The sequence below is a fragment of the Haloferax sp. DFSO60 genome, assembly GCF_046557615.1.
Lineage (GTDB): Archaea > Halobacteriota > Halobacteria > Halobacteriales > Haloferacaceae > Haloferax.
The window spans coordinates 1002351-1057604 of record NZ_JBKIII010000001.1 but is presented as its reverse complement, the minus strand read 5'-3'; the positions used below and the strand labels follow the sequence as shown (position 1 = coordinate 1057604).

General features: G+C 60.7%; 61 protein-coding genes and 1 tRNA gene (2 of these 62 running past the window's edge). 31 read left to right on the top strand and 31 right to left on the bottom strand.

All coding sequences use genetic code 11. From position 1 onward, the window contains the following. On the bottom strand, positions 1-1046 hold the 5' portion of the coding sequence (gene aspS / locus ACK509_RS05560; protein WP_410765502.1) for an aspartate--tRNA(Asn) ligase. 259 nt of this gene lie to the left of the window's left edge; the window shows 1046 of its 1305 coding nt (coding positions 1-1046); it begins with the start codon at positions 1044-1046; the stop codon falls past the left edge of the window. A gap of 127 nt (positions 1047-1173) precedes the next feature. Here aspS and ACK509_RS05555 point away from each other — a divergent pair, with 127 nt between their 5' ends. Further along, entirely contained in the window at positions 1174-1728 is a 555-nt protein-coding gene (locus ACK509_RS05555; RefSeq protein ID WP_410765501.1) for a cupin domain-containing protein, read from the top strand. Positions 1729-1800: 72 nt separating this feature from the next. After that, positions 1801-2535 (top strand): DUF4013 domain-containing protein, encoded by a 735-nt coding sequence (locus ACK509_RS05550; protein ID WP_410765500.1) that lies wholly within the window; start codon positions 1801-1803, stop codon positions 2533-2535. Between the two features lie 20 nt (positions 2536-2555). On the opposite strand, the gene ACK509_RS05545 is transcribed toward ACK509_RS05550, so the two are convergent. The 3 genes from ACK509_RS05545 to ACK509_RS05535 form a co-directional block, all read right to left on the bottom strand. After that, positions 2556-3281 carry a phosphoglycerol geranylgeranyltransferase gene (locus tag ACK509_RS05545; protein ID WP_410765499.1) on the bottom strand — a complete coding sequence of 242 codons (726 nt, stop codon included), beginning with the start codon at positions 3279-3281 and terminating at the stop codon, positions 2556-2558. Between the two features lie 130 nt (positions 3282-3411). Next, the gene (locus ACK509_RS05540; protein ID WP_410765498.1) at positions 3412-5970 is read right to left on the bottom strand and encodes a DNA topoisomerase I; all 2559 of its coding nucleotides are present in this window, start codon (positions 5968-5970) and stop codon (positions 3412-3414) included. A gap of 168 nt (positions 5971-6138) precedes the next feature. Further along, entirely contained in the window at positions 6139-6831 is a 693-nt protein-coding gene (locus tag ACK509_RS05535; RefSeq protein ID WP_410765497.1) for a hypothetical protein, read from the bottom strand. Positions 6832-6927: 96 nt separating this feature from the next. Here ACK509_RS05535 and ACK509_RS05530 point away from each other — a divergent pair, with 96 nt between their 5' ends. The 3 genes from ACK509_RS05530 to ACK509_RS05520 all read left to right on the top strand — a co-directional run bounded on the left by ACK509_RS05530 (position 6928) and on the right by ACK509_RS05520 (position 9351). After that, entirely contained in the window at positions 6928-8358 is a 1431-nt protein-coding gene (locus ACK509_RS05530) for an MATE family efflux transporter (RefSeq protein WP_410765496.1), read from the top strand. A gap of 46 nt (positions 8359-8404) precedes the next feature. Beyond that, positions 8405-9091, top strand: coding sequence for a hypothetical protein (locus ACK509_RS05525; protein ID WP_410765495.1), 687 nt, complete (start codon positions 8405-8407; stop codon positions 9089-9091). Between the two features lie 80 nt (positions 9092-9171). Continuing rightward, positions 9172-9351 (top strand): hypothetical protein, encoded by a 180-nt coding sequence (locus tag ACK509_RS05520; RefSeq protein WP_410765494.1) that lies wholly within the window; start codon positions 9172-9174, stop codon positions 9349-9351. 36 nt (positions 9352-9387) lie between these two features. On the opposite strand, the gene gatB is transcribed toward ACK509_RS05520, so the two are convergent. Continuing rightward, positions 9388-10878: an Asp-tRNA(Asn)/Glu-tRNA(Gln) amidotransferase subunit GatB gene (gene gatB / locus ACK509_RS05515; protein ID WP_410765493.1), complete on the bottom strand. Its 1491-nt coding sequence runs from the start codon at positions 10876-10878 to the stop codon at positions 9388-9390. A gap of 150 nt (positions 10879-11028) precedes the next feature. Between gatB and ACK509_RS05510 the strand changes: the two genes are divergently transcribed. The 6 genes from ACK509_RS05510 (at position 11029) to ACK509_RS05485 (ending at position 18934) form a co-directional block, all read left to right on the top strand. Continuing rightward, a complete protein-coding gene (locus tag ACK509_RS05510) occupies positions 11029-11913 on the top strand; it encodes a DUF3100 domain-containing protein (protein WP_410765492.1) in 885 nt (294 codons plus the stop codon). Between the two features lie 7 nt (positions 11914-11920). After that, positions 11921-12409, top strand: a complete 489-nt coding sequence (locus ACK509_RS05505; RefSeq protein ID WP_410765491.1) for a hypothetical protein — start codon at positions 11921-11923, stop codon at positions 12407-12409. 23 nt (positions 12410-12432) lie between these two features. Then, positions 12433-13779 (top strand): amidohydrolase, encoded by a 1347-nt coding sequence (locus ACK509_RS05500; RefSeq protein ID WP_410765490.1) that lies wholly within the window; start codon positions 12433-12435, stop codon positions 13777-13779. A 155-nt stretch (positions 13780-13934) separates the two neighbouring features. Continuing rightward, the gene (locus ACK509_RS05495; protein WP_410765489.1) at positions 13935-14228 is read left to right on the top strand and encodes a chromosome segregation protein SMC; all 294 of its coding nucleotides are present in this window, start codon (positions 13935-13937) and stop codon (positions 14226-14228) included. A 76-nt stretch (positions 14229-14304) separates the two neighbouring features. Continuing rightward, positions 14305-17898, top strand: a complete 3594-nt coding sequence (smc, locus tag ACK509_RS05490; protein ID WP_410765488.1) for a chromosome segregation protein SMC — start codon at positions 14305-14307, stop codon at positions 17896-17898. After that, positions 17891-18934 (top strand): segregation/condensation protein A, encoded by a 1044-nt coding sequence (locus ACK509_RS05485; protein WP_410765487.1) that lies wholly within the window; start codon positions 17891-17893, stop codon positions 18932-18934. Before smc ends, ACK509_RS05485 begins: the two co-directional genes overlap by 8 nt. A gap of 26 nt (positions 18935-18960) precedes the next feature. Here the strand turns inward: ACK509_RS05485 and ACK509_RS05480 are convergent, their stop codons facing one another. The 4 genes from ACK509_RS05480 to ACK509_RS05465 form a co-directional block, all read right to left on the bottom strand. Beyond that, entirely contained in the window at positions 18961-19335 is a 375-nt protein-coding gene (locus ACK509_RS05480) for a cyclic nucleotide-binding/CBS domain-containing protein (RefSeq protein ID WP_410765486.1), read from the bottom strand. A 95-nt stretch (positions 19336-19430) separates the two neighbouring features. Beyond that, complete coding sequence (gene mtnP, locus ACK509_RS05475) at positions 19431-20291, bottom strand: S-methyl-5'-thioadenosine phosphorylase (protein WP_410765485.1); 861 nt, start codon at positions 20289-20291, stop codon at positions 19431-19433. Positions 20292-20336: 45 nt separating this feature from the next. Further along, positions 20337-21308 (bottom strand): AEC family transporter, encoded by a 972-nt coding sequence (locus ACK509_RS05470; protein WP_410765484.1) that lies wholly within the window; start codon positions 21306-21308, stop codon positions 20337-20339. Positions 21309-21393: 85 nt separating this feature from the next. Beyond that, positions 21394-22104, bottom strand: a complete 711-nt coding sequence (locus ACK509_RS05465; RefSeq protein WP_410765483.1) for a phosphoribosyltransferase — start codon at positions 22102-22104, stop codon at positions 21394-21396. A gap of 482 nt (positions 22105-22586) precedes the next feature. Here ACK509_RS05465 and ACK509_RS05460 point away from each other — a divergent pair, with 482 nt between their 5' ends. Next, complete coding sequence (locus tag ACK509_RS05460) at positions 22587-23486, top strand: PhzF family phenazine biosynthesis protein (RefSeq protein WP_410765482.1); 900 nt, start codon at positions 22587-22589, stop codon at positions 23484-23486. 57 nt (positions 23487-23543) lie between these two features. Here the strand turns inward: ACK509_RS05460 and ACK509_RS05455 are convergent, their stop codons facing one another. Genes ACK509_RS05455 through ACK509_RS05435 form a run of 5 tightly spaced genes read right to left on the bottom strand, consistent with a single transcriptional unit; the run spans position 23544 to position 25831 of the window. Beyond that, a complete protein-coding gene (locus ACK509_RS05455; RefSeq protein WP_410765481.1) occupies positions 23544-24305 on the bottom strand; it encodes a proteasome assembly chaperone family protein in 762 nt (253 codons plus the stop codon). Between the two features lie 50 nt (positions 24306-24355). Next, positions 24356-24535 carry an RNA-protein complex protein Nop10 gene (locus ACK509_RS05450; RefSeq protein WP_410765480.1) on the bottom strand — a complete coding sequence of 60 codons (180 nt, stop codon included), beginning with the start codon at positions 24533-24535 and terminating at the stop codon, positions 24356-24358. Then, on the bottom strand, positions 24535-25335 hold the full coding sequence (locus ACK509_RS05445; RefSeq protein WP_410765479.1) for a translation initiation factor IF-2 subunit alpha: 801 nt from the start codon (positions 25333-25335) through the stop codon (positions 24535-24537). Before ACK509_RS05445 ends, ACK509_RS05450 begins: the two co-directional genes overlap by 1 nt. A gap of 18 nt (positions 25336-25353) precedes the next feature. Further along, complete coding sequence (locus ACK509_RS05440; RefSeq protein WP_410765478.1) at positions 25354-25545, bottom strand: 30S ribosomal protein S27e; 192 nt, start codon at positions 25543-25545, stop codon at positions 25354-25356. A gap of 4 nt (positions 25546-25549) precedes the next feature. After that, on the bottom strand, positions 25550-25831 hold the full coding sequence (locus ACK509_RS05435) for a 50S ribosomal protein L44e (protein WP_410765477.1): 282 nt from the start codon (positions 25829-25831) through the stop codon (positions 25550-25552). Positions 25832-26002: 171 nt separating this feature from the next. On the opposite strand from ACK509_RS05435, the gene ACK509_RS05430 reads away from it, so the two are divergent. Beyond that, positions 26003-26266 (top strand): HAH_0734 family protein, encoded by a 264-nt coding sequence (locus ACK509_RS05430; protein ID WP_410765476.1) that lies wholly within the window; start codon positions 26003-26005, stop codon positions 26264-26266. Here the strand turns inward: ACK509_RS05430 and ACK509_RS05425 are convergent. Further along, positions 26263-28599 carry a DUF2298 domain-containing protein gene (locus ACK509_RS05425; RefSeq protein ID WP_410765475.1) on the bottom strand — a complete coding sequence of 779 codons (2337 nt, stop codon included), beginning with the start codon at positions 28597-28599 and terminating at the stop codon, positions 26263-26265. The two genes, ACK509_RS05430 and ACK509_RS05425, sit on opposite strands and share 4 nt — an antisense overlap. A 92-nt stretch (positions 28600-28691) precedes the next feature. On the opposite strand from ACK509_RS05425, the gene ACK509_RS05420 reads away from it, so the two are divergent. From ACK509_RS05420 to ACK509_RS05400, 5 genes are all read left to right on the top strand, one after another. After that, positions 28692-29474, top strand: a complete 783-nt coding sequence (locus tag ACK509_RS05420; protein WP_410765474.1) for a glycosyltransferase — start codon at positions 28692-28694, stop codon at positions 29472-29474. Further along, the gene (locus ACK509_RS05415; protein ID WP_410765473.1) at positions 29467-29934 is read left to right on the top strand and encodes a GtrA family protein; all 468 of its coding nucleotides are present in this window, start codon (positions 29467-29469) and stop codon (positions 29932-29934) included. Before ACK509_RS05420 ends, ACK509_RS05415 begins: the two co-directional genes overlap by 8 nt. Positions 29935-29994: 60 nt before the next feature. Continuing rightward, positions 29995-30069, top strand: a tRNA-Met gene (locus ACK509_RS05410). A gap of 315 nt (positions 30070-30384) precedes the next feature. After that, positions 30385-30903 carry a DUF21 domain-containing protein gene (locus ACK509_RS05405; RefSeq protein ID WP_410765472.1) on the top strand — a complete coding sequence of 173 codons (519 nt, stop codon included), beginning with the start codon at positions 30385-30387 and terminating at the stop codon, positions 30901-30903. A gap of 186 nt (positions 30904-31089) precedes the next feature. After that, positions 31090-31506: a Rieske (2Fe-2S) protein gene (locus ACK509_RS05400; RefSeq protein ID WP_410765471.1), complete on the top strand. Its 417-nt coding sequence runs from the start codon at positions 31090-31092 to the stop codon at positions 31504-31506. On the opposite strand, the gene ACK509_RS05395 is transcribed toward ACK509_RS05400, so the two are convergent. The 5 genes from ACK509_RS05395 to ACK509_RS05375 are packed head-to-tail and all read right to left on the bottom strand — an operon-like array spanning position 31503 to position 36190. Continuing rightward, positions 31503-32375: an aminotransferase class IV gene (locus ACK509_RS05395; protein ID WP_410765470.1), complete on the bottom strand. Its 873-nt coding sequence runs from the start codon at positions 32373-32375 to the stop codon at positions 31503-31505. The two genes, ACK509_RS05400 and ACK509_RS05395, sit on opposite strands and share 4 nt — an antisense overlap. Beyond that, positions 32372-33037 (bottom strand): anthranilate synthase component II, encoded by a 666-nt coding sequence (locus ACK509_RS05390; RefSeq protein WP_410765469.1) that lies wholly within the window; start codon positions 33035-33037, stop codon positions 32372-32374. Before ACK509_RS05390 ends, ACK509_RS05395 begins: the two co-directional genes overlap by 4 nt. Beyond that, positions 33034-34539, bottom strand: coding sequence for an aminodeoxychorismate synthase, component I (gene pabB, locus ACK509_RS05385; protein WP_410765468.1), 1506 nt, complete (start codon positions 34537-34539; stop codon positions 33034-33036). Before pabB ends, ACK509_RS05390 begins: the two co-directional genes overlap by 4 nt. Positions 34540-34593: 54 nt before the next feature. Then, positions 34594-35337: a helix-hairpin-helix domain-containing protein gene (locus tag ACK509_RS05380; protein ID WP_410765467.1), complete on the bottom strand. Its 744-nt coding sequence runs from the start codon at positions 35335-35337 to the stop codon at positions 34594-34596. A gap of 46 nt (positions 35338-35383) precedes the next feature. Continuing rightward, positions 35384-36190, bottom strand: a complete 807-nt coding sequence (locus ACK509_RS05375) for a shikimate dehydrogenase (RefSeq protein ID WP_410765466.1) — start codon at positions 36188-36190, stop codon at positions 35384-35386. Between the two features lie 150 nt (positions 36191-36340). On the opposite strand from ACK509_RS05375, the gene ACK509_RS05370 reads away from it, so the two are divergent. The 6 genes from ACK509_RS05370 (at position 36341) to ACK509_RS05345 (ending at position 42206) form a co-directional block, all read left to right on the top strand. Continuing rightward, positions 36341-37312: a calcium/sodium antiporter gene (locus tag ACK509_RS05370; protein WP_410765465.1), complete on the top strand. Its 972-nt coding sequence runs from the start codon at positions 36341-36343 to the stop codon at positions 37310-37312. A gap of 78 nt (positions 37313-37390) precedes the next feature. Continuing rightward, entirely contained in the window at positions 37391-38743 is a 1353-nt protein-coding gene (locus ACK509_RS05365) for a sodium:calcium antiporter (RefSeq protein WP_410765464.1), read from the top strand. Between the two features lie 78 nt (positions 38744-38821). Next, the gene (locus tag ACK509_RS05360; protein WP_410765463.1) at positions 38822-40141 is read left to right on the top strand and encodes a D-aminoacyl-tRNA deacylase; all 1320 of its coding nucleotides are present in this window, start codon (positions 38822-38824) and stop codon (positions 40139-40141) included. Between the two features lie 155 nt (positions 40142-40296). Further along, on the top strand, positions 40297-41430 hold the full coding sequence (gene ftsZ, locus ACK509_RS05355) for a cell division protein FtsZ (RefSeq protein WP_410765462.1): 1134 nt from the start codon (positions 40297-40299) through the stop codon (positions 41428-41430). Positions 41431-41578: 148 nt separating this feature from the next. After that, complete coding sequence (locus ACK509_RS05350) at positions 41579-41752, top strand: protein translocase SEC61 complex subunit gamma (protein ID WP_390224076.1); 174 nt, start codon at positions 41579-41581, stop codon at positions 41750-41752. A 1-nt stretch (position 41753) separates the two neighbouring features. After that, positions 41754-42206: a transcription elongation factor Spt5 gene (locus ACK509_RS05345; protein ID WP_390224074.1), complete on the top strand. Its 453-nt coding sequence runs from the start codon at positions 41754-41756 to the stop codon at positions 42204-42206. A gap of 37 nt (positions 42207-42243) precedes the next feature. Here the strand turns inward: ACK509_RS05345 and ACK509_RS05340 are convergent, their stop codons facing one another. Beyond that, entirely contained in the window at positions 42244-42546 is a 303-nt protein-coding gene (locus ACK509_RS05340) for a hypothetical protein (protein WP_410765461.1), read from the bottom strand. Positions 42547-42673: 127 nt separating this feature from the next. On the opposite strand from ACK509_RS05340, the gene ACK509_RS05335 reads away from it, so the two are divergent. Further along, positions 42674-43408 carry a PHP-associated domain-containing protein gene (locus ACK509_RS05335; protein WP_410765460.1) on the top strand — a complete coding sequence of 245 codons (735 nt, stop codon included), beginning with the start codon at positions 42674-42676 and terminating at the stop codon, positions 43406-43408. A 21-nt stretch (positions 43409-43429) separates the two neighbouring features. On the opposite strand, the gene ACK509_RS05330 is transcribed toward ACK509_RS05335, so the two are convergent. Together ACK509_RS05330 and ACK509_RS05325 are read right to left on the bottom strand one after the other, a co-directional pair. Continuing rightward, positions 43430-43954, bottom strand: coding sequence for a metal-dependent hydrolase (locus ACK509_RS05330; RefSeq protein ID WP_410765459.1), 525 nt, complete (start codon positions 43952-43954; stop codon positions 43430-43432). 57 nt (positions 43955-44011) lie between these two features. Continuing rightward, entirely contained in the window at positions 44012-44539 is a 528-nt protein-coding gene (locus ACK509_RS05325) for a CinA family protein (protein ID WP_410765458.1), read from the bottom strand. 100 nt (positions 44540-44639) lie between these two features. Here ACK509_RS05325 and ACK509_RS05320 point away from each other — a divergent pair, with 100 nt between their 5' ends. Further along, positions 44640-45833 (top strand): ArsA family ATPase, encoded by a 1194-nt coding sequence (locus ACK509_RS05320; protein WP_410765457.1) that lies wholly within the window; start codon positions 44640-44642, stop codon positions 45831-45833. A gap of 21 nt (positions 45834-45854) precedes the next feature. Here ACK509_RS05320 and ACK509_RS05315 read toward each other — a convergent pair whose 3' ends face one another. The 4 genes from ACK509_RS05315 to ACK509_RS05300 form a co-directional block, all read right to left on the bottom strand. Continuing rightward, the gene (locus ACK509_RS05315) at positions 45855-46700 is read right to left on the bottom strand and encodes an SDR family oxidoreductase (RefSeq protein WP_410765456.1); all 846 of its coding nucleotides are present in this window, start codon (positions 46698-46700) and stop codon (positions 45855-45857) included. Between the two features lie 81 nt (positions 46701-46781). After that, complete coding sequence (locus ACK509_RS05310; protein ID WP_410765454.1) at positions 46782-47558, bottom strand: endonuclease V; 777 nt, start codon at positions 47556-47558, stop codon at positions 46782-46784. Continuing rightward, the gene (locus tag ACK509_RS05305) at positions 47559-48476 is read right to left on the bottom strand and encodes a rhomboid family intramembrane serine protease (RefSeq protein ID WP_410765453.1); all 918 of its coding nucleotides are present in this window, start codon (positions 48474-48476) and stop codon (positions 47559-47561) included. A gap of 128 nt (positions 48477-48604) precedes the next feature. Next, complete coding sequence (locus ACK509_RS05300) at positions 48605-49138, bottom strand: inorganic diphosphatase (RefSeq protein ID WP_410765452.1); 534 nt, start codon at positions 49136-49138, stop codon at positions 48605-48607. A gap of 336 nt (positions 49139-49474) precedes the next feature. Here ACK509_RS05300 and ACK509_RS05295 point away from each other — a divergent pair, with 336 nt between their 5' ends. Beyond that, on the top strand, positions 49475-49834 hold the full coding sequence (locus ACK509_RS05295) for a PadR family transcriptional regulator (protein WP_410765451.1): 360 nt from the start codon (positions 49475-49477) through the stop codon (positions 49832-49834). Between the two features lie 15 nt (positions 49835-49849). On the opposite strand, the gene ACK509_RS05290 is transcribed toward ACK509_RS05295, so the two are convergent. After that, positions 49850-50413: a rnhA operon protein gene (locus ACK509_RS05290; RefSeq protein WP_410765450.1), complete on the bottom strand. Its 564-nt coding sequence runs from the start codon at positions 50411-50413 to the stop codon at positions 49850-49852. Continuing rightward, positions 50406-50999, bottom strand: a complete 594-nt coding sequence (gene rnhA / locus ACK509_RS05285) for a ribonuclease HI (protein WP_410765449.1) — start codon at positions 50997-50999, stop codon at positions 50406-50408. Before rnhA ends, ACK509_RS05290 begins: the two co-directional genes overlap by 8 nt. 112 nt (positions 51000-51111) lie before the next feature. Here rnhA and ACK509_RS05280 point away from each other — a divergent pair, with 112 nt between their 5' ends. From ACK509_RS05280 to ACK509_RS05265, 4 genes are all read left to right on the top strand, one after another. Beyond that, positions 51112-52092, top strand: a complete 981-nt coding sequence (locus tag ACK509_RS05280) for a transcription initiation factor IIB (RefSeq protein WP_410765448.1) — start codon at positions 51112-51114, stop codon at positions 52090-52092. A gap of 60 nt (positions 52093-52152) precedes the next feature. Next, positions 52153-53415 carry a DNA repair protein NreA gene (gene nreA, locus ACK509_RS05275; RefSeq protein WP_410765447.1) on the top strand — a complete coding sequence of 421 codons (1263 nt, stop codon included), beginning with the start codon at positions 52153-52155 and terminating at the stop codon, positions 53413-53415. A gap of 63 nt (positions 53416-53478) precedes the next feature. Then, a complete protein-coding gene (locus ACK509_RS05270) occupies positions 53479-54144 on the top strand; it encodes a PGF-CTERM sorting domain-containing protein (RefSeq protein ID WP_410765446.1) in 666 nt (221 codons plus the stop codon). A gap of 84 nt (positions 54145-54228) precedes the next feature. Beyond that, a complete protein-coding gene (locus tag ACK509_RS05265; protein ID WP_410765445.1) occupies positions 54229-54390 on the top strand; it encodes a hypothetical protein in 162 nt (53 codons plus the stop codon). Between the two features lie 40 nt (positions 54391-54430). Here the strand turns inward: ACK509_RS05265 and ACK509_RS05260 are convergent, their stop codons facing one another. Together ACK509_RS05260 and ACK509_RS05255 are read right to left on the bottom strand one after the other, a co-directional pair. Beyond that, the gene (locus ACK509_RS05260; protein WP_410765444.1) at positions 54431-54886 is read right to left on the bottom strand and encodes a DUF302 domain-containing protein; all 456 of its coding nucleotides are present in this window, start codon (positions 54884-54886) and stop codon (positions 54431-54433) included. Between the two features lie 57 nt (positions 54887-54943). Then, positions 54944-55254, bottom strand: partial view of a GrpB family protein gene (locus tag ACK509_RS05255; protein WP_410765443.1) — the 3' portion only. It continues 262 nt past the right edge of the window; only the last 311 of its 573 coding nucleotides appear in the window; its start codon lies beyond the right edge, outside the window — the gene reads right to left on this strand; it ends in the stop codon at positions 54944-54946.

The window sequence follows — 55254 nt, the reverse complement described above, 5'->3', positions numbered from 1 at the left end:
AAGCCCGTCGAGAGCGTCTCGTCGTCGTCGTTGTCCTTGATGTAGAACGGCTTGATTTCGCTCGGCCAGTCGGTGATGAAGTAGTGTTCGCCGACGTCTTCGCCGAGTGCCTTCTCGCCTTCCGTAGGCAGGTCGTCGCCCCAGACGAGTTGCTCGTCGAGTTTGCCCGTCGCGTTGATGCGCTGGATGGCTTCCTCGTAGGTGAGACGCGGGAAGTCGCCTTCGGGTGCCTCGAACTCGTCGGCGAGGTCGAGTGCTTCGAGCTGTTCCTGGCAGTTCTCTTCGACTGCCTCGTAGGCGGCCTTGACGACCGCTTCACACACGTCCATCGCTTCGGTGTGGTCGATAAAGGCCGACTCGAAGTCGATGGAGGTTGCCTCGTTGAGGTGCCGCGGCGTGTTGTGTTCTTCGGCGCGGAAGATTGGGCCGATTTCGAAGACGCGTTCGAGACCAGAGCCGACCATCAGCTGCTTGAACAGCTGTGGCGACTGGTTCATGAACGCCTCTTTGCCGAAGTACGTGATGGGGAAGAGTTCCGTACCGCCTTCGGTGCCCGTGGCGACGATCTTCGGCGTGTTGATCTCCGTTGCCGTGAGTTCGCGGAACTTGTTTCGGACTGCGTTGAGGACTTCGGCGCGAATCTCGAAGATGGCCTTTACTTCCTCTTTGCGCAGGTCGAGCGTCCGGTTGTCGAGACGCGTCGAGAGTTCGGCATCGACCTTACCCGAGGGGTCGAGCGGAAGTTGCGCGTCGGCCTCGGCGATAACGTCGAGGCTCTCTGGCGTGATTTCGACGCCCGTCGGCGCACGTGGTTCTTCGGCGACGTCGCCGGTGACGGCGATGACGCTCTCGCGGTGAACGCCAAGTCCCGTCTCGACGAGGTCGTCGTCCATCTCGTCCTTCTCGAATTTGACCTGAATCTTGCCGGTCGTGTCCCGCAGAATCAGGAACGCGATGCCGCCGAGGTCACGAGTCTCGTGAACCCACCCGGCGACGGTAACCGTCTCGCCAGGCTTGGCGTCGGCTGTGTACGTTCGGTCTCGCATACGACCAGATTCCGGACCGTCGGTCTTAAACACAGTGTCTTCGGTTTGCCGCCAATCGGGGGTCTTCTGCCGCTTTTCCTGTCAGTGTGTCCCATGCGACTATGACTGTCGAGTCCAATCGTGTCGTATGGTTGACTCACAAACGCCACCTTCTGACGAGCCTTCACCCCGCGCAATCGACGAACACGACCACGAGTGGGTCGAATCCGAGACGGGCGACCGCTTTTCCTTTCGCCGCAAACAACTCGGCGCGCTCGCTGGCGGCCAAGACCTCGGCTGTTCGCTCTACGAAGTCCCGCCCGGAAAGCGTCCGTGGCCGACACACTACCACGAAGGCAACGAAGAGGCCCTGTACGTTCTCTCTGGAACTGGCACGCTCCACACCCGCGAGGGTGCCGACGACTGTTCGCTCTCTTCTGGCACCTACGTCGCACTCCCTACGGGCGAGGAGTTCGCTCGACAAATCGAAAACGACGGCGACGAACCACTCCAGTATCTCGCCATCTCGACGATGAACGCGCCCGACGTAGCCGTCTATCCCGACTCGAACAAGGTCGGTGTCTTCTGCGGTTCGCCCCCCGGTGGCGACAAGGAGGCGCGAACGCTCCACGGCTACTTCCCGCACGATGCAGCGGTTGGATACTGGGACGGCGAGCAAACGAGTGATGACGGCAGCGAGTAACAGGCGAGCGACGAGTGAAACTCTCTCTGAGCTGAGGTTTATATACGAACACGGGACCACTGCGCCTCGAACATGGACGCTTCAGACTTCGAATCCGCATTCGCACTCCCGTTCGCCAGCGACACCTCATTCGACACTGTCGTTGCAGGCGTACTCGTGACGCTCGCTTCGGTCGCGACGCCGCTCGCAAATGTTCTTCTCGTCGGCTACGCCGCCCGACTCGTCCGCGGCGGCGACCGCAACGCGAGTTCTCTCCCCGCCTTCGACGACTTTCTCGGAATGGGTGTCGAGGGCGCACGTCTCTCGGCAGTTCTCGTCGCACTTCAACTCCCTGCTATGGGCATCGCCGCTGGCGTCCTCAAACTCTCCGGGGAGTCGCTTGCGGCGCTCTCACTCGTCTCCAACCCCGAACTACTCTCCTATCTCGGCCTCTCCGCCATTGCCGTCGTTGGTCTCGCGTTCGCTGGCATCGCCGCGCTCGCTGGGATGTACACCTACGTGGCGATGATGGTTGCAATGGCTCACGAACGGTCGTTCCTCAGCGCGGTTTCCAGCGCACACGAACTCGCCTTCGACACGTCGTTCGTGCCGGTCGTCGCCGCCGTCGCGCTCGTCGGCTTCGGTGGGCGGATACTCGAAGCACTCTTCGGAACCTTCCCACTCATCGGTGTCGTACTTGCGAGTGTCGTCTCGTTCCTGACGCTCGTCGCGGCCGCCACGCTCCTCGGGCGCGGTTCACCGGACGAATCACAGCAGCGCGTCAGTCCACCCACCGAATTGAAAATCGAGAGCGTTGGCTCGGCTTGAGAAGAGATGAAAACTAGGAGCTATTCGGCGTTAAGGAGTTCGGCTTTGGCATCTTTCGCGCCTTCGACCGTCTCGCGCACCGCATCGGCGCCTTTGTCGTGCAAGAGGTTGCCGACGATGACCACGTCGGAGTTGCTCGCCATCTCGTAGGCCGAGTCGTAGTCGTGGATGCCGCCGCCGTAGAAGAGTGTCGCCTCGTCGAGCGCGTCGTGGGCCGCTTTGACCTTCTCGGGGTCGCCGTAGGTTCCCGAGTATTCGAGATAGATAATCTTCTGGCCGAACATCTTCTCGGCGACGCGAGCGAACGAGGCCACGTCTTCTGCCGACTGGTCGGTATCGGCATCGGTGTACTCCGCGACAGAGGAATCGGGGTTCATGACGATGTACGCCTCGGTGTGGGTGCGGTCCCAGTCGAGACCGTCTTCGATGCGAACCCACTCTTTGTGCGCGCCGGTAATCCAGAACGAATCGCTGGCGTTGAACACTGTCGGGATGAGGTAGCCATCCAGCCCATCGTGGTCGATGACGACCGCCGGGTTCGACGGTTCTTGATACACTGGAATGTCGTACTTCGCGGTGGCGTCGATGACGCGCTGCATCTTCTCTTCGGTGATGTCGAGCGTCCCACCGATTTCGAGTGCGTCGGTTCCCGTCTCGCACACGTCTTCGAACGTCTCGTCCTCGAAGAGGTCTTTGTCAGGGTCGATTTTCGTAATATGGTCCCAGTCTTCCCACGGATAACTCATTGGTCCGACTATGCTTGACGGGGGCTAAAAAGCGTGCGGAAACTTTGGGGTTTGAGACGGTTTACGCTACGACCATCTCTCTCGTTGTCGAAATCCGTAAAATCTGAGGGGGGTTAGAACAGCTTCGAAGCTAATCCGCGGCCGCCTGCCACTTGCGAATCGTATCCGCACCCACACCTTCGACTTTCGCTGCGATGTCGTCGGGTTCGGCGTCTTTCAGTGAGGATACGTCTTCGAATCCTGCTTCCTTCAACTTCTCCGCTGTCTTCGCTCCGATACCTTTGATACTCTCTAAGTCACTGCCGCTTGCGCCCTGCTGTTGTGCCTGATATTCGCGGTAGTTGCAGATGGGACAGCCGAGTTCCCACGGTTCGCGGTCGCCGTCGTACGTGATTCGAAGTTCTGGAAGCCCGTGTTCGTCGCACGATTCATCGGTGACTTCAATGTCGCCGCGGCGGGGGAGCGGCAGCGAGTAGTCGCAGTCGGGATAGCGCGTACAGCCGACGAGTCGAGAGCCGGAGCGGAGACGCTTGATTGCGAGTTCGCCGTGTTCGTGGTCGGCATCGTCGTCCTCGGCATCCGACTCGACACCTTCACCGCATTCCGGACACGGACCAATCACGAGGTCCTCTTCTTCGTCGGCTTCTTCGGCTTTACAGAGCGGACAGCCGTGGACGAACGTCTTACGCCCGGCGAGCATCTTGATGTGCCGGAGGTCGTGCTCCTCGCAGGTGTCCTCCATGATGAGCGGTTTCCCCGTCGAAGGAAGCGGGAGCGTGTTCGTACAGTCGGGATACGAGTCACAGCCGATGAAGTACGAGCCACGGCGACTCTTTCGAACCACGAGGTCGCCGCCGCATTCGGGACACGGACCGACGGTCTTGTCGGCTTTGAGCGACTTCTGGAGTTGGTCACCGAGTTCTTCGCGCGACTCCATGAGTCCCTCGAACACGTCTTCGAGAATCTCCTTGGATTCGGCAGTGACCTCCTCCAGTGTGGCCTCGCCGCGGGAGATTGCCATCATGTCGGATTCGAGTTGCGAGGTCATCTCCTCGCTGACGATGAGCCGTGCGAAGTCTTCGGACGCGGTGACGACGGCGCTGGCGAGGCGAGTCGGGCGCGGCGGGTCGGACTCGATGTAGCCACGGTCGTAGAGTTTCTGAATCACGTCGTGGCGGGTTGCTTTCGTCCCGATACCCATCTGCTCCATCGTCTCGATGAGTCTGGACTGACCGTAGCGACGCGGTGGCTGGGTCTGCTTGGCGTCGAGATGTGTGTCCGTGAGTTCGAGCAGTTCGCCCTCTTCGACGTCGGGGACGAACGACTCACTGGAGTTGAAGTACGGATACACGTCGTGGTAACCGGCTTCGAGCAGGCGCTTGCCGTTGGCTTTCAGCGAGAGACCGGCGGCCTCGGCGACGACGCGCAGGTGTTCCCAGATTGCATCTTCGGCGACGGTTGCGAAGAAGCGGCGGACGACGAGTTCGTACACGTCCCACTCGTCCTCGGAGAGGTCCGAGGCGCTCGGAAGTTCGCCCGTCGGGTGAATTGGTGGGTGGTCGGTGGTCTCGTTGTCGCCCTCGGTTGGCTCGATTTCTTCTTGTTCGAGGAGACTCTCAGCGTCGTCTTTGAATCGGCGGTCGGCCTCGAACGCACCGAGGAGTTCACGGGGGTCGAGGTCGTCGGGGTAGACCGTGTTGTCCGTACGCGGATAGGTGATATACCCCGCCGTGTAGAGGTCTTCGGCGATGCTCATCGCCCGCTGTGCGGAGTAGCCAATCGACCCTGCCGCGCGGATGAACTGCGTGGTGTTGAACGGCGCGGGTGGCTTGTCGGTGCGGGTACGGCGCTTGACGGCGGTGACTTCTGCGCCGTCAGCAGTCAGAAGCGTCTCGTAGGCTTCGGTTGCATCGGCTTCGTCCCAGACGCGCTCTGCTTCGGTGCCGTCGTCGTCGAGATAGAAGTACTGGGCTTCGAAGGATTCGGCGGCACCGTCGGCGTCCTTCGTCAGTTTCGAGAAGAGTTCCCAGTAGTCCTGCGGGTCGAACGCCTCGATTTCGCGCTCGCGGTCCACGATGAGCTTCAGGGTCGGCCCCTGAACCCGACCGACCGAGATGAAGTCGTTGCCGAGTTGTCGGGCCGACAGTGAGAGGAAGCGCGTGAGCGCCGCGCCCCAGATGAGGTCGATAATCTGTCGTGCTTCACCGGCGGCGGCGAGGTTGAAGTCGAGTTCGTCCGGGTTGTCGAACGCCTCGGTCACTTCGCGCTGGGTGATCGAGGAGAAGCGCACGCGGTCCACGGGAACGTCTTCGTTCACGTCGCGGACGAGTTCGTAGGCTTCCTTGCCGATGAGTTCGCCCTCGCGGTCGTAGTCAGTCGCGATGGTGACCGACCCGGCGCGGCGGGCGAGTCGCCGGAGGGCGGCGACGATGTTCTCTTGGGTAGGGTGTTTCTCGACGGGCGCGGTGATGAGTTCGACCGGTTCGACGTCACGCCAATCGTTGTACTCTGGAGGGAAGTCCACACCGACGACGTGGCCGGACAGACCGATACAGCGCTTGCCGCCCCACTTGTAGACGTTCACTCCGTTCATTCGCTCTGCGGAGGCGGACTCGCCGCTCAGGATGTCGGCAATACGCCTCGCGGCGTTGTCCTTCTCCGTGATGATAAGTTCGGGGCCCCGACTCATTGCCCGGCGATATGAGGGGGGATGTCCTAAACCTTTCGTGGGCGAATTCTTAGCGTAGAAGCCTCAAGGCGCGCGTATGTGGGTGTGCGAGTGAACGTGCGCGCTGCTCGCGCGCGAGAGGTGTGCTAGATAGAGAGTGAGACGAGAAGAGCGAGAGCGAAGACTCGACTAACTCACACGCTTCTGTCTGTACTTCACGTAGCTAAAGCCGAGACCGAGTGCGGCGACGACGACGCCGACGAGTTCTATCATGTCACTGATGGTAAGTCCGCCACCGGTTCGGGGCGGTTCACCGATGTCGTTGCCACCGATATCGTCGCCATCGACGGTGACCTGTGCCTCAGTCTCCGGTGTCGGGTTCGTCTCACCCGGTGTGTCTGTCGCTCCAAGTGTCAGTCGATACGACCCCGCGCCGTAGGCTTCGACGCCGGGATAGTAGCCGCTGATAAAGATGCGATGCCAGCCAGTCTCGCGGGCGACGACGCGAATCGTCCGCGACTCGCCCGATTCGACTGTCACGGGGTCTATCATACCCGTGTTCGACGCATTGGTGATGACGACGGTCAACCAACCCCAACTGTCGGTCGGCTCGATGGTCGCTTCGACGTACTGTCCTTCGACGGTCCACACGGCGATGTAGTCGTGGTCGATGTAGCGGTACTCGCCGGTGTCCCAGTCGTAATCGTACGTGATGGTACCTTCGACGACGGTTCCTGATTCGACTTCCATCGGAGCGAACGGGTCGTTATTCGGCTCTTGTTCGGTCAACGTCTGCCCGGATACAACCGTCACTCCGAGTGGTGAACTCATCACTGCGAGAAGCACGACGAGTACGACACAGACCGCGACTGACGCACGCATTCGACCAGTCTAGTACGCGTTCTTGAATCATAATATCGCCGTTAGGTCAGGTTCCCTGACCCAAGCCCTTAACGCGATTCGAGCCAACCCACACTCGTGTCGAAGGACTCGCGTGTAGACATGACGACGGGTGCGATTGCGCCCAAACTCCTCTCTCTCTCGTGGCCGCTCGTCGCGGGGAATCTCTTACAGACGCTCTACAACCTCGCCGACGTCTTCTGGGTTGGTCGCGTGAGCGCCGAGGCCGTCGCGGCCGTCTCACTCATGTTTCCAACCACGTGGATGTTCATCTCGACGGCGATGGGTATCACCGCGGCGACGATTGCGCTCGTCTCTCAGCACGTCGGCGCGGGCGAAGACCGTGAAGCAGACCACATCGTCGGTCAGACGATTCTCCTCACGCTCACCGTTTCGATAGCACTCACCATACTCGGGTTCATCTTCAGAGCGCCGTTGCTCACCCTCATCGGCGCGAAAGGAGCAGTTTACACCGAAGCACTCGCGTACATCGAAGTCATCTTCCTCTCGCTCCCGCTTACGTTCCTCTTCTTCGCCTTCCGCGCGGCGTTGCAGGGAGCGGGCGACACCAAGACTGCGATGTGGCTCATGGTCGTCTCCGCCGGACTCAACGTCGTCCTCGACCCGATTCTCATCCTCGGCGCAGGACCAATCGCCGGGATGGGAACCCGGGGTGCGGCCATCGCCACGCTCATCGCACGCCTCTTTGCGACCGGTGCGGGCGTCTACATCCTCCTGCGCGGTGACTGGGGTGTCCAACTCCACCTCTCGGACCTCCGGCCCGACCGGGAGCGTCTGGCGAAACTCGTCGATATCGGCTATCCCGCGACCCTCGACGGCTGGGCGCGGAGTTTCTCTGCCGTCGTGATGGCCGCGTTCGTCGCTCGGTTCGGTCCCGCCGCGACTGCGGCATATGGTGTCGGTGTTCGCCTGATGTCCGTCTCGTGGACCGTCTCCGGCGCAGTCGGACAGGCAACTGCGACCGGCGTCGGACAAAACCTCGGCGCGAAGACCCCTGACCGTGCGGCCTCCGTCGCGTGGACGGCAACCGCCGCGACGATGGGGCTTCTCTTCGCCGCCGCCGGGTTCGTCCTTCTGTTCCCCGGTGAAGCGGTTCGGCTGTTCGTGGACGACGACGCAGTCGTCACCGAGGGCATCACGTTCCTCAGAATTATCGCGCCGTCGTGGGCGTTCTTCGGTGGCGTCATGGTTATTCAGGGAGCCTTCCGCGGTGCGGGCGTGACGAAAGCGTCGATGATTCTCTCCATCCTCTCGCGGTGGCTTCTCCGCGTCCCGGTTGCCATCGTCGTGGCCTTCTCGTGGACGGTCACGCTCCCTGTGATTGGGTCCGTTTCAGGACTTGGATGGGGCGTCGATGGTCTTTGGTGGGCATTCGTGACTGGTGCCGTCGGGTCGTTCGTCATCGCCGTCTCGTGGTTCCGACTCGGGACGTGGCGCAGGGGTATCTTGGACCGACCCGAAACTTCGGCGACGGCGGGCGACGACTGAACCTGACAGTCGAACTGATTTTGTAGGGATGTCGTGATTGCTCAGTATGGCCTGGCCCTCCTCCCGACTGCTGCGACCCGCGTTCGCGATTTTACTGATACTCACACCGTGGTGGGGTCCGGCGCTCTCGCTCACCGGAACCGACTACACCTACGAAGCGACCGAAATCGCGGTCGAAGACAACCGGCTAGAAATTTCGGACGATGAGACACGAATTGCGCTCCGTCACGGCATCGATGGATTTGCATGCACCTTCGGAACGTCTTCCTCACGCTACTGCACCCTCGAAGCCTTGACCTTGAACGGAAGCGTCGAAGTTGACCACCCTACTATCACGCGGAGTACGGGATATCTCTGGGCCGACGAGTTGTATCTCGCGTACAGCGACGGTCGAGTATTCGAGCGCCATTCGACGTGGGAAGACGGCCACTTCGTCCTCTCCACAGAACGTGTGTCTGCGGCAGGCGCTCTGGAAAACGTCTCGTCATCGACCGCTCCGTTCCCAGAAACAGAGACGGCCATTCGCGAGGGGAGTGTCGTCACCGACGAACGACTCTGGCCGAGAGACGCGGGTGCGCAAGTCATCAAGTCGGATGAAGAGTACTACGTCGTCTATCAGACGTTCCAGCGACAACGACTCTCGGCAAACCCGGCGTTCGAGGAGTTCCTGACGTGGTTCGCGGTCGTCATCGGGTGTGCCATGTTGTTCGGCCGCGACGCGGACCAGCCCTGAAGGTCGCAACCGGCGTTCCAGCCAAACATTCTGTTTTGTGGCAACAAAGTATCATGTATGATGAACACGAATGTACTGCCATGTCCCATACCCCGGAACTACCGGAACGGTACGTTTGTGACAACTGCCACGTCATCTACGCAGGCACGGTGACACACGAAGACGGCGAGTTCCACTACTCGGAACCGGTCGAATGTGCGGCCTGCGGCTCGACGCACTTCGTCATCATCGAACAGTACGTCCGACACAAAACGCAGTAAAAACGGAGGACAGAAGCGACCGACTCGCTTCGTCGGTTACTCGTCGAGTTTCTCGCGGAGCAACTGGTTCGCGGTGCCGGGGTCGGCACTGCCTTTCGACTTCTGCATGACCTGTCCGACGAGGAAGTTGAGCGCGCCGCCTTCGCCTTCGTGATAATCTGAAACGGCGTCGGGGTTCTCTTCGATAGCGTCCTCGACGAAGCCGACGATTTCGTCGTCGTCGGCCTTTCCGAGACCCGCTTCCTCGACGACGGTGTCGGGGTCTTTCTCCTCGTCGAGCATCTTGCGGAGGATGATCTCCTCGGCGTTCTTCGTCGTCACCTCGTCGGCGTCCACGAGTTCGACGAGGCGCGTGAACTCGTCGAGACGGTCGGCCACGTCCGTAATCTCCATGTCACGGTAGTTGAGTTCGCCGAGCAGGTTGTCGGCGACCCACGTCGCGGCGAGGTCGGCGTCGAACTCGGAGGCGATGTTCTCGAAGAAGTCAGCAACCTCTTTCGTCGAGGTGAGTTTCGAAGCGGACTCTTCGTCGAGGCCGTACTCTTCACGGAAGCGCTCGCGGCGCGCGACGGGGAGTTCCGGAATCGGAATCTCCTCTTTCCAGTGGGCGACTTGGAGCGGCGGCAGGTCGGCCTCTTCGAAGTAGCGGTAGTCCTTCTCTTCTTCCTTCGAGCGCATCGAGACCGTAACCTTGCGGTTCTCGTTCCAGTGGCGTGTCTCCTGTTCGATCGCGCGGCCGCGCTTGATTTCGTTCTTCTGGCGGTGGGACTCGTAGGCGAGTGCCTTCTCTGCTCCTTTGTGACTGGAGATGTTCTTGACTTCGGTGCGGTTCGCCGCTTCGAGTGCCTCGTCTGAAATCGAACCGTCCGCTGCGATTTCGTCGGCGGGGACGACCGAGATGTTGGCGTCGATGCGGAGCGAACCGTCACGGGTGGCGTCGAACACGCCGAGGTATTCGAGTACCTCTTCCAACTTGGCGAGGAACGCTCGGGTCTCCTGCGGACTGCGGAAGTCCGGTTCGGTGACGATTTCCATTAGGGGCGTCCCGGCGCGGTTGTAGTTCACCAACGTATAGTCGGCTCTGTCGATGCTGCCGCCTTTGTGTTGGAGGCTGCCGGGGTCTTCTTCGAGGTGGGCGCGCGTGATGCCGATGTCGCGGCGCTCGCCCTCGACGGAGACTTCGAGTACCCCGTCGGCGCAAATCGGTGCGTCGTACTGGGTGATTTGGAAGTTCTTCGGCAGGTCGGGGTAGTAGTAGTTCTTCCGGTGGAACCGGGTGTCTTCGGCGATAGATGCGTTCAGTGCCTTGCCGATTTTCACTGCGGATTCGACCGCTTTCTCGTTGAGGACGGGCAGGGCACCCGGCAGGCCCAGACAGACGGGACAGACACGGGTGTTCGGCTCTTCGTCCTCAGCGGGCTCGGTCGAACAGCCACAGAAAATCTTCGTCGCCGTCTCGAGTTGCACGTGGACCTCCAACCCGATAACGACGGCAAGTTCACGCTGTTCGAGCGCTTGCGCAGTCATTGGCCGCGATTTAGCGGCGGGAGGCTAAAGAGTAACGGGAACGCGCTCGTCGTGAGCTGCTCGCAGACGATACAATCGGCAGACATGTTTGTCAAGCTCTAACAAGGTATTTATACGGTTCTTCCATTTTCACAAACCCACTGTTCACATATGACAAACGATTCCAACGGGAGTCGGTGGGCACCCATCAAGACCGATGGGCGCCTCTCGGCACACCTACGCACCCATCTGACGGTTCTTCTCATCGTCATCGTCGCAGAAGTAATCGGTATCATCACCTTCCCGCTCGGGCCGGGGCAGGTCGTCTTGCTCCCGCTTCTGTACGCCGTCGTTCTCGGTATCGCTCTCAGTTACAGCGTCCTCGGCGCGCGCATCGAGGCACTCGGAGACGTGGTCGATGAAGACGTGAGTCGCATCGCCTCGCCACTTCTCATCATCGCGCTGATGCCCCTCGGCGTGAAGTACGGCACGCTCGTGGCCCCCGCGTTCTACGACCTTATCGCGGCAGGCCCCGCGTTCGTCCTCCAAGAGTTCGGAAACCTCGGGACGATTCTGCTCGCCCTCCCACTTGCGCTCTTCTTGGGTCTCAAGCGCGAGTCCATCGGTGCCGCGGTGAGTATCGCCCGCGAACCCACGCTCGGCGTCATCACCGACAAGTACGGCATCGACTCGCCCGAAGGCCGCGGCGTCCTCGGAACCTACATGACGGGGACGGTTCTCGGAACAGTCTTCTTTGGCCTGCTCGGTGGCTTCGCGCCCGCGACTGGCCTGCACCCGCTCGCACTCGCAATGGCCTGCGGAATGGGGTCAGTGAGTATGATGACCGCCTGCTCCACGTCGCTCGCCGCCGCCACTGGCGGCACTGGCGTCGCCGAAGACCAGATTCTGAGTTTCGCCGCGACGAGTAACCTCTTGACTGGCATCACCGGTCTCTACATGGTCATCCTCATCGGCCTCCCAGTCATCACGCGTCTCTACAGCGCACTCGCACCAGTTATCGGTCGCACTGCTGTCGCAACCGACGGAGGTGAGTGATATGTCGATGGATACCACACAATCGATGGACACCTCGGAGTTCTCTCTCCAGTCGCTGAAGATGCTCCTCGTCGTCGCACTGCTGACGCTCACTGCGAACTCCATCGGCCCAGAAACCGGTTTCCAGGCCGGATTCATCGGGTCGCTTCCGGGCATGGCCATCATCGTCGTCCTCGGATTCACTGCCCTGCTCATGGGTCGGTTCATCCCGGTCGAACTCCCAGCGTTCGCGTACGCGATGATTCTCGCTTTCCTGCTCGCACTGCCGTTTTCACCGGTTCAAGCGGCGTTCTTGGACGCCGTCGGTAAGGTCGATTTCCTCGCGACGACGACGCCGATTCTCGCCTACGCGGGACTCTCGATTGGCCTCCAGACGGGGAAGATGAAAGAAGTGAGTTGGAAACTCGTCCTCGTCGCCGTGGTCGTCTTCTTCGGGACGTTCTTCGGGTCGGCGGTTATCTCGCAACTCGTGCTGTCCGCACAGGGAATTATCTAATGGATGCGGACCAACAGGGTTCCATGACCGACGCCGACGTTGCGGAACTCAAAGCTCGCGTGTGCGACGCCATCGACGCCCGCGCCGACGATATCATCGAGTTCGCCAAGGACGTACAGTCCGAACCCGAACTCGGCTACAAAGAGGTCGAGACGACGAAGAAAGTCGTCTCGCTCTTCGAATCGCTTGACCTCGACGTGGAGACCGAACTCGCCATCACTGGCGCTCGCGCTCGCGTCGGCGGTGACGGGTCAGACGACGAGTTCGTCGCCGCAATCCTCGGCGAACTCGACGCACTCGTCAACCCGGACCACCCGCTTGCGGACCCCGAAACGGGCGCGGTCCACGCCTGCGGGCACAACGCCCAACTCGCGCACCTCGTCGGTGCCGCGTTCGGACTCGTCGAAGGCGAGGCAATCGACGGTCTCGATGCCGCAGTCGAGTTCGTCGCCGTCCCCGCCGAGGAGTATCTCGACCTCGACTACCGGCGCAACCTGGTCGAGTCCGGAGAAATCGAGTTCTTCGGCGGCAAGCAAGAACTCATTCGCCGGGGCTACGTGGACGACTGGGACATGGCCGTGATGATGCACGCCGGGAGCGACGAACCCGACCGCGTCGTCACGAGTAACTTCTCGACGAACGGCTTTATCGGGAAGTTCGTCACCTACCTCGGGCGCGAGGCCCACGCAGGCGCTGCCCCCGAAGAAGGCGTCAACGCGCTCAACGCCGCCATGCTCGGGATGAACGCGGTTCATGCCCAACGCGAGACCTTTGCCGACGAAGACTACGTTCGCGTCCACCCCATCATCACCCGCGGCGGCGACGGCGTGAACGTCGTTCCCGCCGAGGTAACCATGGAATCGTACGTTCGCGCGAAGACTATCGACGCCGTGGACGAGGCCAACGAATCGGTGAACCGGGCACTTCGCTCTGGCGCACTCGCCGTCGGTGGCGACGTCGAAATCGAAGATTTCCCCGGCTACATGCCACTTTCGACCAATCAGACCATCGTCGATGCCTACGACGACAACGTCCGCGAGCTATTGGGAGAAGAGGCGCTCAGCCCCGGTCAACCGCACCTCGCAGGTTCGACCGATATGGGTGATATCACGCAACTCGTCCCCGGCATCCACCCGTGGACCGGTGGCTTCGAAGGCGCTGTTCACGCCCGCGACTTCCGCGTCGTGGACGAAGAGATGGCCTACATCGTCCCTGCGAAGCTCACTGCCTGCACGCTCATCGACGTCCTCACCGACCCCGAGTCGCGTGAGAAACTTCGCGAAGCGAAGGCCGAAAAGCGGACGCGAGAAGAGTATCTCGACGCGGTTCGTGGCTTCCGCGCGACCGAGACTGAATCACACCTCGACTGAACGAGTCGGACCTCACTGAATCGAGAGCCGAATCGCATCGGTCGAACGGTCTTCTCCTGCGAATCGGCGGAGAACCTCCGTTCTCACGCACACGTATCACATTTTCGGTGAATGTCTGACGCACATTTATGTCTCTCGCGGCGGGTAATTTGCCCATGAGCAATAGGGTGGAGGAACTCGAATCGAAGGTTACGGAACTCCAAGCAGCAGTCAACGGTCTGACCGAAGAACTGGTCGAGACCAAAGAACGGCTTCGCCAACTCGAAGACGCGAACGATGTGCAGACCCCCACGCGGGCCGCCCAGCGTCGTGTCGAGTTCGAAGCGACGCCAGAAGAGACAGAAACGCCTGACTCTCAGGAAAAGGGCGATGAGACTAAAACAGATGAAGCCGAGGATGTTGACAACGACGGAGAAGAGAACCTCGGCGACGACATTATCGTCGCGTAAGGCCCTTCTCTCCTAAGCGCGCCCGTTGTCCAGACGGCGCGTTTACTGCGGGCACGTCCCGCCTGAAAACTAACCCATGCACATCAAAGAGCTCGTCCTTGACGGTTTCAAGAGTTTCGGACGACCGACGCGTATCCCGTTCTACGAGGATTTTACGGTCGTTACCGGCCCGAACGGGTCCGGTAAGTCGAACATCATCGACGGCGTCCTGTTCGCACTCGGTTTGGCCCGCACTCGCGGGATTCGCGCCGAAAAACTGACTGACCTCATCTACAACCCCGGTCACGCCGACGGCAGCGGTGAGGAGTCTACAAAGACGAAGGAGGCCAGCGTCACCGTCATCCTCGACAACTCCGACGGCACGCTCGACCGCTCGCAGGTCATCAACGCCGCGGGCACCGACAACGTCGGCGACATCGAGGAAATCAAAATCAAGCGCCGCGTCAAAGAGACCACGGACAACTACTACTCGTACTACTACCTCAACGAGCGGTCGGTCAATCTCTCCGATATTCAAGACTTGCTCGCACAGGCGGGTATCACGCCCGAAGGCTACAACGTCGTCATGCAGGGCGACGTGACCGAAATTATCAACATGACGCCCTATCAGCGACGGGGCATCATCGACGAAATCGCGGGCGTCGCCGAGTTCGACGCGAAGAAAGATGCCGCCTTCGAGGAACTCGAAGCAGTCCAAGAGCGCGTCGAGGAGGCCGACCTCAAAATCGAAGAGAAGGAAGGTCGCCTCGAACAACTCTCCGACGAACGTGAGACGGCGCTCCAGTACAAGGGCCTTCGAGAAGAGAAAGAAGAGTACGAAGGCTACCTCAAGGCCGCCGAACTCGAAGACAAGCGCGACGACCTGTCTCGAACTGAATCGAGAATCGACTCGACCGACTCGAAACTCGAAGACCTCAAAATCGAACTCGACGAGCGACAGGGGAAGGTCACGCGACTCGAAGAGGACCTCGAAGACCTCACTCACGAAATCGAGCGCAAGGGTGAGGACGAGCAACTCAAAATCAAGTCCGAGATGGAGGAGATTAAGGGCGACATCGCGCGCGCCGAGAACTCCATCGAGGCCGCAGAAGAGAAGATAGACGACGCCGAAGCGGAGCGACGCAAGGCGTTCGTCGATATCGACCGCAAACAAGAGAAGATAGACGACCTCGAAGGTGACATTCGCGCCATCAAAGTCGAGAAGGCGTCTGTCAAGAGCGACACCCAGTCCAAGCGGGTCGAACTGAGTGAAGTGCAAGCCGAAATCGACTCGGTGGACACGGAGTTCGACGAACTCAAATCCGCACTCTCAGAGAAGAAAGCCGCCGTCGAGGAACTCAAAACGGAGAAGAACGACCACCAGCGCGAGAAAGACCGTCTCCTCGACGACGCGCGTCGCCGGTCCAACGAACTCTCCGAGACGCAGGCGAAAATCGAGCGGACCCACGAACAGATTCCCGAACTCAAGGCGCGTCTCTCGGACCTGCACAGCGAACTCGACACCGCCGAGAAGAACAGCGCCAAAATCGAGGGCATCATCGAGGACTTGCAGGCCGAAAAGCAGGAACTCCAAGACGAACTGTCGGACGTAACCGACGAACTCCAGGCCAAACAAAGCGAGTACGCACGCCTCGAGGCCCGCGCCGGACGCGACGGGGACACCTCGTGGCCGCGCGCGGTGACGACGATTCGCAATGCTGGCATCTCGGGCGTCCACGGCCCGGTCGGTGAACTCGCATCTGTCAACGGTGAGTACGCGAAAGCCTGTGAGACCGCGGCCGGTGGTCGTCTGGCAAACGTCGTCGTCAGCGACGACCGCGTGGGTTCTGATTGTATCGACCACCTCAAATCGAGAAACGCGGGTCGGGCGACGTTCTTGCCCATCACCAAGATGGACAACCGCAGTCTGCCGCGCAAGCCGAACGACCCGGGCGTCGTGGACTTCGCACGCAACCTCGTCGAGTACGACTCGCAGTACGAGTCTATCTTCTCGTACGTCCTCGGCTCCACGCTCGTCGTCGAAGACATGCAGACCGCTCGCTCGCTGATGGGCGACTATCGCATGGTGACGCTCGACGGCGACCTCGTCGAGCGGTCCGGCGCGATGACCGGTGGTTCGGGCGGTGGCTCTCGCTACTCCTTCTCCAAGTCCGGTGAAGGCCGAATCGAACGCATCGCCAAGGAGATCACGAAACTCGAAGACAAGCGTCGCTCGCTCAACAGCGAGATTCGAGAAATCGACTCGGACCTCGAAGACGCTCGTGGCCGGGCATCTGACGCGTCCGACCGCGTTCGCGCAGTCGAACGCGACATCGCGGACGCCGAAGAAGATATCGAGGGCACCGAAGACGACATCGACGAACTCGAAGACCGGTTAGACGAACTGCGCTCGGAGCGCGAGTCGGTGGACGAGCAGATGTCCGAACTCGACGACGAAATCGCCGACCTGAACGACGAAATCGGCGGAATCGAAGCCGAAATCGAGGAAATCGAGAACGAACTCGCAGACTCCGAGATTCCCGAACTCACGAGTCGGGCCGACGAGATTCGCGCCGACATTTCGGACCTCGAAGAGCGCATGTCGTCGCTCGATGGCCGTCTCAACGAACTCCAACTGGAGAAGCAGTACGCCGAAGAGGCGGTCGACGACCTGCACGATACCGTCGAATCCGCGCAGAACCGCAAGGCGAACGCGCGGGAAGCGATTCGTGAGGCAGAGTCGGATATCGAAGCCAGCGAAGAGAAACTCGACGAAAAGCGCGAAGCGGTCGCCGAACTCGAAGAAGAGTTAGTGGACCTCAAAGACGACCGCAAGGAACTCCAGTCTGACCTCCGCGAGGCGCGCACAAAGCGCGACGAGAAGAAGGACCGAGTGACTGCGGTCGAATCCAAGTTAGAGAGCCTCCAGTCGGCGGCCGAGCGCCTCGAATGGGAAATCGACGAACTCGAAGCCCAGGTCGGCGAGTACGACCCCGACGAGATTCCGGACCACAGTACAGTTGAATCCGAAATCGAGCGCCTCACCGAGGAGATGGAGGAACTCGAACCCGTCAACATGCTCGCTATCGACGAGTACGACGACGTGAAGGCGGCCCTCGAAGACCTCACCGAGCGCCGCGACATCCTCGTGGAGGAACGCGACGCGATTCGAGAGCGCATCGAGCAGTACGAATCCCAGAAGAAAGCGACGTTCATGGAGTCGTTCGACGCCATCGCCGAGAACTTCACCGACATCTTCGAGCGCCTCTCGAACGGGACGGGCCATCTCCACCTCGAGAACCCCGAAGACCCGTTCGAAGAGGGTCTGACGATGAAAGCCCAACCGGGCGACAAGCCGATTCAACGCCTCGATGCGATGTCCGGCGGCGAGAAGTCGCTGACGGCACTCGCGTTCATCTTCGCCATCCAGCGTCACAACCCGGCACCGTTCTACGCACTGGACGAAGTTGACGCGTTCCTCGACGCGGCGAACGCCGAACGCGTCGGGCAGATGGTCGATGACCTCGCAGGCGACGCTCAGTTCGTCGTCGTCTCCCATCGCTCTGCACTGCTCGAACGCGCAGAGCGCGCCATCGGGGTGACGATGCAAGGTGACAACGTCAGCGCCGTCACGGGCATCAGATTCGGCGACGACGAGGAAGAAAAGCCAGAGGTCCCGGCGGATGACTGACGACATCCCCAAACTGAACCTCACGCGCGAGCGGGACTCGTCTGCAGACGACGTGTTCAGTTTCGACCGAGAGGGGGGTGACGAGCGCGACGAACCTGAGACAGAGACGCCAGCCGACGCTGACGCACTCGACACCGAGATGGACGAACTCCTTCCGGACTCGGCCGACACCGACGAGGAGGAAGTCGAACCGGTCGAACTCCTCGTTCAACTCGCCAAAGAAGGCCGCATCGACCCGTGGGATATCGATATCGTGGAGGTGACCGACGCCTTCTTGACGCGTCTCGATTCGATGGACCTGCGGACGACCGGTCGCGCACTGTTCTACGCAAGTGTCCTCCTGCGGATGAAGTCCGACGAGTTACTCGCGCCGGACGACCCCGACGAAGACGAACTCGAACCGTGGGAACTCGCCATGCAGGGTGGCGCAGACGAGGGACACCCCGGCGACGACGTGCCCGGATTCGACCCCATCGCCCAACTCGAAGACGAGATGGACCGCCGACTGGAGCGCAAGAACGCCCGTGGCTCGCCGAAGACGCTGGACGAACTCGTCCGCGACCTCCGAGACGCAGAGCGCGGCACGTGGTGGAAGGATAGCCGTGAGTACGACACCTCGCGCTCACCACGTGGATTCTCACGCGGCACGCAGACGCTCGACTACCACGCCGCGGGCGACATGCGCGGTGCGGGCGAACCTACCGAGAACGACGTGACGGGGACGGCTCACGACGAACACATCGAAGACGTGGTCGAAGAGGTTGGAAGCGTCCTCAACACCCACTACGAGAATGGCCGCGACGAAGTGCTGTTCGTGGAGATTCGAGACGTAGCCGACACGGTGATGACCACCTATCTCGCACTCCTGTTTCTCGCCCACCGGAGTTTCGTCAGACTCCAACAGGACGAGATATTCGGCGACCTCTGGATTCAGGACCCCGAAGCGGTCGCAGAAGAAGACGAGCGTGACGACGCCGACGAACCGAACGACGAGCGAGCGAACGAACTCGAAGCCGAAGCGGTCGCGGACGACTGAAGACAGTCTGATTTCTGCGGTTGGAGTTACGAGAGATGCGCAGTGACGTCGGTCGACGAAATCATGCCGACGTAGTCGTCGTCCACGACCGGGAGGTGTTTGATACCGTAGTTGGTCATCATCGCCGCAACTTCTTCCATGTAGAGGTCCGGGGTGGCTGTCTCGACGTCGGTCGTCATCACTTCGGTCACTTTCAGTGTTGAGACGTCGCGCCCGTCAGCGACGGCGTCGAGTACGTCCGTACTGCTGATGATCGCTCGTGGTGAGGTCCGAACGACCAGTGCGTTGATTCCCTTGTCACGCATCTGCTTTGCCGCCTCTATCACTGTTGCGTCCTTCGAAATCATCTCCAGCGGCGTCGACATTACGTCTTTGACGGTAACTCTGTCAGTAGAACTCATGATCTACAACTAGCACGGAGGGTTAAGAGTGTTAATCTACGGACGAACACATTTCGGCCGCCAGTGGGGCTCTGATAACCGTTTTGAGTGGGAGGTTACTCGACGTACTTCTCGATGAGCGGCGCGAGTTTCTCTTTCGTCTCGCCCGGGATGGCGTCGTCGGGCGTGTTGATGGTGCCTTGCAGTGCCGAGTGGCTCGGCGTCTCGTGGTCGTCTGGAATCTTCCGAATCGCGGCTTCGACGGTCTCCTTGATGGCTTCCTCGTTGGCGGCGGCGTTCTTCAGCACCTCGTCGAGGGTGACTTCACTCGATTCTTTCCACACGTCGTAGTCGGTGACGCCCGTGATGGTCGCGTAGGCCATCTCTGCCTCGCGGGCGAGTTTCGCTTCCGGAATCGTCGTCATGCCGATGATGTCCCAGCCCTGTGCGCGGTAGTGTTCGGACTCGGCCTTCGTGGAGTACGAGGGGCCTTCGATACAGACGTACGTGCCGCCTTCCTGAACCGTCGCGTCGGTCGCTTCCTCGGCGGCCTCGGCGAGGATAGAGACGAGTTCTTCGTCGTACGGCATCGCGAACGGTTGGTGGACGACGATACCCTCGTCGAAGAAGGTGAGCGGGCGGTGTTTGGTGCGGTCGTAGATTTGGTCCGGCACGACGAGCGTCTGTGGCGGGAGGTCCTCTTTGAGGCTGCCGACTGCGTTGCTGGCGAGGATGTGGGTGACGCCGAGTTTCTTGAGCGCGAAGATGTTGGCGCGGTACGGGAGCGTCGTGGGTGAGTGCTGATGGTCGGGGCCGTGACGAGGGAGAAAGACGACTTCGCGGCCAGTGTCGCCGAACTCACCGACGATAGGTGTCGTCGATGGCTCACCGAACGGCGTGTCAACAGGCTCTTCGCGGGTGTTTTCGAGGGGCAGGGCCTCGTAGATTCCACTGCCACCGATGAATCCGATCTTCATACTCGCACGTGGGTGAGAGCGCACAAAATCGTGGCGAATCGGCGGCTACACGATGACGCCGGATTCGAGCAGGAAGATGAGTACCGAGAGCGTCGGGATGCTCAAGAGCGTCGTCACGAACACCGCCGCGGAGACGAACTGTGCGAGTGGAACACCGCCCATCTCACTCTCTCCAAACTCGGCGACGAGAATTAGTGGGGTGACGGCGGCGGGCATGGCCGATTCGAGGACGAACGTCCGAGCGACCACGGGGTCGCTGAAGCCGACGAAGAGGGCGATTCCGACCGCGATTGCGGGCGCGACAACCATCTTCAGCCCTGCGACCAACCCGACTCGTGAGAGCGTCGAACCGAAGTCGGCGCGGGCGAGTTGAATCCCGAGGATGAGGAGCATGATGGGAATCGAGGAATCGCCGACGAGTTTGAGCGTCTGCATGGCCGCGAGGTCTGTTGGGGGAACGAGGTCGAAGTAGCGCGCGAGCAATGCGGCCACGACAGCGTAGACGAGCGGAATTCTGAGGACGTTCTCGAGACTGGTGCGCCACGTTGCGGTGCCGCCGTCCGCCCGCGTCCCCCCTCGCCCAGCGATATACACACCCAGCGTGTAGATGAGAACACCTTGTACGGCGAGATAGACGACTGCCGTCGAGCGGCCAGCGTCACCGAAGGCGAACGAAGAGACGGGAATCCCATAATTGCCGGAGTTAGGGAAGGCGGCGACGAGGACGAGCGCGCCGAGGAGGGGCTCAGAGACGCCGACGACGCGGGCGACGGCGGCCGCGACGAGGATCATCACGACGTGATAGACGACGACGCTTCCGGTGAGTGAGACGAGCGTCGAGCCGTCGAGCGTGGTCGTCGCGAGACTGTAGAAGACGAGTGCGGGCGCGAGAACGTACACCGTCACCGTGTTGAGCGGGTCGGGGTCGATGTCTTTCACCCGGCCCAGAAGGAACCCAACGGCACCGATAGTGAGGATGGGGAGGAGTGCCGTCACGAAGATAGAAAGGAGTGACATACAGAGGGCGACGGCGGTGTCACTCAGGAAGGTTTCGCTTCGGACACACTGCGCGAAGCCCGGTGTGAAAACAGCGTGCGTCGAATTACGCGCCGAGGCCGTCGTTCTCGACGAGTCGCCACGCGTCGCCGGTGGATTCGACGTAGCCACGTCGCTCCATCTCGGCCATCACTTCGGGTAGTCGGTCGGGTTGTGCAATTTCCATCTCGATGCGGTCCACGTCGTGGAACTCAGCGAGGAAGTGACGAATGTCGTCCTTCTCGAAGGTCTCTTCGTCGGCTTTCGCCATGACGCCCGTGATGAGGTCTATCATGTCTTCGATGAAGTTCCACGGGTAGACGACCCAGGCCCACTCTTCGAGGCGTTCGCCGACGTAGTCGGGTTCGAACTCACTCGTTTGGAGCAGTTGGAGGGTCGCCGTGCGCACCTCGTTCGCGTTGCGTTCGGTCACGTACTCGTGTGCATGCTTGATCGACCCGCCGGTGTCGGCGATGTCGTCGATGATGAGTACGTCTTTGCCTTCGACGCTGCCTTCCGGCATCGGATAGCGTACTTCCGGTTCGTTCGATTTCTGGGCCGTACCGACGTAGTGCTCCATCTTCAGACTCGTCAGGTCGTCGAGTCCGAGGAAATCGCAGATACATCGACCCGCGAACCATCCGCCGCGCGCGAGCGCGACGATGACGTCGGGTTCGAATTCAGACTGCTTGACGTCGTTCGAGACGTCGCGGCAGAGTCCGTAAATGTACTCCCAGTTCGTGATGGTACACTTAAACTCGTCGGGGAGGTCGCCCATAACTTCCGTTCACCGTCCGTATTGCCGTGCCTGACACCCTTTAATCTGTACGACTCGTCTTTGGTATGAGGAACATACCCACACCGGCCACATTCCGGTGTTAATGGTCTCTTAATGCAGAATGCGAGATTTTCAGGCAGTGTATAACGCATGCTAACAAGGAGCATAGTTATGTCTGATGGGTGAGTAGCGGAGGTTGCTGGTGAACAATAATGCATACTTGTGGAAACTGCGGAGAATTCGTGTCCCGCGACTTCGTCCGGGTGTTCGGTAACGAAGCGAACGAAGTCATCGGCTGCCCAGCCTGTATGAACATGCGCGAGATGATGCACGGTGATGGTGCGCGTCACGCGCCATCCGGAGTCCGTTGGACCCGGGCGTGAGTGACTGTCGTTACACTCCCCGCTCATACCTACTCATCCTCCCACATTCCTTGACCCGCGACCAACAGGTTTGATACGTCGCCACAGAGAGCGCAGTGCATGGATAGCCGACGCGCGCTCCTCGTCGATGCGTTCACGTCAGAATCGCTCACAGGCAACGTTGCGGGTGTCGTTCCCGACGCAGACGGCCTCGACGATGACCAGATGCGCGCGGTCGCCGCAGAACTCGGCGCGAGCGAGACTGCGTTCGTCTGCTCGTCGTCCACCGCCGATTACCGAATCCGCTACTTCTCGCCCACACAGGAAATCGACCTGTGCGGCCACGCCACTATCGCCTCGTTTGCCCACCTCTTCGCCGATAGCGCGCTCGAAGCAGGCGACTACTCGCTCGAGACCAACGTCGGCACGCTCGATATCTCGGTCGAAGATTCGGGAATGGTCTGGATGGCGCAGAACGCGCCCACGGTCACCCAACTCGATATCGAGTACGAGCGCGTCGCCACTGCGCTCGGTATCGACCCTGCGGCGCTCCAAGACGTTGGCGCGGACCTCCCTATCGCCCATGCATCGACCGGTCTTCCGTTCCTCGTCGTTCCCGTCAACTTCCTCGAACACCTCTCGGGGGCCTCACCCGACCAGCAAGCTATCGCTGACCTCGCCGACGAACACGACGCCGCTGGCATCTACGCCTTCACGTTCGACGCCATCGACGCGGAATCGACGCTCCACGCCCGATGTTTCGCGCCGAGCGTCGGCATCCCGGAAGACCCTGCGACGGGAACCGCGAGCGGTGCCTGCGGCGCGTATCTCGACCGCTTCGGCGCGTTCGACACGCTTCCGGACGAACTCCGATTCGAACAAGGCCACTTCATCGACCGCCCGAGCAACGTCTCCGTGCGCGTCGCAGAGCGCGTTCGCGTCGGTGGAACCGCGGTGCAGTCGCTCGATGGGAAGATTTCGATTCCTGAATACGGGGACGACGACATCATCGAGGCGTAACCGTGATTTGCACCCGAGTCCGTCAGTGACGGCGCTCGTCGTGGACGACGGCGCTGTTTATCCGATGTAGCGCAGGTCGTCATCGCTCGGAAGGCTCTGTTGTTGCTGCATCTCCTGAATCTTCTCTGCGACTTCTTTCATCTCGTCGGCACGCTCTTCGAGTGCCTCGAATCCGACTTCGAACGACAGCACGTCTTGCAGGACTTCGATGACGACTTGCGCGCTGTGTGGGTCGACGAGATAGCCGCTCGTCTCGCCCATCAGGCACGCCGCATCGAAGCCGCGACGGCTCCCCATCCCTAAGAGGAGGCCGGAGACACCGACGATGCCGCCTGCGGGTTCGTCTTCGCGGAACTCGACGCCCGCCTCTTCGAGTGCTTCGACGTGCGACTCGTTGGCGACCGCACCGAGGACCGATGGCTCGTCGATGAGTTCACCGGTCGGAACGCCGCCGAGTGCGAACACGCGTTCGACGTCGAACTCCTCGGCGATATCGAGGAATACGTCGGTGAGGTGGTAGTGACCCTCGTTGGACTGCGCTTGGTGGTCACCGGTGAGAAGCAACAGGTCCGGACCGTCACCGGGCGTCTCGACGGCGTGGAGTTTGACGTGGGTCAACTCGGCGACGCCATCTTCGATTGTCACCTGCGGGGGAAACACGTCGGCGTAGACGCGTCGAACGAGCGTTGCATCCTCGAACTCTTCTAACAAGTGTTCGACTGCAAGCTTGCCGACGTTGCCGACGCCCGGAAGCCCTTCGATGAGCACCGGCTCGGAGAGTGTGACCTCTTCGACAGCCTCGATTTCGATGTCGTCCATGCACGTACGACCGAACGCCCCGGTAAAGAGGGCGTCGGTCGTCCCGTCGATTATTCGACGCGACGTTTCCGTGCGCGGCGATAGTCGCCGTAGGGGTCTTCGGGGTTGAACGGAGCGGGCGCGCTGTTCTTCGTTTCGGCACCGCACTCCGGACAGGTAGAAGAAAGGGTGTACACCGGGCGGTCGTGGTGGTCGCGCCACGCACCACACACCCGAATGTCAGATTTCATTACTCTTCGTCGCCGCTGCGTTCGCGGTGGTAGTCCGCGGTGCCGCCTTCTGCCTCGATGGCTTCGCGGGCACGGGCGACGCTCGCTTCGAGCGCCGACTCTGCCGTCTTGTAGTCGGGGGCTTTCACCTTGATGCGGTATTCGGGCGCACCGACGTAGGTGACAGCAAGTTCGATTTCGTCGCTGATTTCACCGTCGCCTTCGGCGGCTTTGAGCGCCGTTTTCACGTCGTCGACGCCGTCGCCCGCGGGTGAACGCAGGTCGACGTAGCCGGTGACGTTGACGTACGGAACAGAGACGTTCTGTCTGGCAGTTTCGACGATGGTCTCGACTTCGTCGTCGTCGAGGTCGACGTCCACGAGCGCTTCTGTGCCGTGGATTGCCGCTTGTTCGAAGCCGTCGTAGAGCGTGTCGTACTCGGCGAGCAGGGCGTTTGCGATGGCACCGTACGCTTCGTCGGAGATGTCCTCTCCGAAGGCGAGCGCCATCCACTTGTCGGCCTTCTGCTCGTTCTTCCACTCTTGGATTTTCTCCTTCCGCTGGTGTTCGTTGACGTCCTTGATCGAGAGGTCAATCTGCTGGGAACTCTCGTTCACTTCGAGGACTTTGGCAACGACTGTCTGTCCTTCGCGGACGTGGTCGCGGACGTTCTTAATCCACCCACTGGCGACTTCGCTGATGTGGGCGAGTCCGCGCTTGTCTTCGTACTCTTCGAGGTCTACGAAGACACCGAAGTCTGCAATTTCATCGACCTTGCCAACGACGAGTTCACCGGGGTCAGGCCATCCGCTGTACTTCATACGGGTTCCTCCGAACCGTTATGCCTCGACCTTGTTGCCACGGTCTTCGACGGTCTCGACGACCTCACCGTGGAATTCAGCGTTGCCGCCCGTCGGGGATGCCAGCGTCGTGCCACAGACGGCACAGCTGACGACCGAGGAGGCTTTTCCGAAGACAATCTGTTCGTTGCCACAGTCGGGGCATGCGACTTTGTAGTAGTTTCCTGCCATTGATTTACTCCTGGAATTCGAGTCGGCCTGCGCGCCATCCTTTCCGCATGTGGGCTTTGCCGCAGTCCGAGCAAATGTACTTCAGGTGCGTCTTCTTCGTCGGCTTGTCTCCACCAGGAACCTTGGAGAACTTACCGGCGTTACCGATGGTTGCTTTGCCGCGTCGCGTTTGACGGGCGTTCCACTTCATGCCGGTCGGGCGTCCCGTCCGGACTTTCTCCACTTCGTGCTCGCTGTGAGACTGGCAGTGGGGACAATACGTGTTGAAACGGCGTGGCATCTGCATAGATATCGACCTTGTGGGGGATTCGACATGGTGCGTTAAAACCCGTTTGGTTCGCCGCGGCCCTCAACGGGCCTTCTGTACCCTGATTCGGTGTATGTCAACGCCCCACACTACCCCTTGGCGAAACCCAAAGCCGAAGCGATTAAGCGACGTGTGTACCAATCCGGGCGCATGAAGAAGCTCATCATCCACGGGGACCCCGGCGTTCGACGCGATGGCGTCATCAACTACGACGGCGAGGAGTACGTTCTGTTCTCTATCGACAAACAGGGCGAATGGCACGGCCCCGAGCGCGTCCAGCTCTGGTGTACCGTCGGCACGGAAGACGAGCGCGAAGCGTTCGAAAAGCGTGAGTTCGTCCCGCACTGGCTGGACACCGAAGGCGTCGATGCCGAGGCCATCGAGGTCGTCAGCAAGAGCGGCGCAAGCGCCTAAAGCGCGTCTTCTTCTACTTCGTACACCACGACGGACCCCGAGCGGTGCACTTCTGTGAGCCACGGCACGTCCGTCTCGATGCTCCCGTAGCGGGCGTTCTCACCGGGACCGACCCACACGTACTGCACGTCGTACTGCTCGACGAGTTGCCGCCGCGTGGCGTCGTCACCGACGTACATCGCATCCACGTCGCGCACGCGGTCGTAGTACGCCTCCGGACCACGATAGCCGACTTCGTGTGCCCACCCGGCAACGGTCGGAATCCCCGTCAGACTCGACTCGGGATTGCCGCGCCAGGCGTACATGACGTATTCGCGTTGGTCGTCGAGCGTCGCCGACCACTTGGTCCCGGGCGCGGTGAGAATCGTCGGGTTCCCTTCGACTTCGGCATCGAGCCAGTCGATTGCCGTCGCTTCGTCTTCGTGCCACCACTCTGCGAACGCAGTCGCATCGAGCGTCGCCTCCTCGCGTGGCGAGTTCGTGTGGTCGGTGACGGCGAGCGTGCCGTAAACCGACGTAGATGCGACCAAGACGACGACCACCGCGACTGCAACGGTGCGGAGTGCGCCCGATGAAATTCGAAAGTCGAGTTTCGGTACCGACAGCGTAGTCTTCTCGGCCGCGTCGCGGACGAGTGTGGCAAGCACCGGTCCCATCGCCGCGCCCCACAGTACCCACACCTGCATGTACGTCTTGAACACCGTGTTCATCCGCCCCGGTCCGGCCTGCTCGTTTACGTAAATGAGTTCGACGAGTGCGACGAGTCCCGCACCGGCGATGACGAGAACCGTCTCGAATCGCGGGTTCTCACGTGCGCGAAGGATGACCCAGCCGACGACGATGAACGGAATCACGAGCGCGAGCGCCGAAAACGACTGGAGGAGGGCGACGACGCCGATGGCGAGAACACCGAGACCAACTCGGAGCGACGCTTTGCCACCGAGTTGGCTCGCGTAGTGAAGTCCAAAGGCCGTGAGGAACGCACCGTGGACGAGAAACAGCACGCCGAACCCGCTTCGGTTCGTGGGAAGCAGGACTTCGACGGTTCGCTCGCTTCCGCTTCCGGCGACGGTTCCGAGGAGGAACGGACTCGCGAGGACGAGCGCGACGACGCCCGCGACACCGACGAGTACCGTCGTTCCGAGCAGTCTCGAAGCCTCACCCGCGACCGGGTTGTCCTCAAATTGCCCCGAGAAGCGGTCAGTAAACACAGACCACGGGCGCGCGGGCGCGAAGACGACTCCAAGGAAGAGTACGCCAAAGACTGACGGGAAACTCCACGTATCGACGACGAACTGGAGGGCACCGAGGAAAATCGTGGCGACCACGAGCAGGCGTCGCTCCCACACGTCTGATTCGGGAGTCCGGAAGTACGCCAGTGCAAACCCGGCGGCGAGTAGGAGGAATGGCGTTCCCATCATGTGTGCGTGCAGGTCGCCGTTCAGCCACGCAAAGAGCGGAAACTCGTTGATTGTGCCGGGAATCACGCGACTCGCATGCCAGTAGGAGAAGTCTGCAGTCCCCGCAAGTACCTGCTCGGTCGTGTACTGTGTGTTGTCGGCGATTGCCTGCACGAGCGGTCGTTTGAGACCTTCTGGGAGGACGCCCAGTGCGAACCGACCCGCAGTAGCGAGGTTGCTGGCGAAGCCGACGAAGAAGGCTGCGAGCAACCCACCGAGACGACCGTTTGCACCTTGAATGACCGACATTGACCGGCCCAACTCGTAGGCGCCGGTGACGAGAATCCCGAAGAACCCGGCGAGTGCGAGGTTGTACGCGAACTCTGGGGTCGTCCCCGTGAGCCACGCGAGGATGATGGCGACGAGGTGGCCACCGAAGTAGTACTTCACCGGTTCACCGGCGAACCACATGTCCTCGGGTGGAAGCACCGCCGCGCGGGAGAGTGATTTGAGAAGTCCGAAGTCGAGGAATTTCTCGCCGCCCCCCGCGTGTACCGCCGGGTCGAGCGCGCGCAACGCCACCGCGAAGAGGAACGCGATGGCGAAGACGACGGCCGCCTCGGCGACTGCTCGGCGGTCGATATCGAGGTCTGGTGCGAGTTGGACCGACCGCGATTGGAGGGCTTCGAAGTCGAGTCCGGCGGCGGCTGAGAGTGCGACCAGTAACGGGACTGCCATGAGCAGTGTGGACGGGCCGAACGCGAGGTGGCCGACGTAGTAGATTGGGAGGGCGAGCGCGACGAAGACGACGGGGAGCGTGAATCCGGGGGCGCTTCCGGGGAGGCGACGAAACAGACGAGCAGACAGGGGTAACCCGACCGCCCAGAGTGCCGCAAACACCACCAACCACCGGACAACGAGGGCGTATTCCATCTGTCAGTTGAACGTTCGTCCGATGCAATACGTGTTATGGATGGCGGGCAAAGAGCGGTTGGCTTTTTACTCAGTTTGGAGAATGTCTCCTTATGTCGCAGTCTGTCGGGGTCGTCGTTCCTGCGTATCGGCCCGACCCCGAACGTCTCGTCCCCTACGTCCGTGACCTCGTCGAGGCCCTCGACCCGACGGTCGTTCGCGTCGAACTCGACGCCCCACGGACGGAGACGCTCTCCGCCCTTGATGCCCTCCCCGATGTTGCTATCGTGAACGCCGTGGACGCTCGCCGCGGGAAAGGTTCGGCCATCACCGCCGGGTTCGAAGCACTCGATACCGATATTCTCGCGTTCGCCGACGCCGACGGTAGCACCCCGGCCTCCTCCATCGCCGCCGTCGTCTCGGCCGTCCGCGACGGTGCTGACCTGGGGGTCGGGTCGCGCCGACACCCGGAGGCGACCATCGCATCACATCAAACTATCGCCCGTCGCTACCTCGGTGATGGCTTCGCATGGCTCGCCCGGCGTCTGCTCGACGTCCCACTCTACGACTACCAGTGCGGGTCGAAAGCCATCCACGCGGCGGCGTGGGCGGACGTGCGCGAACACCTCTACGAACCCGGATTTGCGTGGGATATCGAACTTGTCGCCGTCTCGGGTGCCTTCGGCCACCGCGTCGCCGAGATTCCAGTCGTCTGGGAAGACGCGCCCAACTCGACGGTCTCACCAATCGAGACGACGTTCAAGATGGGCCGCGGCCTCCTGCGTTCTCGCCATCGCGCACGGACGATTCGACAGGACCGCCTGCACGAACTCATTGCCGCACGGCGCGACCAGCACGCCCTCATCGACGAGTTCTCTGAGGCGACCGATGACTAATCGGCTCGATACACTCGTCTCTGGGGTTCGATTCGGTAAGTTCGCGTCTGTCGGTCTCGTCGGGGCGATGTTCGACCTCACGGTGAGCAGTCTGCTTATCGTTCTCTTCGGCGTCGTCGGCGAGGTTGCCAAACTCGCTGGCGCGGAAGTCGCCATCATCGTGATGTTTCTCATCAACGACCGGTGGACCTTCGCCGACGCCGGTGCAGATGGTCTCACTGCGAAGCTTCGGCGATTCCTCAAGTCGAATTTCGTCCGGAGTGGCGGGTTGCTCGTGCAGGTACTCGTCGTCCGCGGCTTTCGGGAGATTCCGATTTCGATTCCGGTCTTCGGTATCGACCTCTGGGCGCTCATCCCACTTCCCCTCGCAATCGGTGCCTCGATGTTCCTGAATTACGTCACAGAAACCCTGTTCACGTGGCGTGTTGGGACCCATTCGGGTCACGACGAGACACGGTGAAAATTGACACACGGCGGTCGAAACAGAAGCCTTAACAATAAACGTCGCTTTTGTTGATTCAGCGGGATGGGATAGCCAGGAGATTCCGCCGGGCTCATAACCCGGAGATCGGTAGTTCAAATCTACCTCCCGCTACTTCTCCTGAACTCACAATCCCAAGCGACGCGTTTCATCGCGTCGCTCCGACTTGATTCTGTGAGGGTTGCAACGTGGTAGTTTGAACGTGGGAGCGCCAGCGACTGGGGTTCAAATCTACCTCCCGCTCTGTTCTTGCTGAGTGACTTCCTTGAATATCTAACTCGGTGACAGGTCTCGGTGACTGTGGTGAATAGAGAGCATGACGTCAGCACAGCACCCTGCTTCTTTCAGGTATTGCCTACTGAATCAGCGGGGCAGTTGAGTGGGACCCAATCACGGGTTTTCATACACCTTCTGGCGTATGAGTGATGTATGAATACATACTCGATTTTGGTACCGTCACTTATCGCAGTCGTGATTCTGTTGGCATTGAGTGCGTTCTTCTCTAGTAGTGAGTCAGCTATCTTTTCGCTCCCGGATGAATGGGTGCAGACCGCGACGGACAACAGTTCGACCGAAAGCCACAGGCTCGAACAACTCCGCGCGAACCCGCACCGACTCCTTGTCACGCTGTTGGTCGGAAACAACCTCGTCAACATCGCCATCACCAGCATCGTCACACTTCTGGTCGCGCGGTTTCTCCCTCCCGGTTTTACCGTCGTGATTGCGACACTCAGCGTGAGCGTTCTCGTCCTCGTCTTCGGAGAAATCGTACCGAAATCCTATGGACTCGCTCATGCAAAGTCCTGGAGTCTCCGCGTCGCGCGCCCGATTTCGTACGTTGAACGCGCACTGGGGCCACTCGTCGCGGTGTTCGATATCGCCACCCGGTGGCTGACGACACTTATTGGGGGCGACCAGAATATCGAGAAGTCATATCTCGAAGACTGAGCGACCGTCCTCTCCTCAGACTGTATTGACCCAATCTACACCCAGATGTTGGAGCGGGTGCCGTGCAAGACTCGCGCCCTGTATTCAACACGACGCATCTATCAAGTTCACATAATTTCCACAGGGCCTCGGAATCGACCTCCCAAATCCGAAGCGCATTTTCACCCGCGTTCCAACCCAGTACCAATGAGCGACCTCGAACGTATCTGCTCGGTCGAAGACGTCCCGGCAGACACGACGTTTCTGTTTCGCGTCCGCGACGCCGATGACGAGGAACGCGAAGCCATCCTCGTGCGAACAGACGGCGAACTCCGCGGCTGGCTCAACTACTGCATGCACCTGACGCACATCAAAATCGACAAAGGCTCGGGTGCGTCGATGCGCAACGGCGAACTCATCTGCGAAAACCACGGTGCGTACTTCGAAGCCGATTCGGGCTACTGCAACTACGGGCCGTGCGAAGGTGCCTACCTCGACGATATCGACATCACCGTCGATGGCGACCACGTGTTCCTCTCGGACGAGAAGTTCGACTTCGTCGGTGCGGGTGGTATCGAGAAAGACCCCGCCGACCGCACCTCGAGTTCGAACGTCGAATTCTAGTAATAGTGCCGCGTTTCGACGTACTCGTCGTAGAGTCGTGAGAGGAGCGTCGTCACCGGCCCGCCGCCGATGCCGATTCCATCGACCGTCTCGATGGGTCGGAGTTCCCACGTCGAATTCGTGAGAAACGCTTCGTCGCCCTCACGCACGTCGTCTGGTGTGAAACGGCGCTCTCGAATTGGAATTCCCTCGTCGCGAGCTAAATCGAGGACGACTCGGCGAGTGATGCCGGGGAGGACCGGCCCGTCTAGGCTCGGCGTGCAGAGCGCGTTGTCGTGGACGAAAAAGAGGTTGCTCGTCGCGCCTTCGGTGACGTACCCTTCCGAATCGAGCATGAGTGCTTCGTCTGCGCCGGTCACCCGGAGTTCGAGGCGAGCGAGAATTCCATTGAGGTAGTTGTGAGTCTTCGCCCGCGCAGGAACCGCTCGGTCTGGAACCCGGCGCGTCTTGACCGTCTGGACGGTTGCAGGGCCGTCCCACACCGATTCTGAGTCGCGCCCGCCGCGTGCGAGGGGTTCGACGATGACGACGACCCTCGGCTCGACCACGTCTGCGGGTGTGAGTCGCCCGGCCTGTGTCCCGCGCGTAATCGAGAGCCTGACGTAGGCCTCGTCGAGGTCGTTTTCGGCCAGCGTCGCGTCGATACGCTCTTTCAATTCTCCCTCGCTCAGGCCGTGGTCCAGCCCCAACACGTCGCACGTTTCGGCGAGTCGCTCGGCGTGTGCGTCCCAGTGGAACACCTCGCCGCCGTAGGCCCGAAGCGTCTCGAAGGCGGCATCGCCGTAGAGAAACCCTCGGTCGGTGACTGGAATCGACGCCTCGTCTGCCGGAGAGAACTCGCCATCGACGTAGTACTGGAGGTCGCTCACTGTTGACCCCGCACAACTTTCGAGTCGGCTTCGCTTGCGAGTTTCACGAAGTTTTGGACGATGGTCTTGCCACCTTCCGTGAGGATGCTTTCGGGATGGAACTGGACGCCGATATGCGGCTTTTCGCGGTGGCGAACGCCCATGACGACGTTCTCGATTTTGCCGCCATCAGGGGTACCGACCGTCCGGGCCGTGACGACCAACTCGTCGGGTACGTCTGCGTCTTCGACCGCGAGCGAGTGATATCGTCCAACTTCGATTTGCGGCGGGAGGTCCGCGAAGACGCCCTTCCTGTCGTGTTCGATGAGTGAGGGCTTTCCGTGGACGACTTCGGGTGCATGGCCGACGGGCGCACCGAGTGCGGCACACAGCGATTGGTGCCCGAGACAGACGCCGAGGGTGGGGTAGTCGAGTTCCGAAAACACCGGAATCGAGACGCCCGCGTCGTCGGGTGTGCCAGGGCCGGGCGAGATGACGATGCCGTCAGGGTCGATGTCTCGTATGTCTTCGATTGTCAGCGCGTCGTTTCGGTAGACATCGACGGTCGCCTCGGCGGTCGAATCGTTGCCCCCGGCCGTCTGTACTTCGACGGCCTCGCCGACGAACTGGACGAGGTTGTACGCGAAGGAGTCGTAGTTGTCGATGACGAGGATTCGGGTCACTGTTCGACCTCCATCGTGTCCATCGTCAGCGCCGCGCGGTCGCCGAGTGCGTCGTCGATGGCGGTGATGAGTGCCCGACCTTTGGCGAGTGTCTCGTCGTACTCGCTGTTCGGGTCGGAGTCGTGGACGATTCCTGCGCCGACGCGCAGGTGGTACTCGTCGCGTTGGCGGACGAGCGTCCGGATGATGATGTTGAGGACCGCCCGCCCATCGAACCCGATGGCGAACATACTCCCGGTGTAGGGGCCGCGCCGGGTCGCTTCGAGTTCGTCGATGATTTCCATCGTCCGGGGCTTTGGTGCGCCCGTGACGGTCCCACCGGGGAACACCGCAGCGATGGCATCGGCGAGGGTCGTCTCGGACTTGCGTTGGCCTTCGACCAACGAGACGAGGTGCATCACCTCGGAGTAGCGGTCCACACGACGGTACTCACTCACTTCGACCGTGCCGTATTCGCAGATTTTTCCGAGGTCGTTGCGTTCGAGGTCAACGAGCATCGCGTGTTCTGCGCGCTCCTTCTCGTCTGTCGTGAGGTCTGCTTCGAGCGCGGCATCTTCTGTTTCGGTGTCGCCTCGGGGGCGCGTTCCTGCAATCGGTTCGGTCTCTAACCGGTCGCCATCGACTCGGAGGAGCAGTTCCGGACTCGCACTCACGAGATCGGCACTGGGGAATTCGAGGAGGCCGGAGTAGGGTGCGGGGTTCACGCGCCGGAGGGCAGCGTAGGCATCGACCGGGTGGACTGCGGCGGGTGCGACCAATCGCTGTGAGAGGTTCGCTTGGAAGGTGTCGCCATCGCGGATGTACTGCTTTGCGGCGCGAACGCGGTCGGCAAACACCTCGCGGCCACAGTCGCTCTCGAATCGCCCTTCGTCGGCCGCGACGGGCGCTTCGACATCGAGCGGTTCGCCTTCGATTGCTTCAGTAGCGAACGTCTTTGCTCGGTCGAGCGCGGCGTCGTACACCGCATCCAGATTCGAATCAGGTTCGATACGCGGACAGCAGGTGATTCGAAGACGCGCGTCGCCCGCACGGGGTTCGTCCCACGAGGCGACGAGGTCGTATTTCCCGAGTTCGAGCGTCGGAAGGTGCCGGTCGTCGTCGGCACTCTCTGGGAGCGACTCGATTTCGCGCGCAACGTCGTACGAGAGCCATCCAAACAGACCACAGGGGTACGGAACGTCGCACCCTCCGCGAATCAGTGTCTCTTCGTCTGCGAGTGATTCGAGTTCGGTGAGGGTCGGAGCGGATGCATCGTCGCTCAGTTCTGAGTCAGAAGAAAGCGTGACGTGTTCGAGTGGTTCGACACCGAACGCACCCCATCCGGGTTGGCCGCCGGTCGTCTCGTAGAAGAAGCCACCAGTCGCTCGCCGAGCGCGCAGATAAGCCTCGAAGGGGTCGGAAACCCGGACCGAAACTTCGATGGGGACGCGCGCGCCGTCGGGAGCGTCCACAGCAGTCGCAGAAAACTCGTCGCGGTCGGTCACGACGGTCGGGACAGTCATTACACGAACCAGTTTGTCCGAGCGGTAAACGGTTTCGTGACGTCTCAGCGGGTGTTATTGCTCGTTCGCGCGGTCGATCCAGCGCTGGACGCGTTTCGGCGAGACGTCGATATCGTCGCCAACGTCGTCGGCGTCGGCACCTGCGAGGTCCGCGACGGTTTCGATGCCGATATCAGAGAGACGTTCTGCGTATGCAGGGCCGATTCCGCGAACCGTATCGACCGATGGGACGTCTTCGTCGGCGGCTTCTGGTTCTTTTTCGTCTGCCGATTCGGTTGCTTCTTCCTCAGGTTCTTCGAGGTCTTCGGCGACTTCTTCGTCTACCGCCTCTTCTTCAGATTCGTCCTCGGTGTCCGACTCTGCTTCTGCGTCACCCACGTCATCGGTTTCGGGTTCTGCTTCCACAGCCGATTCCTCGGATTCTTCCGACTCGACGGATTCAGCGTCTCCTTCTGGTTCTGCTTCGGTGTCGGCCTCGGCTTCTTCGTCACTGTCCTCACTCGTTGCGTCCTCAGCGACGCCCGTTTCGGCTTCTTCGATGACGACTTCCTCGTCGTCATCTGCTTCTTCAGCCTCGGCGACTTCCTCAGTCTCTTCGGCTTCGTCGGTTTCTTCGACTGGCTCTTTGACGGCCGATTCAGATTCGACATCGGGTTCCGGCGTTGCTGTTTGCTCTCTTCGTGTGTCACGCTCGACGGTAACCGTCGCATCGGCGTCACGTCCGTTCGTTGCGTCGGACGACGTTCCGCGTCCAAGGAGCGATTTCAAGAGGGATGAGATACTGTCAAGCAAACCCATATGCTTGCACCTATGTGACGGTGTTATTTAAAAGCAAGCGGCCTGATTAGGCGGTGAGACGGGCACGGAGGGCTTGATTCATCACTTCGATGGGTGCATCGAGACCGGTCCAGTGCTCGAATGCGACCGCACCTTGCAAGAGGAGCATCCACGCACCATCGACCGTCACCGCCCCAACGGCGTCGGCGTCTTTCAGTAATCGCGTTTCGAGCGGTGCGTACACTGCATCGAGAACGGCGAGGTTCGAATGCAAGAATTCCGCAGGAACCGGTGTTTCGTCCGGTGCTTCCATCCCGACGCTGGTCGCATTGACGAGTACGTCGGCGTCTCGGATTTGGTCGAGCGTATCGAGGCCACCCCCGGTTGCATCTGGAACGACAGCGGCGAGTTCGCGTGCTTTTTCCGCGGTTCGATTGGCGATGTGGACCTTCGAACCGGCGTCGGCGAGTGCGAAGGCCGCCGCACGGCCTGCGCCACCCGCACCGACGACGACTGCGGTCGTCCCGTTCAACTCGACGTCGTGGTGTTCGAACGCGCGAACGACACCTGCGGCATCGGTGTTGTAGCCTTTCGGTGCCCCCTCGCCGAAGGCAACCGTGTTGACCGCGCCGATACGCTCGGCCAGCGGGTCAGGTTCCACGATGTCGAGTACGTCTTGCTTGAACGGAATCGTGACGTTCAGTCCAGCGATTCCGAGTGCGTCTGCGCCGTCGATGGCGCGGGCGATTTCGTCTGTTGCGGGTTCGAACGTGACGTAACGCGCGTCGAGTCCGGTCGCTTCGTAGGCGGCCTCGTGCATCGGCGGCGACAACGAATGACCGACTGGGTTGCCGACAAGCCCATAGACGTCCATATCGTGGGTGACCTTCGCCACCGACATAATTCACCCGTCCGCGTCTGATTCCGCCGATAACGGGTGATTATCTGGAATAAAGTTGAAATTTAGCTGACGACTTCGTGGACCGGCGCGCTTTTAGTTCCCGGTAGTTCTACTGGCGCGTACATGCTTACACTCGCAACTGTCCTCTCTTTTGATGCCGTGCTTCTCGTGGCCGGTATCGTCGGTCTCTACCTCGGTGCGGAAGCACTGGTCGAGGGCGCTGCACGACTCGCTATCGGATTGGGCCTACGTGCGGCAATCGTCGGCGTCACTATCGTAGCGTTTGCAACGTCAACTCCCGAACTCTTCGTTGCGATTCTCAGTGGACTTGGATACAGCTCTGACCTCGGTCTCGGAGCAATCGTCGGGTCCAACATCGCAAACATCGGACTCGTCCTCGGTCTCTCGGCGATTATTCAGCCCATGGATGTTTCGTCGACCACGCTCCGCCGACATATCCCGTTCATGGTCACCGCCGCCGTCGCAGTCGTCGTACTCGGGATGGATGGCAACCTCTCTTCGATTGATGGTGTTACTTTGTTGATGATTCTTATCGCATTCACCGGCTATCTCATCTATCGCGCCCGTGCAACGCAGGGTGACGTGATGGGTGCTGATGAAATCGACATCGAAGACGAAGAAGAGGTCTCAGCGACGCTCAAAGACGTTCTGTACTTCGTCGCAGGACTGGTTCTGCTCTTTATTGGTTCGCGCGCACTCATCCAAGGTGGTCAAGGACTCCTCGCCTCGTTCGGGTTCAGTCCTCGCTTTATCGGTCTCACCATCTTGGCTTTTGGCACTTCGTTGCCGGAACTCGCCGCCTCGGTCATTAGTGCTGTTCGCGGTGAATCTGACTTCAGTATCGGGAACGTTGTTGGGTCGAACATCTACAACATTGTCGCTGTGCTGTCTATCTTTGCAATCATGGTTCCGGTTCCTGTCTCTTCGAGTACGCTTTCGCTCGACTTCCCCGCACTCCTCGTCTTCACCTTCGGGGTCATCGCACTGATGTTCCACAACCGGAATATCTCTCGATTCGACGGTGGTATCCTCGTCGGGGGCTACCTCGTCTTCTTCTGGTTGATTCTCCCCTAGCGGGTCGCTGTCGGCTCCGGTCTTCGCCGTACTCGAAACAAAAGAGCTACTGGTTTTGCACTCGCTTTTGTATGCAGTATGGTACGAAGACAACTGAGTCACCCACTGGTCGCAGTCTTCGGTGCGGCCCTCCTGACAGCCCCGTGGCTCGGGCTACACACACTCTTCGGTGTCCCGCTCACAACTGGTACCACGGTTGCATTGAGTGGTATCGCAGTCCTCGGTGCCTCGTTCCTCCTCGCGTGGGGTGCAGAGACGGCAGAAGCCGACGTTCCACGTGCATTCGCGCTCGCCGTCCTCGCCGTCCTCGCGGTTGCTCCTGAGTACGCCATTGACGCGCTCTACGCGTGGGAAGCCGGTATCAATCCCGGAACACCCGAATCTGCCGAGGCGGCGAGTCTCGCAGTCGCAAACATGACCGGTGCGAATCGGATTCTCATCGGTATCGGCTGGTCGGCAATCGCCCTGTTTACCGTCTATCGTGCGAAGGTCACCGGTGATACGGCCGTCGAGTCCCGCGGTGGGTTCTTCTCCTCGGTCGTCAATCTCGACAAGGACATCTCCGTCGAAATTCTGTTCCTATTCGCAGCGACCATCTACGCCTTCTTCGTCCCGCTCGGTGGAGGCATCGGCGCGCTCGATATGGCGATTCTCGTCGGCCTCTACCTCGCGTACATCTTGGCGGCGATAAACGCCCCGCACGAGCACGAAGAACAAATCGGAGTCCCGGCGTATCTGCAGTCGTATCCGAAATTCAAGCGCATCGCCACGACGCTCACGTTGTTCGTCTTCTCTGGGATGGTCATCCTCGTCGCCGTCGAACCGTTCGCCCACGGCCTCGAAGACCTTGGTACGGCAGTCGGTATCCCGCCGTTCTTGATGATTCAGTGGGTCGCCCCGCTCGCCAGTGAGAGTCCCGAACTCATCGTCGTCGCCTATCTGGTGAACAAAGCCCGTTCGACCGCTGGCTTCAACGCGCTCATCTCCTCGAAGCTGAACCAGTGGACACTCCTCATCGGGACGCTCGTCCTCGTCTACAGCCTCTCACTCGGGTTCTATGCGCCACTCCCACTCGACGTTCACCAACAGGGTGAAATCTGGCTGACGGCCGCACAGAGCTACTTCGCACTGGCACTGCTCATCACCTTCTCGCTGAGTGTCCGCGAGGCTCTGGCGTTGCTCGTCCTGTTCCTCGCGCAGTTCGTCTACTCGGTCACCGGCATGGTCGTCACGCTGCCAATCCCCGGACTCGGTATGGTGACGTTCGATGGACCGACCGCCCTGTTCGGCTTCTCGGTCATCTACATGGTCCTCGGTACGGCGCTGTTCGTACTCCGACGCCACGAACTCGCCAAGGTGGCCCGACTCTCCATTCGTCGCGTCCGCGGTGACTACGAACGCGAGGAGTCCGCCCCGGCCGCAAACGACTGAATCGGCTCACCGAACGGGAGTTCCTCCTCGTTCGCCGTTTCCGACGCTCTTTTCGCACCGCTCGGCGCACCACAAATCGTGATTGGAATCGTCGTCAGCCGTGCCGACAGCGCCTCCGCCCACATCGGCGAACACCTGTTGGACCTCGGCGACTGGACAGAAGCACACGACGATGAACGACCAGACGCCGAAGGGGGCGGAACTTACTATCGAGACGGCGGCTTCGAACTCCGTGAGTTCGAGGGCCTCCACATCTACCTCGAAGACCCCACTGCGGTGTTCTCTACCGAACCTGATTTCGTCGCAATCGTCTCGCGCCACGCTGGAGACACCGGACCGCTTCTCACCGCGCACTTCACGGGAAATTTCGGCCCAGCAGACTACGGTGGTGAGTCCGGTCGGTTCGCCCGCGCCTGCCCGAATGCACAGCGTGCCGTCGTCGCCGCTCTCCGCGAACACGCTCCCGACGGCTACGAAGTCGATATCGAAGCGACTCACCACGGCCCGACCGAGATGACCATCCCGTCGATGTTCGTCGAACTCGGCAGCGACGAATCCGAGTGGGAAGACCCCGAGGGCGCGCGCGCAGTCGCCCACGCCGTCCTCGACATCGAGGGTGTCGAACCCGACGCTGACCGCCAACTCGTTGGCTTCGGCGGTGGCCACTACGCACCGCGCTTCGAGCGCGTCCTCACCGAGACGGACTGGTGTGTGGGCCACATCGCTGCCGACTGGCAACTGAAGGCGATGGGCGCACCAGACGAGAACAGAGACGTACTCTGTCGCGCCTTCGAAGCGTCGGCGACCGACATCGCGCTCGTCGATGGCGACCGCGACGACCTTGCGACAGTGCTCGACGACATGGGCTACCGCGTCGTCTCGGAGACGTGGGTTCGCGAGACGGTCGGTGTCGAACTCGACCGCGTGCGCGACTTGGAGGCCGCGCTCACAAGCATCGAACGCGGACTCAGATTCGGCGCGCACGTCTCCGCGCCAGACTACGATATCGTCTCGCTCCCCGATGGTCTCCTCGGGGAGGCACAGGGCATCGACCTCGACAGGTCGCTCGAGGTCGTTCACGACTCGACGGTCGCGTTTCAGACGACCGAAGGCGGCGCGCGCGCGGTGGGACGCGCAGCAGTCACCGAAGGCGGTTACGACCGACTCGTGACGGAACTGTGTGACGTACTCCGCGAAAAATACGATACTGTCACTCGCGCGGATGGGCGCGTCCTCGCAGAGACTTCCACGTTCGACCCCGCCGCCGCACACGAATTAGGTGTCCCAGAGGGACCGAAATTCGGGATGCTCGCATCCGGCCAAGCGGTCGAGATGGACGGGACACGAATCACGCCCGCGGACGTCTCGCGCGAGCAACGAATGTCGTTCGAACTGTGAGGTTCGTTCCGCTCTTCTGACGTTAATGTGTGCATAATCGTGTATAATTCTATGGTTTCGGGCGCATGATGTGTGGAATTATCACCCTCCGTCAGACAGATGTCTGACGTGAGGGAGAAAGATAATTAGCCACCCTCCGAAAAGCGTCCACAAATATGGACTCTATCGTCGGTGACGCAATCGATGAGGCCGAGGACATGGGGGATGGGACTCCCGAGGTGGGCGACCCAACCGGTGTCAAGCGGTCCGGAACCATGACGGACGATGAACTGAAAGCGGTCCTCAAAGACCTGCAAACGAACATTACGGTCGTCGGGTGCGGCGGTGCAGGTGGCAACACCGTCAATCGCATGCACCAAGAAGGAATCAAGGGTGCAAAGTTGGTCGCCGCCAACACGGACGTCCAGCACTTGGTGGAAATCGACGCCGACACCAAGATTCTGATGGGCGAAGAGAAGACCCAAGGCCGCGGTGCCGGGTCCCTCCCGCAGGTGGGCGAGGAGGCCGCCATCGAATCGCAAGAAGAGATTTACGACGCAATCGAAGGCTCCGATATGGTGTTCGTCACGGCTGGTCTCGGCGGTGGAACGGGGACCGGTTCTGCACCTGTCGTCGCCAAGGCCGCCCGCGAATCCGGCGCGCTCACCATCTCTATCGTCACGACGCCATTCACCGCTGAAGGTGAAGTCCGCCGCACGAACGCCGAAGCCGGTCTCGAACGTCTCCGTGACGTCTCTGATACCGTCATCGTCGTCCCGAACGACCGCCTCCTCGACGCCGTCGGCAAACTTCCGGTCCGACAGGCGTTCAAGGTGAGCGACGAAGTTCTCATGCGCTCGGTCAAGGGCATCACTGAACTCATCACGAAACCCGGCTTGGTCAACCTCGACTTCGCCGACGTGAAGACGGTCATGGAACGCGGTGGCGTCGCCATGATTGGTCTCGGCGAATCCGACTCCGAGTCGAAAGCCCAAGAGTCGGTCAAATCCGCACTCCGCTCGCCACTGCTCGACGTGGACATCTCGGGTGCGAACTCCGCGCTCGTCAACGTCACTGGTGGGTCGGACATGAGCATCGAAGAGGCAGAAGGTGTGGTCGAGGAGATTTACGACCGCATCGACCCCGACGCGCGTATCATCTGGGGGACCTCCGTGGACGAGGACCTCGAAGGCATGATGCGGACGATGATCGTCGTCACCGGCGTCGAATCGCCGCAAATCTACGGCCGCAACCAGCAGATGGAGCAAGCCGCACAGGACCGACTCGAAGACATCGACTACGTCGAATAACTCCGCTCGTGCCCGAGACGGTGGCAGACACGTGCCACGTCCAGCACGATGCTTGTCGATTGCGCCGTGTTTTTCGGCGGCTTTCTCACCACGCCCGTTCAGACGCATCAATAGATAGAAAAAGCCCGAAGCCATAGGGCCGACTAACATGGATGTCAAGTACGACCTTACGAGCTACGTGCGGGTACTGAAACTGGCGAGTACCCCGTCTTGGCAAGAATTCTCTCAGATTGCGAAGATTGCCGGTGCAGGTATCTTCCTCGTTGGCCTGCTCGGGTTCATCATCTTCGCAGTGATGAGTTTCCTCCCCGGAGGCCTGTGAGATGCCAATCTTCGCCGTAAAGACGACCGCTCGCCAAGAGCGAACGGTCGCGGACATGATTGCAACGAAGCAGTTCGAGGATATCCACGCGGTACTCTCGCCTGACTCGCTGACGAGTTACGTGATGGTCGAAGCAGAGGACTCCGCAATCGTCTCGCGCGTCCTCGAGGAGATTCCCCACGCACGTGGGCTCGTCGAGAGCGGCGGACACGTCGGCACCTCCAGTATGGCGGAAGTCGAGCACTTCCTCTCGCCGACGCCGGACGTGGAAGGTATCGCAGAAGGCGACATCGTCGAACTCATCGCTGGTCCGTTCAAGGGCGAAAAAGCACGCGTCCAGCGTATCGACGAGACCAAAGATCAGGTGACCGTCGAACTGTACGAAGCGACGGTTCCGATTCCGGTGACGGTTCGCGGGGACCAGATTCGCGTCCTCGACTCCGAAGAGCGGTAATCTTCTCTGTCTCTCTTCTCGGTTTCTCGCTGCTCGCTTAGAGCGCGCCCCGTTCGCGGAGTTGCGCCACGACGCTCCCGAGGTTTGCCTGTGCTTCGATTTCACCTTTCACGTCTTCGCGGGTTCGGACTGCGGTCGAGTCTGCTTCGTAGGCGCGGACGTACTCAGCGCGCGTGTGTTCGTCGAACGCGTGACGGATGGCAAAGTAGCCCTCCGGCACGATTGTCCCGCACACTTTGCACTCGTGGCGCTCGTGTTCCACCGTCTGATGGATAATCGTACTCTCAACGTCTTCGAACCGGGCATCGCACCCCTCGATGCCGCATTTCCACCGGGTCATAGTTGACCCACGAAGGTGAGGAACAAAATCGTTTCTTCGACTGGCTTTCGTCTTCGAAATAGCAATCACTAACTGGCGCGTGTTCAGACAGTGGACTGTGACCGCGCGCACGCCAACTCGAGTCGATATGCACGTGAAAGTCCTCGACAAGCGCGTCGTCTCGCGCGCCAAGAGCCGAGGAATCGACGTGTTGGTGTATGCGCCACACTTCGTCCGCCTGCCCGATATCCGTGCCCGTGCCGAGGAATTTTCCGACGACGAGTTGCTCGTCGTCCCCGCACGCGAGGTGTTCACCGGCCCGTGGCACGACCGACGGCACCTCCTCGTAATCGGACTTTCGGACCCCGTCCCCGACTTTATCACGCTCGATGGCGCACTCGCGGAGTTCGAACGACAGGGCGCGGCGACGCTCGTTCCACACCCCGAACTGCTGAACGTGAGCCTCTCTGAGGCACAGATTCGAGAACACCGTGACCAACTCCACGCCGTCGAGACGTACAACGCGAAGGCCTTTAGCAAACACAACCGTCGCGGGCGTGAAATCTCGCAGGCGACTGGCTTGCCCGGATTTGGGTCGTCGTATGCTCACCTCCGAAGTAGCATCGGCGAGGCGTGGACCGAATTCGACCAGCCAATCGAATCCGAAGCAGACCTCGTAACCGCCCTCACAGACGAAGTAGACCGGCGCGTCATGCGTCGGTCTGGTGTCGGCCACACAGTGCGCGAACTCCTCGAGTTCGCTCACCTCGGCTACGAAAATTCGTGGGGAAAGTTCGACCGTCTCCTCCTTTCGGGTATGGAACCGACCCATCCCCGCCACATCGCCTACCGCGGCGCGTTCGAAGACGTAAGCGTCTACTGAGTTACTGCGAGACGTACCGGACTACAGCAACGTGCTGAGCGCCGTCGTCGCCGACGATAGTGACGTGTCGAGCGAGAACACGTAGTAGTGAACCCCGGCGAGGACGGCGAGTTCTGCGACCGTGATGACGACGGTCACGATATCCGCATGCTTCGAACTCGTTGCGACACCCGTCGGCAGGTCGTACTCTTGCGGCGACAGCGGGTAGAACAGCGCGATACCGCGTTTCGAACCGACCATGTCGAGGACGTAGTGGGTGGCGACGCCAATCCAGACGTAGTTCAGATTGTCGAAGATGAGCGGGAACGCGAGAAAGATGGCGAGTACCGGGAGGTTGTGGAGCGTCTTGCGGTGCTTGCCGAAGGCGGTGTCGACGTCGGGAAAGAGCGCGCCAAGGACGACTGGAAGCGAGAGTCTGCCGATGTTTTCGGCGAGTGCGAACAACGAGTCGGTCGTCGGTTGAAAGTTCCGCGGGTCGACAGTGAGGATGAGTCCTAATCCGAGTGCGAGGAGGATTGCGTTGAGGACGTGCCCTTTTTTGTTCATGTATGGTGACTGGTTGCTCACCCGATACAAAGGTTTCTCACATACGTCGGCGTGGTGCTACGGTTCGTGATTGGTCGATGAGATTTCTTCGGCGAGGAGCGAGAGCGCGCCACGAGCAATCTGTTCTTTCACCTGCGTGCGTGACCCGTCGTACTCGAACCGCTCGACGCGCGTGTACGACTCACCAGTTCCCCACGGCGCGGCGTAGGCGACACCGACGAAGACGGTCCCGACTGGCTTTCCGGGGAGTGCGCCACCCGGCCCGGCGATGCCGGTCGTCGCCAGTCCCCACGTCGTGTCGGCTACGTCACGAACACCAGCGGCCATCTCGCGGGCGACGGGTTCGGAGACAGCGCCGTGTTCGTCGAGCGACTCTCGTGAGACTGCGAGCTGAGCGCGCTTGGCGTCGTAAGAGTAGGTGACGAGTCCGCGGTCGAAGTAGTCGCTCGAACCGGGCACGTCGGTGAGCAGCGACCCGATGAGGCCGCCGGTGCAGGATTCGGCGACGGCGATAGTGTGGCCAGCCTCGCGGAGCAGGTCACCGACTCGTTTTTCGACTGGAGGGTCGCGTGCGAACTCGCGCATACAGAGAGTGACATCGGCGCGAAAGAAAAACCCGCCTCACGCTCCCGACCGAGATTCCCAGACCGAGAAGTACACAAAGCCGCGCCGTGCAGGGTCACTCATGGATATCGACGTCGAGCCGACCGAACCCTCCGACACCGACGACGGCCCCGCGGAGATAGAAGTCGAAGCTACGTCACCCGAGGAGACGGTGACCACCGAACGGACCGGCCTCCCGAAGGGCATCGACGCCCCCGACTACGTCCTCTACGGCGGGAAAGGTGGCGTCGGAAAGACGACGATGGCCGCCGCAACTGCTCTCGCGAGCGCCGCAGACGACACGCCGACGCTCGTCGTCTCGACCGACCCCGCTCATTCCCTGTCCGATACGCTCGGCGTCTCTATTCCGTCCGAGCCAACGCGTATCCGTGAAGACGTGCCCCTCTACGCCGCAGAAATCGACCCCGATTCGGTCATGGAAGGACCGTTTGCGGGTGGCGACGAGGACTTCGACTCCGACGAGCCCGGCTACGATACCAGCGAGTACGACGACGACAACCCCTTCGTCGGCGACGACCAGAACTCACCGTTCGGGTCGATGGGTGACGCGATGGGTGGATTCGAAGACTTGCTCGGCGGCGACGGCCCGATGGGAATGGGCGGTTCGATGCCCGGCGCGGACGAGGCGGCGGCGATGCAACAACTCCTCGAATACCTCGACGACCCGCGATTCGAGCGTGTCGTCATCGACACCGCACCGACCGGCCACACGCTTCGCCTGCTCGAACTGCCCGAGATGATGGATTCGATGCTCGGGCGTATCGTTCGAATGCGCGACCGATTCTCGGGCATGATGGACAACATCAAAGGCATGTTCGGCGGCGGCCCGGACAACCCACAGGCGGGCATGGCCGACCTCGACGAACTCCGAGAGCGTATCGAGCGCCTGCGTGCGGTCCTTCGAGACCCTTCGAAGACGGACTTCCGTGTCGTCATGATTCCCGAGGAGATGAGCGTAGTCGAATCGAAGCGACTCGTGGACCGTCTCAACGAGTTTGGCATCCCCGTCCAGACGCTCGTCGTCAATCGCGTGATGGAACCCGTCGATGAAATCGCAGACGTTGACGAACAGTGGATTGTCGCACCCGATTTGGACCACTGTGAGTTCTGTAAGCGCCGCTGGCAGGTCCAACAGGAGGCCCTCAGAGAGGCGATGGACCTCTTCCGCGGGCGCAACGTAAAGCGCGTCCCGCTGCTCGCAGACCAGGTACAGGGCGAAGATGCACTTCGCGTCGTCGCCGCCTGTCTCGACTAGACGACAGCAGACGCCGCAGAATTAGGGAAGTTTGCGTGCGAACTCGAACAGCGTATCGCGCCACTCGTCGGGAACGAATCTGGCGAGGACACCGAACCGGGCGACCGTTCCGGGCTGGTAGCGCGCTCGTGGCTTGGTCGAACTCGCCGCGTTGACGATGTCTGCGGCGACGCGCTCGGCCGGGATTGCACCCGGACCGCTGCTGCCGAGTGCTTGTCTATCCTCGAAGAGTTTGTAGAGCGTCTCGTAGGCACCCGACCGGTCGAGACCACTGTCGTCGTCTTCGCCACCGTCAACTTCTGCATGTACGCGCGAGGCGAACTGCGTCTCGACTGGGCCGGGTTCGATGAGGACGGCTTCGATGCCGTACTCACGGACCTCAGCACGGAGGGCATCGGTCATGGCTTCGAGGGCGAACTTCGACCCGGCGTAGACACCAGTACCGGGGAACGAGACGCGTCCGACGACACTGGAGACGTTGACGATGGTTCCGTCGCCCTGTGCGCGCATGTGGGGCAAGACGGCGCGCGTGAGGCGGTGTGGCCCGAAGACGTTCACGTCGAACTGTCGCTCGACGCGTTCGGTCGGCACGTCTTCGATGGGGCCCATCTGTCCGTAGCCCGCGTTGTTGACGAGGCAGTCGATACGTCCGTGTTCGTCGATGATGCGGTCCACGACACGAGCCACGTCTTCGTCGTCGGTCACGTCCAGCGTGGCAATGGTCGCCCCGCGCTCACCGAGCGTTTCGATGTCTGCCGGGTTTCGAGCGGTCGCGTAGACCTCCCACTCTTCGTCCAAGAAATCGAGCGCCGTGGCGCGCCCGATTCCGGACGAACAACCGGTGATGAGAACCGTCTTTGGATGCACGTCCGTACGTCGGACGCGTCGCTGTTAAGTGTAGGCGATTCGGTACGATTTGAACGGGTCAAAACCGGTGTGCTTCGGCACTCACGCGGTGTACGATGCTTTGGCTTCGTCGGCGTAGGCGTCTGCTTGTCGCGTCGGTTCGGGGAGTTTGTACCCACCGCAGAGGTTCGCAATTAGTTCGACCGCCGTCTCAGCCGACAGTCGGTGGCCGGGGCTGACGTACAGCGGGTTGATGATTGGTCGTGAGTCGTACTGCCGCGACTGATAGGCGTAGCCGATGACAGTCTCAGGAGTTACGCCGTGCCCGCCGACCGAATCGACCGAATCGTCCGCGAAGATTGGTGTTTTCCAGCCTGCGGGTCGTCCGTCAGTGTCGGCCTCAGGCGTTCCGCAGAGGAGCGACTTTGCGACGCCGATGCTCGGGGTGTCGAAGGCGACGCCCATGTGTGTTGCGAGGCCCGCCTGACGGTAGTGGATTCGACCAGAGCCATCGAAGACGAGCAAGTCGGGGTCGGCGTCGAGTGATTCGAGTGCGTCGATAATCGGCCCGCCTTCGCGGAACGAGAGCAATCCGGGGATGTACGGAAAGTCGAGGCCGGAGACGGCGGCCGTGCGCTCGACAACGTTGCCGCCGCTGAAGACGACGACTGCACTTACGGCCTTGTCATCCAGAAACGCCTGGTCGATTCCGGCGACGAGAGGAGTGTCGTCCGCAGGCGAATCGAGCGAGATGCTCGCGGGGTCGAAACCGAGGTTGTCCTCGAATGTCGCCGCGGTGGCGACGTCGGCTTGGAGTGCTTCCATCTCGTCACGGGAGAGTCCTTGACGCGGCGCGAACTCGGGATAGGCCTGTTCCATCTAGAACCGGCCGCCGGGGCCGCCTCGTCGACCGCCAAACGACATCTGACTGGGAACTCTGTGGCGGCCTTTGACCTGTTGGCCGTAGGCGAGGCCGATGACGAGCCCGACGAGGTGAGCGAAGTGGGCGACGTTGCCTTGGCCGACGGTCGCCGCAGTGTTGGGCGCGAGGAAGAACACCGTCGAGAGGATGGCGAACCCGAAGGTAAACAGCCACAGTGGGATGGGGATGATGAAGTACAGGTAGATTTTGAGTCCCGGATTCAGGACGGTGAGGACGCCGAGGATGGCGAAGACTGCCCCGGATGCACCGAGTACCGACGTGGGTACTCCCGGCGTCAAGATGAGACTCGAACCGATGTGCGCCAGCCCTGCGGCCGCACCCGCGAAGACGAACAGGGTAGCGAAGGCCTTCGACCCGATGTAGCGTTCGACCGGCGGGCCAAAGAAGTACAGCACGATGGAGTTGCCGACGATGTGGAAGAACGACACCGGACTGTGCGAGAATATCGAGGTGATCCACGTCCAGACGTACAGTGGGTGTTCACTGCTCAGTGTGAACAGCGCGCTGAACGTTCCTGGTGGGAAGATTCCGTTTTGAATCCCGAAGATGACGACCCATTCCAGTGCGAACATCACCCACATGATGCCGAGGAACAGATACGAGACGTTCCCGCGGAAGTAGCCGAGGATACCGCCAGTCTGGGTCACGCGACTGAGTGCGCTCTTCGAGCGACCAGCAGTGCTGGCTGAGTCGTCGAAGTCGCTGGCGAAGACGCCCGCGGGGTCGTTCCAATTGCCTAACCCGGGGCAATCGTGATTTTCTGGGAGGCGGTGTTCGGAGCAAAACGTGCCACCACACCGCGAGCAGCGGTACGGCAGATTCTCGTGCCGTCCGCAGATATCGCAGGTAGCCATTACTGACGACTAATAGTGGCGAGATAAAAAGGGGTTCCCTCGCGAGCGCCGTGGTTGCACAGCCCACGGATGTCGATTTTCGGCGCTGTCGCTCGGCGAGTAGTGTCGAAAAATGGGTGGTCAGAGAGTTACGCGAAGTTCTCTTCGTACAGCTCCATCGCGTGTTCGATGGCATCCTTTGCGGCCTGCTTGTCTTCCCAGCCGAGGGTCTCGACTTCTTTGCCTGCTTCGAGGTTCTTGTAGGTCGAGAAGAACTCGTCAATCTCGTCCAGCATCTGCTGTGGGATGTCGTCGAGGTCCTCGATGTGGTCGTAGCGTGGGTCCTCGGTGGGGACGGCGATGACCTTGTCGTCCTGCTCGCCGTCGTCGTCCATCTTCATGAGGGCGACGGGGCGGGCTTCGATGACACAGCCGGGGAACGTCTGGTCTTCGACGAGGACGAGGACGTCGAAGGGGTCTTCGTCGTCGTAGTAGGTTCGCGGCATGAAGCCGTAGTCAGAGGGATAGTGAACGTTGGAGTGGAGTACACGGTCGAGGACGACACCGGGAATGTCTTTGTCGTACTCGTACTTGTTGCGCTCGCCTTTCAGGCACTCAACGACTGCATAGATGGTGTCCGGTGCGTCGGGACCGGTCTCCATGTCTTCCCAAAGATTCGCCATACTTGGTTCATCCTCGAAGCGAGCAAAAGTCCTTTCGGCATCAGCTGAGAACGACTTTTGGTTGGCTTCTAATCGGACCTAATAATTTCTCGGAAATAATAGGTATTCTCTGAAGAATCCTCAGGTACCAATATGAGTATGACTGTGGGATTCTCTAAATAATCTCCAAATCATACGCCGAGAAAAAGTATCGTTACGATAGCGAATATACTCGTTCGTTATTCTGCACTCTTGTACGCTGTGTATCGGTTTATTCTCACTTAAGCCAGACTTACTAGACGTGAAACCGACTACGCGTTGACAAAGGTTAAATAGGTAGGTGACATTTCCACTACTATGTCAGAGGCACAAACAATTAGCAGCGAATCTGGTGTGGCTCGGGACCTCACCGCATTCCAGCAGAACATCCTCGTCATCCTTGCCGAGGAACCAATGTACGGGCTTGCCATCAAGCGCAACCTCGAATCTTACTACGGGACTGAAGTCAACCACGGGCGTCTGTACCCTAACCTCGACGACCTCGTCGAGATGGACCTCGTCGAAAAGAGCGAACTCGACAAGCGTACGAACCAGTACGAACTGACCGACGACGGCCTTCAGGCTGTTCTCGACCGGTTCAACTGGATGCTCTCGAAGTTCGTCACTGATTCCGAGCGCGGCGAGATGGTCTCGGAACTCATCGACGCACAACTGTAAGGAAACACACTGACTTCACCGGGCTAGTTCAGGGACATCGACGCCGGCGGCGTCGAACAACAGTTCGAGTGATTCCCCCACAATCGACCGCTGTTCCTCGGTCGGCCACGCATTGCGTGGATAATATTCTTCGAGAAACTCACGAACTTCCGGAGCGCCCGCTGTCTCTATTTTCCGCACGTAGTGGTTCCCGAGGAAGTCGGCGAAGGCGCGAGCGTTCTTCCCATGGTCGGGGCCGTGTCCGGCTTCGACGGCTTCGACGAGACTCGCGTTGTGGGCTTCGACGGCGTGCCACGCGCTCTCGGCACCGGTTCCCGAGAGCGGGCGCTCGATTCCACGGTCGGTATCTTCGATACGACTCACATCGACGTTGCCGTCTTCGTCCAACCAATCGTCGGGATAGAGGACGAGAACGTCGTCGTCTTCGCGGAGGCGGGCGACGAATCCGTACGCAGACAGCACCTCGTCGCGGTCGGATAGATACACCTCGCGCTCGTTGGGGTCGATTGCGTCGCGGGCGAGGCGCGTCAGTCGCGTGACCTTCTGTTGGACGTCTTCGGGGAGTTCTGACTCAGGCATTGTCGAGGGCCTCGTTTGCCAGTGAGTCTGCGCGGTCGTTTATCTCTCGCGGAACGTGTTCTAACGACCAGCGGTCGAAGTTTTGGAGCAACTCGTGAACTTTCACTCGGCGCTCTCGGAGTTCGGGGTTGTTCGTGTTCCACTCGCCGCGAACCTGCTTGACGATGAGTTGCGAATCGCCGCGAACGTCTACTTCGTCGTAGCCGTACTCGACGGCCGCAGTGAGCGCCGCGATGAGTGCTTCGTACTCGGCTTGGTTGTTGGTCATCTTCCCGAGTCGCCGGGAGCCTTCGGCGACGATGCCGTTGCTCGTGACGATTGCCCAGCCGACTGCGGCAGGGCCGGGGTTTCCGCGACTCGCGCCATCGAAATAGACGTGTGCGCGTCCGCCGCCGGGTTGAATGAGTCCTAAGAGACTCGCCGGTTGCGACCCTTGGACGACGACTTTGTCGTCGTAGGCGACTGCCGTCGCGCCGTCTCGTTTCGCTCGCCACTGTTCGTGTTCGGTGTTTCCGGGCGTCACCGAGACGCCCGCATCTTTGAGTCGATGTCGGGCCTCGTCGGGGTCGCATTCGACCGTCGGCATACGTTCATGTCGCTTGGGCCACGGTATATGCCGTTCGTTCGCCCCCTCGGTTGAGACGCCCCAAATCCGGCCCAATATTTAAGTGGCAGGAAACAGACAATATATAAATGCGATGAAACGGCCTACTCGCCAGCGGGAGCGTGAGTCCAATCGGACTCGGTGGGGAGACGAGTCTGAAGACAGCGACGAGGGGTACGACGACATCGACCTCGACGACCTCGACCCCGAAGAAGTCGTCCGGACGGGCGACGGAGAACTGATTCACAAAGAGACCGGTATCATCATCGAAGAAGAAGAGATAGACCGCGGACCGGAGTGGCGTGCGTTCAACCACTCCGAACGCCAGTCCAAGTCGCGTGTCGGTGCACCCATCACCGAAACGATGCACGACAAAGGACTGACGACGACCATCGACTGGAAGGACAAAGACGCCTACGGGCGTTCGATTTCCTCGAAGAAGCGGTCGCAGATGCATCGACTGCGCAAGTGGCAAGAACGTATCCGAACCAAGGACGCCGGTGAGCGCAACCTTCAGTTCGCACTCAGCGAAATCGACCGCATGGCCTCGGCGCTCGGGGTCCCGCGCTCGGTCCGCGAGGTTGCCTCGGTTATGTACCGACGTGCCCTCAGCGAAGACCTGATTCGCGGGCGTTCTATCGAGGGCGTCGCAACGTCAACCCTCTATGCCGCCTGTCGGAAAGAGGGAATTCCGCGCTCGCTCGAAGAGATTGCAGAAGTCTCGCGCGTCGAGCGAAAGGAAATCGGGCGGACGTATCGCTACATCTCCCAGGAACTCAGTCTGGAGATGCGACCGGTAGACCCCAAGAAGTACGTCCCTCGCTTCTCGTCCGAACTCGACCTCTCGAAAGAGGTCCAGTCCAAGGCGAACGAGATTATCGAGACGACTGCCGAGAAGGGACTGCTCTCAGGCAAGTCGCCGACGGGCTACGCCGCCGCCGCCATCTACGCTGCATCACTCCTCTGTAACGAGAAGAAGACCCAGCGTGAAGTCGCGGACGTTGCGCAGGTGACGGAAGTAACCATCCGGAATCGCTACCAAGAGCAAATCGAAGCGATGGGCATCCACAGCTAACGTCCTTCGATTTTCTTCTTCAGTCGCAGAACTCATTGTACCTGAGCGCGCACTCCGAGTGTGAAGCTCGACGAGTACATGGACATCGAGCGAGACGAGCGCGCCGAGCGTCGCCGCCTCGCCCAAGAGAAGTCCTACGGCATCCTCGACCACCTCGAAACCTTCCAAGACCGGTTCGAGGAGACGGTTCAAGGTGACTCGCTCTACGGCGGTGTTTCACCCTCTATCTTCGTCGGGCGCTCGAACTACCCGCGCGTCTCGACGGGAATTCTCTCTCCCGTCGGCCACGACGAAGACGCCGGAAGCTTCGAGACCAGCGCCGGGTGGTACACCGAGGGCGTCAGTATCTCCGACGTGTTCGAGCGCCGGACCTCGCTTCTCAATTCGAATCAGAGTACGAAGGTGACGAACGTCGCCGACTCGTGGGACGGCTTTCTCGGCACCCAGCGCGAAGTCGCCATCAGCGACAGACCCGTGACGGTCGAAATCGGTCTCGATGGCACACCGAGTCTCGACTTCGACGCGACTTCTGACGACGTGGCGACACCGGTCGGCCCGCGCGCCCGTGCAACCTCCGCAGACCTCGCCGAAAACCCGCACGTCCCGAAACTCGTCCAGAAGACGCTCGAAGACGACGACTGGAACGCACAGGGGGCGATGACCTACCTCTACCGCCGCGGGTTCGACGTGTACGACATCAACACCATCCTCTCGGCGGGCGCACTGGGACAGACCCAACAACGGCGACTCGTCCCCACCCGGTGGTCGATTACGGCCGTGGACGACACCCTTGGAAAATATCTCAGAGGGACGGTCAAACACAGCGACACCATCGACTCGGTGGAGGTCTACCGCAACGAGTTCATCGGCAACGCCTTCTGGGTCATCCTCGCGCCCGGTCGCTGGGAGTTCGAGTTGGTGGAGATGAAGGCACCCGGCAGTGTCTGGAACCCCGACCCGCAGGCGGGGATGTACCTCGCCGCCGACTCCGAAGGCTACGAAGGCCGCTCCGGCTACGTGAACGAGACGGCTGGCGCGTATCACGCCTCCCGCCTCGGCGTCCTCGAACACCTTCAGGATCGGGGAAAGCAGGCGAAGGCGCTCGTCCTCCGGCACGTCTCCGACGAGTACTGGGGTCCTGTGGGTGTCTGGCAGATTCGTGAGTCGATTCGCCACGCCTTCGAGGGCGAGCATGCGACCGCAGAGACGTTCGGTGACGCAATGCGCGACGTGGTGAACTATCTGCCCGTCTCGCTCGCCGACCTCCGCCGGAAATCCACGATGGCCGCCGGGTTGCAGACGAATATTTTCGACTTCGAGTAAGTCTCTCTTTGCTGACGTTCTCGGCAGATAGCTATTAACGCCGCTGGCTGGATAGTCACACAAATGGTCCACCGAAAGACAGCGGCCTTCGCTGGTCTCGCACTTCTCCTACTTCTCGCTGGCTGTGCCCAAGTGACGGTTCACTCCACGGTCAACGGCGACGGCAGCATCGCCGAACAGACGTATCAAATCAACATGACTCGGACGGCCTACGGCTATCTCGAAGAAGCCGCCGAGGAGGAAGGATACGAGAGCGTCGAAGACTCGATTCTCAGTGACCTCAACGAAACCGAGCGCGAACAAATCGAGTACTCCGAAGAGTACAACGGCGATACCGTGACGATGACGCTGACGCGGACGGACTTCATCCCGACCGCTGACGATGGAATCAGCGTCACCACCGAAGACGGAGAACTCGTCTACGAAGATATGAACTTCGTCGATGAAGCGGCCGCCGCCGAAACAGAGACCGACTTCTCGCAGTCGATAACCAGCGGCATGTCGGTCGATTACTACCTGACGATGCCCGGCGAAATCACCGACTCGAACGCGGACGTGGTCGATGGCAACACCGCCGAGTGGCACGAGAGCGGCTCCGAAGCGTTCAACGACAATCGCATCTACGCCCGCAGTGAGAAACCGACGTTCTCGATGGCTCCCGGATTCGGACCCGTGAGTGCGTTGGTCGCACTTCTTGCAGTTGCGCTGGTCGTGCTTCGGCGCGACTAGTCCGTTCACGCACTCGTTCTCGTTTCACCGTCACCGAATCCGCCTGACCGAATCTTTTTGACACTCTGTCAACCTGTGTTGACCATGTTGCCCCTCCAGATTCCCGGTGGTCCAGAGTTACTCATCATCTTCCTCATCTACGGAATCGGCTTGCTACTCCCAGTCGCCGCCGCAGTCGCTGGACTCTATCTGCTCTACAAGATTCGCAGCGATATCGGGCGCATCGCGGACGCGCTGGAAGAATAAGGTCGAGTCGTGGGCCGACGCCCAGACGACTTTCGTGTACTTAGGCTTCGACAGCGTCGAGGTTGGCAAAGGCCTTCTCGACGAGTTCGCCCGTATCGGCGATGACGTCGGCCATCGTGTCGTCGTCGGGGGCCATCCCCACGAGGCGGGCGACGCGCATGATGCTCACGTGGTAGACGACTTGCTTGCCGGGTTCTTCTTCCCAAATAACCACGTTACAGGGGAAGAGACCGCCCATCTTCTTGTCCGTCGCGTCGAGGGCGCGGTCGGCCATTGTCGGGTTACAGGCACCGAGGACGTAGTACGGGTCGCGGTCGGCACCGATTTTCTCGTTGAGCATCTCGGAGGGTGAGAACTCGGTTGCGACGCCAAAGCCAGCGTCCGTGAACGCCTCGCGGACGTGTTCGATGGCGTCTTCGTGACTCATTTCGAGGACGGCGCGCTCTTCACCGATGTCTTCCGGAGCGATAGCGGACGGGTCGATTGGAAGTGCCATAGCGACGTTTGGACCCGGAGCGACCAAAAGGTATGGTAGTGTGCCGTGTCCACACAATCAAACTGGGTCGAAGTCGTCGGATGCAGAGTCGAGGACGGACTGGATGAACGATGCTTTGGCAGCGGTGTACGATGCTCGATTTTCTCGATGTGCAGATTCGAGGTCACGCTTGAGCGATTCGTACTCATCTCTCAACCCAGAATCGGCGCGGAGTGCATCTCGAAATACGACCTGTTCTCGATGGCAGTCGCTCCCGCGTTCGGTCACACTCTGGTAATGCGTCCGGCAGGATTCGGGGCCGCGAGCGAAGAATCTACGGTCTTGAACGTCGTCGTTGTCGCGTTCTTCGTAACCCAGTTGTTCGAGTT

Bases quoted from the DNA above. Each gene is read 5' to 3' on its own strand.
- ACK509_RS05345 (WP_390224074.1), top strand. From the start codon at position 41,754: ATGCCAATCTTCGCCGTAAAGACGACCGCTCGCCAAGAGCGAACGGTC.
- smc (WP_410765488.1), top strand. From the start codon at position 14,305: ATGCACATCAAAGAGCTCGTCCTTGACGGTTTCAAGAGTTTCGGACGA.
- ACK509_RS05460 (WP_410765482.1), top strand. From the start codon at position 22,587: ATGGATAGCCGACGCGCGCTCCTCGTCGATGCGTTCACGTCAGAATCG.
- ACK509_RS05365 (WP_410765464.1), top strand. From the start codon at position 37,391: ATGGTACGAAGACAACTGAGTCACCCACTGGTCGCAGTCTTCGGTGCG.
- ACK509_RS05320 (WP_410765457.1), top strand. From the start codon at position 44,640: ATGGATATCGACGTCGAGCCGACCGAACCCTCCGACACCGACGACGGC.
- ACK509_RS05500 (WP_410765490.1), top strand. From the start codon at position 12,433: ATGACCGACGCCGACGTTGCGGAACTCAAAGCTCGCGTGTGCGACGCC.
- ACK509_RS05280 (WP_410765448.1), top strand. From the start codon at position 51,112: ATGAAACGGCCTACTCGCCAGCGGGAGCGTGAGTCCAATCGGACTCGG.
- ACK509_RS05540 (WP_410765498.1), bottom strand. From the start codon at position 5,970: ATGAGTCGGGGCCCCGAACTTATCATCACGGAGAAGGACAACGCCGCG.
- ACK509_RS05480 (WP_410765486.1), bottom strand. From the start codon at position 19,335: ATGAGTTCTACTGACAGAGTTACCGTCAAAGACGTAATGTCGACGCCG.
- ACK509_RS05310 (WP_410765454.1), bottom strand. From the start codon at position 47,558: ATGGAACAGGCCTATCCCGAGTTCGCGCCGCGTCAAGGACTCTCCCGT.
- ACK509_RS05370 (WP_410765465.1), top strand. From the start codon at position 36,341: ATGCTTACACTCGCAACTGTCCTCTCTTTTGATGCCGTGCTTCTCGTG.
- ACK509_RS05335 (WP_410765460.1), top strand. From the start codon at position 42,674: ATGCACGTGAAAGTCCTCGACAAGCGCGTCGTCTCGCGCGCCAAGAGC.
- ACK509_RS05340 (WP_410765461.1), bottom strand. From the start codon at position 42,546: ATGACCCGGTGGAAATGCGGCATCGAGGGGTGCGATGCCCGGTTCGAA.
- ACK509_RS05555 (WP_410765501.1), top strand. From the start codon at position 1,174: ATGGTTGACTCACAAACGCCACCTTCTGACGAGCCTTCACCCCGCGCA.
- ACK509_RS05305 (WP_410765453.1), bottom strand. From the start codon at position 48,476: ATGGCTACCTGCGATATCTGCGGACGGCACGAGAATCTGCCGTACCGC.
- ACK509_RS05525 (WP_410765495.1), top strand. From the start codon at position 8,405: ATGGCCTGGCCCTCCTCCCGACTGCTGCGACCCGCGTTCGCGATTTTA.
- ACK509_RS05270 (WP_410765446.1), top strand. From the start codon at position 53,479: ATGGTCCACCGAAAGACAGCGGCCTTCGCTGGTCTCGCACTTCTCCTA.
- ACK509_RS05290 (WP_410765450.1), bottom strand. From the start codon at position 50,413: ATGCCTGAGTCAGAACTCCCCGAAGACGTCCAACAGAAGGTCACGCGA.
- ACK509_RS05330 (WP_410765459.1), bottom strand. From the start codon at position 43,954: ATGAACAAAAAAGGGCACGTCCTCAACGCAATCCTCCTCGCACTCGGA.
- rnhA (WP_410765449.1), bottom strand. From the start codon at position 50,999: ATGCCGACGGTCGAATGCGACCCCGACGAGGCCCGACATCGACTCAAA.
- ACK509_RS05470 (WP_410765484.1), bottom strand. From the start codon at position 21,308: ATGTCACTCCTTTCTATCTTCGTGACGGCACTCCTCCCCATCCTCACT.
- ACK509_RS05380 (WP_410765467.1), bottom strand. From the start codon at position 35,337: ATGGGTTTGCTTGACAGTATCTCATCCCTCTTGAAATCGCTCCTTGGA.
- ACK509_RS05520 (WP_410765494.1), top strand. From the start codon at position 9,172: ATGTCCCATACCCCGGAACTACCGGAACGGTACGTTTGTGACAACTGC.
- ACK509_RS05485 (WP_410765487.1), top strand. From the start codon at position 17,891: ATGACTGACGACATCCCCAAACTGAACCTCACGCGCGAGCGGGACTCG.
- ACK509_RS05505 (WP_410765491.1), top strand. From the start codon at position 11,921: ATGGATACCACACAATCGATGGACACCTCGGAGTTCTCTCTCCAGTCG.
- ftsZ (WP_410765462.1), top strand. From the start codon at position 40,297: ATGGACTCTATCGTCGGTGACGCAATCGATGAGGCCGAGGACATGGGG.
- ACK509_RS05545 (WP_410765499.1), bottom strand. From the start codon at position 3,281: ATGAGTTATCCGTGGGAAGACTGGGACCATATTACGAAAATCGACCCT.
- ACK509_RS05300 (WP_410765452.1), bottom strand. From the start codon at position 49,138: ATGGCGAATCTTTGGGAAGACATGGAGACCGGTCCCGACGCACCGGAC.
- ACK509_RS05495 (WP_410765489.1), top strand. From the start codon at position 13,935: ATGAGCAATAGGGTGGAGGAACTCGAATCGAAGGTTACGGAACTCCAA.
- ACK509_RS05435 (WP_410765477.1), bottom strand. From the start codon at position 25,831: ATGCAGATGCCACGCCGTTTCAACACGTATTGTCCCCACTGCCAGTCT.
- ACK509_RS05265 (WP_410765445.1), top strand. From the start codon at position 54,229: ATGTTGCCCCTCCAGATTCCCGGTGGTCCAGAGTTACTCATCATCTTC.
- ACK509_RS05465 (WP_410765483.1), bottom strand. From the start codon at position 22,104: ATGGGCGACCTCCCCGACGAGTTTAAGTGTACCATCACGAACTGGGAG.
- ACK509_RS05440 (WP_410765478.1), bottom strand. From the start codon at position 25,545: ATGGCAGGAAACTACTACAAAGTCGCATGCCCCGACTGTGGCAACGAA.
- ACK509_RS05260 (WP_410765444.1), bottom strand. From the start codon at position 54,886: ATGGCACTTCCAATCGACCCGTCCGCTATCGCTCCGGAAGACATCGGT.
- ACK509_RS05535 (WP_410765497.1), bottom strand. From the start codon at position 6,831: ATGCGTGCGTCAGTCGCGGTCTGTGTCGTACTCGTCGTGCTTCTCGCA.
- ACK509_RS05350 (WP_390224076.1), top strand. From the start codon at position 41,579: ATGGATGTCAAGTACGACCTTACGAGCTACGTGCGGGTACTGAAACTG.
- ACK509_RS05375 (WP_410765466.1), bottom strand. From the start codon at position 36,190: ATGGACGTCTATGGGCTTGTCGGCAACCCAGTCGGTCATTCGTTGTCG.
- ACK509_RS05325 (WP_410765458.1), bottom strand. From the start codon at position 44,539: ATGCGCGAGTTCGCACGCGACCCTCCAGTCGAAAAACGAGTCGGTGAC.
- ACK509_RS05510 (WP_410765492.1), top strand. From the start codon at position 11,029: ATGACAAACGATTCCAACGGGAGTCGGTGGGCACCCATCAAGACCGAT.
- ACK509_RS05415 (WP_410765473.1), top strand. From the start codon at position 29,467: ATGACTAATCGGCTCGATACACTCGTCTCTGGGGTTCGATTCGGTAAG.
- pabB (WP_410765468.1), bottom strand. From the start codon at position 34,539: ATGACTGTCCCGACCGTCGTGACCGACCGCGACGAGTTTTCTGCGACT.
- ACK509_RS05420 (WP_410765474.1), top strand. From the start codon at position 28,692: ATGTCGCAGTCTGTCGGGGTCGTCGTTCCTGCGTATCGGCCCGACCCC.
- ACK509_RS05445 (WP_410765479.1), bottom strand. From the start codon at position 25,335: ATGAAGTACAGCGGATGGCCTGACCCCGGTGAACTCGTCGTTGGCAAG.
- ACK509_RS05400 (WP_410765471.1), top strand. From the start codon at position 31,090: ATGAGCGACCTCGAACGTATCTGCTCGGTCGAAGACGTCCCGGCAGAC.
- gatB (WP_410765493.1), bottom strand. From the start codon at position 10,878: ATGACTGCGCAAGCGCTCGAACAGCGTGAACTTGCCGTCGTTATCGGG.
- mtnP (WP_410765485.1), bottom strand. From the start codon at position 20,291: ATGAAGATCGGATTCATCGGTGGCAGTGGAATCTACGAGGCCCTGCCC.
- ACK509_RS05450 (WP_410765480.1), bottom strand. From the start codon at position 24,535: ATGAAATCTGACATTCGGGTGTGTGGTGCGTGGCGCGACCACCACGAC.
- ACK509_RS05405 (WP_410765472.1), top strand. From the start codon at position 30,385: ATGAATACATACTCGATTTTGGTACCGTCACTTATCGCAGTCGTGATT.
- ACK509_RS05295 (WP_410765451.1), top strand. From the start codon at position 49,475: ATGTCAGAGGCACAAACAATTAGCAGCGAATCTGGTGTGGCTCGGGAC.
- ACK509_RS05430 (WP_410765476.1), top strand. From the start codon at position 26,003: ATGAAGAAGCTCATCATCCACGGGGACCCCGGCGTTCGACGCGATGGC.
- ACK509_RS05425 (WP_410765475.1), bottom strand. From the start codon at position 28,599: ATGGAATACGCCCTCGTTGTCCGGTGGTTGGTGGTGTTTGCGGCACTC.
- ACK509_RS05550 (WP_410765500.1), top strand. From the start codon at position 1,801: ATGGACGCTTCAGACTTCGAATCCGCATTCGCACTCCCGTTCGCCAGC.
- ACK509_RS05455 (WP_410765481.1), bottom strand. From the start codon at position 24,305: ATGGACGACATCGAAATCGAGGCTGTCGAAGAGGTCACACTCTCCGAG.